The organism is Phycisphaerales bacterium AB-hyl4 (assembly GCA_041821185.1).
Taxonomy (GTDB): Bacteria; Planctomycetota; Phycisphaerae; order Phycisphaerales; family Phycisphaeraceae; genus Natronomicrosphaera; species Natronomicrosphaera hydrolytica.
Genome location: JBGUBD010000020.1, coordinates 1 through 46,010, shown reverse-complemented (window position 1 = coordinate 46,010; position 46,010 = coordinate 1). Strand labels below are relative to the sequence as shown.

Below are 46,010 nucleotides of genomic sequence, written 5' to 3'. Positions count from 1 at the left end.
CCTTTACGGCCGCGCCTCGGTGGGTGACCGTTTTGTTGTGGCAAAAGCGACCCTCGGCGGATCGCGACGTTGTCACTGTAGCCGGGTCGGCGCTGGGAGGCATCAACCGGCGGCAAGAAAAAGGCACCACGGTGGGTGGAGCATCACCGGGCCGGAAACCGAGCCAGCAACACAAGCGTTGCGTTACGACGCCGGCGAACGGCAACGCATCAGCGCTCGACGGTTGTGGTGTAGCAACGGCGATCAGTCGACTTCTGCCGACTCAAGCACGTCGATGCGGCGGACGTCGAACACACGCAGACGCAGGCCCGGATCGAGCCGACGGTCGCCCACGATGCCCACAACTCGGCCGAGCATGCGGCGGGGGTTCACCTGATCACCCGGCTCAACATAGCCCAGCGTACGGCCCGTTGCCGGGTCCACCACGCGGAACAACTGCGGCAGGTTTCGCCCGTCGTACACCGTCGACGCCAGCAGTTCGCCCACCGCATCGTAGTTCGGCCGACGGCGGTCACGCTCGCGCTGCCGTTCGTCCAGTTCGCGATCGGTGCGTGCGGACGCATCACGCAACTCGGCCACGCGGACCAGCGTCTCGGCGATGCGCTGATTGCGCTCAAGCAGACTCAGGCGATGCTCGATCAACCGCTGATCCCCAGTCGGCAGATCATCGTTGTTTGCCAACACTGCGCGGTAGTCAGCAATCATCCGCTCGAAAGGCTGCTCCTCCAGCGGCAAGTCAAACGCCGGCACGTGACGATGCTCCACCTCACGTAACGCTTCGGAAATCGCGGGCGTGTCTACCTCTTCACGCGGCTGCTCAGCGACGGCCTCCTCCGCCTCTGGCTCAGTGGCATTTTCGGTCAACGCTTCGTCGTCGGCAGTCGCATCCGCGTCGCCTTCATCGACCCGTTGGTCCGGCGTGGGCATGAGGCTGTCCTGATCCTCCTGGCCACTTTCGTCGCCGGCCAGCTCAGGCAGATCCTCCGACGTGACCGCTCCTTCAATGTCTGTTTCTGCTTCGCCGTTGGAGTCGGCAACCTCGACCGGCTGATCAGCTTCATCGTCGGCGACCTGCTCGGTCGGCTCCGCTTCCGTCGGCTGCTCCGGCTCGGCGGCAGGCTCCGCCTCCTGCTCGGCGGGCTGCTCCGGCTCTTGTGCCGCTTCCATGTCCGACGCTCGGCGGACCGAGCCCGGGGGCAGAAAGACGAACGTGCCCGCAGGCGGCTCGATCTTATAAAAGCTGCCTTCCTCGTCGACGATCCGCACCGCAGCGCCGCGGTTCAGCAGCGTCTGCTCGCGGTAGCTGTTGCCCGGCCCCTCCACGCTCGCGGCCGTGACGCGCGTGCGGTTGGAGTTGACCTCGCCCCGTCGGCCCTCGCCGCGGGCGTCAACAAACGCCTTGGAGATATAGCTGTGCACGCCTTCCGGGGGCACGACCTTCAGCCAGCCGAAGATGACTTCCTCGACTTCGACCAGAGCCCCGCGATCGAGTTCGCCGACGACGTAGTACGCTCGGCCGGCGCCGGCGCGGACCTGAACGTTGTCCTCGACCACAATCGCGGTGTAAGGCACTTCCTGTGCTGTCGCCGGCGTCGCCGCAGGCATCAGTAGCAGGCTGACGAGCAATACTGGCGCGAAGCGCCCCATCCAGCCACGAAACATCATCATGATGTCACTCCCCATCGAGCGTATGCGAGTTCATTACGTGCCAGACCTTCTATAACTGCCAAAAACGCCGCTGACGACGGCATCAACTTCAGTCCGGTCTGGCCGCCCAACGTGGGTGAATACAAGGTGCACCCATCCGTGGATACGATTGAAGCAGGCCGAAACGGTCGTCGGCCCATCCTGCAATCCGCCGAAAGTATCGCCAATACCCTGCACCGTCAAGATGGAGAAACCCGCGACCTCCACCAACCCCGTCGTTCAGCCGCCCGTTCCCGCCTGCGGTTTGCAGTGGAAGGGGTTGTCGCGTAGACTTTCCTGCTTGCGTTACGCAAGCGTGGCCCGGCACGATGGCCGCGCTGTTTGAAAATCAAACGCATCGCCACACACCTCGGGGTGTAGCTCAGCTTGGTAGAGCGCTTCGTTCGGGACGAAGAGGTCGCAGGTTCGAATCCTGTCACCCCGATTCCATAAAGCCCTAGATCGCAATGATTTAGGGCTTTTTTTACGCTCGCAGGTTGTGCCCCTTTGGCATTTGTACCCCCTGGTGTACCCCTTGGGGTGAAAATCTCAAAGGGGTACAGATTCGGCCGGCGGTGTTTAGGGGGTATCGGGCTCATGCCGGTAATGCCGTCGATCGCCATATATGGCGCATGCAGCACGTCAGACGCCAGCAGGGGCATGGCCTGCGCGTTGGTGCGTGTCACGTAATATAGTTGGCCGTCGCGGCGGCGGGGCTCCGTATCTCGTGCCATCAGGGGCAGCAGTTCCACCGGGCGGAAGCGCTCGTCGCGAGTGATGAACGCGTACGGGTTGCCATAGAGCAGCGCGTTCATGGTGTAGCCGTCCAGAATGAGGCCGGCGTCATATAGTCCGATGGATGGCGTAGAAGCTCGGCCACCGGGTGCGAATGGACGCGTTCGTTGCGTTCGCGGTCGATCACGTGCACCGGAAGCGTGGCGATGTCGCGCGTGATGCGTGAAACGCATCCGTCGTCGCATTGAAAACGTGGGGGGCACGATGGAGGTCGACAGCCAGCCGAGCGTAGGGACTCGCGTGATTTTGACCGTGCCATTCGACGGTGGTCCCCGCTAGCTGGCCGGTACATCCTCGTGGTGGCCGGACCATTTGTTCAATCATCCGCCATCACACCCCGGCGACCGCCGGGTCAATATTCAATTCATCCACTTTGCGCCACCGCCAGCCGGCGGCCCTGGTTCCTCGCTGGATCGCTGGACAAATTCGCCCCGGCTTCAACCCCACGGCCTGCTCGGCCACGGTCATGGTGACGGTGGGCACGGTCTTGTGCCTGCCGGTCTTCACGCGGCGGCGGGTGATGGTGGTGGCCGTCCAGTTGAGCATGCCCGGCGTCACCTTGGCAATGTCAGCCTGGCATGTCGATCCTTGGTTGCCAGGCACTGTCGAGTTGCTCAGGCTCATGGGCCGCCACCGCGCCTTTCTCCACACCTTCCCCTTTGAACGGCAAAAAAAACAAAAACTCTTGACGAGCCGAATCAAGGCAGGTAGATTGCACTCGAATCATACAGTTTTAATGCACAGGTCGAAAATCACTGTCGGCCGGCTTGAAAACGGCCATTGGATCCTCATTTCGACAAGGAGAATGAATAATGCTTCGACTTTCCATGGTTCGCTCGGCGATGACGGCTGTCCTTGGTGTTGGCTTGCTGGGTGCCCCGGCTTCCGCGGACGTCCTCTTCGTGCACAATTTCGATGATCTTGAGAGCGCCACGGCGGCGGAACGCCTGGCTGCAGACTTCGCCGTCGGTAGTGGTGAGGTGCAGGTGTTGAATCAGAGTGCAGGTGGGTTCCCCGATACCTCCGATGAGCAGGTGAAGTTCGGCACCGGCGCCTTCAAGGGCGACAGCGATGCGGCGAACCTGGGTTACAGTGCGTTGGGGAACTTTGAGTTCGATAAGGGGTCGTTCGAAGCCTGGGTTCGTCCGGGCGCGAGTGAAGACTTCCGCCTGTTTCGACTTGGACTGGATAACGGTGGAACGATGCAGTTGTCTGCCCTCAGCGGCGGCACGAGTTGGAGATTTCAGGTTTTCCCCAGCTATTCAGGGAGCGGGAACGGCAACATTAATGCCGGCGCTAACACCGTCGAGGCTAATGAGTGGCAACTGGTTTCTGTCGACTGGGACATGACATCGTCCGACGCGAGCGAACACCAGATCCGGATGTGGATCAATGGTGAATTTGCCGGAGAAGACACCGGCTTGCGTACGCCTTCAGGGTCGGTTTCACCCTCTGTGACGACTGAGAATGACATACTTTACCTGTTTACCGGAAATACAGGCGGTGCCGACCGCGGCCTGCAAGGCTACGGCGACAGCGTGCGGATCACCAATACGCTTATCAGCGACTTGTACGAGCTTGATGAAAACAACAACTACGAGGTGCCCGAAGGGGCATTCGTCCCCGAGCCGGCGAGCCTGTCGCTGCTCGGCCTCGGCGGTCTGATGATGCTCGCTCGCCGGCGGCGTGCATGATACTGTTGGGACTAGTCGCCGCAAGAGTCTGGTCGCTCGCATCCTTTGAGTAGTGCACCGATGCAAACCATTACGGAACAATCCGCAAGGCGCCGCAACCAGGTGATTCGTTACCTGGATCGGAAGTTGATCATGCTCGCCCCCGGTGAGGCGATGCCTTCGGTTCGCCAGATCATGAGCGACTGCGGCGTCAGTCAGCTTGTGGTCGAGCGGGCGGTCGGGACGTTGCGTGACGCGGGGCTGGTCGAAGCGTCGCCGCGTCGTGGTCTGTTCAAGAGTCGACACGCCATTGGTATGAGGGATCTGGCCAGTACGGTGGACATCATCCATTGCGCCACCGGCAACCCGCCCTGGCAGGATCGACACGACTTCACTGGTGAACTGATCTATGCCATCAGCGAATGCTGCGGCCAGCGCGGCCAGAGCATTCGCGTCACCATGGTCGAGCGTGACGGCTCAGACGAACAGTACGAGCAGTTGCTTGAACGGGCCGACGTCAAGGCATGCATCTTGTTTCAGCCATCCAGGAACGATTTGATCGAACGGGTTTTCGATCCGCACCACGTGCCCGCGGTCAACCTGATGCCCCGAAACGCTGAACTGCCGCGCTGCAGCGTCGTGGTGGATGCCCAGCATGGCGTAGCGATGCAACTGGAGCACCTGTGGTCGCTCGGCCACCGGCGTATTGGTTTTCTGGATCGACTTGCCCCGGGCAAGTATATGCGGACGTTCGCGCTCAGGCGGGAGCATTTCTATCGGATGATGGCGGAAAAGGGGCTGAAGGTATCGCCGACGTGGGTGCCGTATGCCGGGCGCACCTCGGCCGACGTATCGAAGGCGGTGGAAGCGATGTTGAACGATCCCGAGCGGCCGACTGCCATTATCGCTGGTGACACACACTTGGTGGCGGTCTACCAGACGTTGGCCCGACTCGGCTACTGGGTAGGCGAAAACTTCAGCGTGATCGGAACCGACGACCTTCCGGTGGCGGCGATGATGCACCCGCCGACGACCACGCTGCGTCACTCGCGCAAGGACCTTGCGAACATGGCGGTGTCCTTGCTGGAGCGTCGGTTGACCGGCCAGGAGGCCGACCAAGTGCAGGCATTGCAGACGAAACTGGTCGTACGAGCGTCGACCTGTTCCATCGACCCCTCATGATCTAATCGAAGGGCGGGTACGTGACTGTTGCGTTACGAACTCAATCGTGAAAGGACACTCGTCATGGTTCGACGACACACTTCGGTCGGCTTTACATTGATTGAGATTCTGGTGGTCATCTCCATCATTGCGTTGCTCATCGCCATTCTTCTACCGGCACTACAAGGCGCGCGAGCGGCGGCCCGCAGCGTTCAGTGCGCCAGCAACGTGCGGCAGGTCAACTTGGCGATGATTAACTACACCCATGAATGGCGCGACTACTTCCCGCCGGGCCGAACATACTCCGACCCCAATAACCACGAACTCAGGTGGCCCGTCATCTTGCGAGAGGAGGGCTATCTCCCCGGCCTGCCTGGCTGGAATACCGCGTCCCTTCGAGATCCCTCGTGGGCGGTCTTTGCCTGCCCGGAAGCGCCCAACAGGGCTTTGCCGCCTGATGACACGAACGGTATCCCTGGTTGGCGAGCTCGTTATATCTCGTACGGCTACAACTACCGGTTTATCGCCACATCTCGGGGCGTTGCGGGCGAGTCAAGTCATTCGGGCTGGACGGACCTTGCGCTGTGGTCGACACCAGCGAAGATGATGGAGATCGCCAACCCTTCCTCGACCATTCTCATGGCCGATTCGCTGGGCGCGACCGAAACTTTCATGCCTGACCCACTGGTGGGGTCGCTCCGGCTCATGAGCCACGCCTCTTCCTCGACTTCCAGCGCAAACCGTGGAATTCCTCACGCTAGGCACAGTGGCGCGGTGAACGTTTCCTGGGTTGACGGGCATGGTTCTACCGAGGCGTCTCCCAACCCTAGCGACCATACGGCGGTGTACGAAACAGACGTGTTTCGGCCGAATTGGTTTAACGACAACAACTGGGACCGTAAGTAGCCTTCTTTGAGAGACCCAGGCGTATTCACAACGTTTGACTTATTCTTTCACTGTTCACATTTAACCGGATAACATTTAATGCTTGGATATGAATTTCGGGCTGCGGCCCGCGGTTGGCGCTCGGTGTTTGTGGTGACAGGCTTACTTTATGCAGTAGCTTCCACGCATGCGATTTCGTCGGATCGGCAGGTGGACGTGTTGTCGTTCGACCAGCCGCCTGAGATCGACGGCCGACTAGATGACGACTGCTGGCAAGCGGGGCAGTGGTACAGCGATTTCATCCAGGTCGATCCCTCGCAGCAATCAGCCGAGGCGCAGACGCGCTTCAAGGTCGGCGCTGACGCGCATACGCTTTACATCGGTGCCGTGCTCGACCGCCCCGAGGGCGCGCCGCTGGTCACCGAGGCCAGCGAACGGGATGGTCCGGTGTGGCGCGACGACGCGATTGAGTTCATGATCGATCCGGCCCCTTCGGTCGATCAGTATGTGCATATCGTCGTGAATGCTGCGGGCGTGATCTATGACGCGCTGCGTGTACAGGGGGGCAATTTAGCGGATCGAACTGTCGACATCCATGCGGACGTCGCCACGCATGTTGAAGATGATCAGTGGTCGATCGAGATCGCCATTCCGCTGGCTGAATTGGGATTGAGTCCGGACACGACCGGGGACTGGGCCTTGAATGTCGCCCGCTCATCGCATGATGGTCCGTCGCAGACGGTCAGCAGTTACGCTCCAATTCGAGGAACGTTGCATCAGCCGCACCGATTCGTGCCGCTTGTGCTGGAGAATCTCGATGCCACGCCGTTCCAATGGGCGGTGGCTTCGCAAGGCCAGTCGCGGGTGGTGGAAGACCAAGGGCAGTTGTTTCTGGAGACAGGCGTTTCCGTGCGCAACGAAACAGATCGTTATGAGTTTTTCCGAATGCGGTTCGGCCTCAATCAGGGCGAAAGCAGGCTGGGTGAACTGACTGAATTGCGCGGGTTGGATGCCGGAGCCTCACGCGTCTATCAGGTGCGTATTCCTTTTGAAGGCGAAGGAAATGTGACGGTCGACGTCGCTCTGGAAAATGTGCGGACCGATGTTCTCGTACGGCGTCACCAGTACGCAGCGCAATTGCATTACACTCCGTTGAAAATCACCTTGAGTGCGCCATCGTATCGCAACACGATTTACGACACGCAGTCGTTGGATGAGCTCCGAGGAACGGTGGAGATCAATCTTTCTTCAGAGCGGCTTGCCCAGAGCGAACTGGCGGTGCTGCTGCTCGACGCGGACCGACAGGCGATTGAAACGACGACGATCACTTCGCCGAAGCGGAACGTGGACTTTGAAATGCCTTTACCCGCCGACCTTCCGCAAGGCGAGTACCACGTGGTGGCCGAGCTGACCACGCCGGAGCGCGACGACGCCTACGAAGCAGGCACGGCGTTGCGTCGACTTGGACCGCCGCCTGCCGGTGGACGTGAGGTCCGCCTTGATGCGAACAAGGTCACGTTGGTCGATGGGGAGCCGTTCCTGCCGATGGGGGCGATGGGCATTCGGCCGCATGATGATATGGAAGTGGTGGCGAAACAGGGATACACCGTCGTCTTTGAATATGCGTTCTACTGGTGGGATGAAAGCGAGCAGCAGGCCTGGCTCGACCGCGTGCATGACAATGGCCTCATGGCCATGATCTATCCGTATCCCGATCCGGTGATGGTGCGTGACGGTCGCCCGCAGCAGCCGGTGAGTGATGAGGAAGAACAGCAGATTCGCACGTTCATCAACCGCTGGAAAGATCATCCTGCGTTGTTGGCCTGGTATCTGGCCGACGAGCCGGAACTGCACTCGACCTTGCCCGAACGGCTCGAAAAGGTCTATCAGATCTGCCAGGAGGAAGACCCATACCGTCCGACGGTGGTGCTGAATAATACGTTCAGCGGCGTTGACATTTACGGTGCGTCGGCTGACATCCTGATGCCCAACCCGTTCCCTGGGTTTTATGAAGATGGCGGGGCACGTCGGCACATGGAGTACATCTATCGCCTTGTGGGCCATGCGGGCGAGGCGGTGGATGGCTCGCGCGGTGTGTGGGTCACGCCTCAGGCTTTCAGTTGGGCTGACCTTCGTGATGAACGACAGGATGAACGCGCCCCTACGTTTCGCGATCTGCGCAACATGAACTATCAGGCCGTCGTCGCGGGCAGTACGGGACATATTCCGTTTGCATACAACCGGGGGCGGCGGCATCCGGCTATTCGCCTTGGCCTCGGCTATCTTGCCACGGAAATGGCTCTGCTCAAGGACGCTGTTCTCGCAGTGGATAGCGCCAGGCAACTGGATGTCTCGGCGGCCGACGGGCAGGTGCTGCACACCCTCCGCCAAGCGAATGATCAGTACTATCTGTTTGTCGTCAATGTGTCCGACCAAGCGCAGGAACTGACGGCGACGCTGCCATCTGATGCACCGACGCAATGGTACGTCGTCTCTGAAGATGATTCGCTTCAGTTGGAAGAGGGACGGCGTCTGAACGAAACGCTGTCGCCGCTGGCGGTGCGGATTTACACAACCGACGGGGATATCGCCGGCACGCTCAGTGTGGAACGAATGCAAAGCGCTATTGACAACGCGCCGACCTTCGACGACCCCGACGAGCCGATGCCAGAGGCAGAAATCAAAGCGATTACAGAGTTCTGAATCGTGTCCAAATGAAAACTGCGAATGATGTGGAGAAGTATTGATGAGATATGAGATTTACCTGCTTGTCGGGATTGTCAGCGTCATGGGCGCGCTGGCCACAACCGAAGCCGGCGCGATTGATGGTCCGCCCGGACAGGTGTTCGCTCACTGGTCGTTCGACGAGAAGGACCAGGATGGCGACATTATACGCGACCTCGGGCCGCATGGCTTTCACGGCACGATCAAGAGTCAGAATGACACCTCGCTCGAACCGGTGGAAGGCGTACGCGGCCAGGCGTTGCGGTTTCCCGACAATCACCAGTCGTGGATTGAATTGACCGAGGGATTCCAACTCGAACCGCCGTTTACGATCACCGCGTGGGTGAAGATCGTCAGCAGGCGAAGCACGATGGAAATCCTGGGGCAGAAAGCCCATAGCTGGGACGAAGGCATGCGGTTTGTTTTCAGCCTTCGCCGGATGTTCTTCGAGTACAGCGATGGCGATGAAGATATCCAGGTGAGAAATGACGTTCACCAGACCTCGGGCGATCAATGGGCGTTCGTGGCTGTGGTTCATGACGGCCAGGACGTTGCCTTGTATGTCGATGCCGAGCAGATTCAGAAAGAGCGGGCCGCTCCCGCCGTGCCCACCAGCCGACGCGCGTTGATCGGCAACTACGTGGTGCAGAAGGAGACCTACGGGTTTGTGGGCACGATGGATGAACTGATCATTATGGACGAGGCGCTCTCGTCAGAGCAGCTGGTCGAACTTGGCTTGTGGGTCCTCGCGGATGGATCGTGAGCCAGTGCGGTGACAAAACGAGTGGGTGATCTACCCTTGCTGCGGGCGCATTATCGACTATTATCGAGGTTGAGTTCCGTTTAGTGGTAATCGGCGTGCAAAAGGGACACACCTCGGCGGGTAGATCGGCATCGAAAAGGGACACACCGTAGCCGGCTCTAAGCTGGCGGCCTGACGAATGGCCGTCGGCGAAAGGAGCCAGAAGGTGCTTACGGTGAACGAATTCGCACGCATTCGTAAAGCGCATCGGGACGGGATGGGCATCCGGGCGATGGCCCGCCAGTTCGACCACTCGCCCAAGACGATCCGCAAGGCGCTGGCCGATCCGGAGCCCGCGCCGTACACGCTGAAGCAACCGCGGTCGGCACCGAAGCTCGGGCCGTTTCATGCGGTGATCGAGCAGATTCTGCGCGACGGGGAGCAGGCCCCGCCGAAGCAGCGGCGCACGGCGATGCAGATCTACCGGCGTCTGTGCGAGCCGGAGCATGGCTACACCGGCGGCTATGACCAGGTGCGTCGATATGTCGGCCAACGGTGTGAGGCGGCGCGTCAGACGTTCATTCCGCTGGCGCACGATCCGGGGCGTCGCCTGGAGGCAGACTTCGGCCACATCTACGTCGACTATCCCGACGGCCGGCGGCAGGTGCCGGTGCTGCTGACGACGTGATCGTACTCGCAGGCGAAGTTCGCGATGGCCATGCCGACAATTTGGAGTTTCGCAGCGTCGACAGTGACCAATCGCTTATCCAGCGATTGCTGTTCAGCACATTTCATGGCGGCAGCGATCCCGACTGGGCTCCTAAAGATGAGGCGGACAACTACGTCGCCGTTCACGCTTACTATGACAATTTCGCGGTTCACAACGAGCGGTATGTTCGTGGCCGTTGAGCCGATGAAACCACGTTCTTTGTTCGCCTCAGCGATTGGTGCAGTGCGGAAACACATACCCAATGGGCGGCAATCCGTTGGCATGCACGACGAATTTGAATGAAACGAGCCGGAGGCAACGGTTCGACGGCTTTTGCGTTTGATTCAGCAGCCGGCCACCTGCGCCTTGTGCTTGTTGATAAATGCCACAACATGATCTGCGGGCAAGGGACGGGCAAAAAGGTAGCCCTGTGCGAACTGGCAGTCCAGCGACTGTAGTATCGCGACCTGCTCATCGGTTTCCACGCCTTCGGCAATGAGGGTCATGTTCAGGTTGTCAGCCAACGTGATGATGGCGTTGACCATAGCAGTGAACTCGCGGCCACGATGGAGGTTTGCGACAAAGGAGCGGTCGACTTTCAAGACGTCCACATGGAACATGTGCAGATTGGCCATGGCTGCGTAGCCTGTGCCGAAGTCGTCAAGGTCGATTTTGAAGCCGAATGCCTTAAGCGACTTAATTATCCTGGCGGCTTGGTCCGGATCCAGTGTGATTGTGGTTTCAGTGATTTCGAGATGGATGGCGGACGGGTCGACGCCCTCTTCACGCGCAATGCTGTTCAGGCGCTCCGCCAATTCGGGCACGGCGAGTTGAGTCCGAGAGAGGTTTACACTGAGAGAAGGAATAGCCTCTCTGCCGAGAGTCTGCCACCATACTGCAAGTTGTTGGCAGGCGCGCCGAAAGACCCATTCACCGAGCACCACCATCAGGCCGGTGTCCTCGGCGACGGGGATAAATTCGCCCGGCGGGATGAGGCCCTCTTGCGGGTGCTGCCAGCGTACCAACGCTTCGAAACCACGGAGCCGCCGGGTTTCCAGCGATACGATTGGTTGATATTCCAGGTGAAACTGGTCTGTCTCAAGGGCTAGACGGAGGCCGACTTCCAACTCAGCTTTGCGCTGGACACGACGAAGCATGGACGCATCGAAAAGCGCAGTTCGATTTCGGCCGGCGGATTTCGCTTCGTACATGGCAATGTCCGCGTCGCGCAGAACGTCTTCGGCACGCTCGTGCCCGAAGGCACTGGTCACGATGCCGATGCTGGCGGTGCTGACAATGCGATGGTGGCGGATCTGGTAGGGGGCATCGAGGGCCTTCAGCACGCGATCCGTTACGGTCTGCACCTCCGTCACTGTGCGAAGGCTGTCGAGAAGCACCACAAACTCGTCGCCGCCGAGGCGGGCCGCGGTGCCTTTTTGCGTTGGTCGGCCGACGGTGTCGGCAGATCGCACGGCGGTTTGCAATCGCAGCGCGATTTCCTGCAGCAGCAGATCGCCGACTTCGTGGCCGAGGCTGTCGTTGACCATTTTGAAGCGGTCGAAGTCGAGGAACAGAACGGCATAGCATGATTCGCTACTGCGCTTGTTTCGCTCGATGGCCTGCTGTAGCCGGTCCATAAGCAGTGCCCGGTTGGGCAGGCCTGTGAGTTTGTCGATCCGGGCCGCGGCACGCAGTTCATCCTCCAAGCGTTTGCGATCAGTGACATCCTGGATGGAGCCGGACATGCGGATGACTTGCCCGCACTCATTTTTCTGCGATGCAGCCCGAACATGGAACCAGCGGTAGTCGCCTGCGACGGTGCGCAGACGGTAACGCAGGTCGAACTTTTCGCCGTTGTGAATGTGTTGGTCCAGTGCGGCGAGCACCAGCTCGCGCTCGTCAGGGTGTAATCGCTCGGCCCATACGTCAAACGTCCCTGCGGGCAATTCGTCTTGAGCGGTGAAACCCAGTAGTTCCCAGAACCGAGGGGCGAACCAGATTTCACTGCTGCCGACCCACCAATCGAACAGGCCGTCGCTGGTCCCGGTGACGGCGGCCTCAAAGCGATCGGTTACCTGTTCGAGCCGGGCTTCGACCTGTTTCATGAGATCGATATTCGTGGCTGTGCCCAGCCACCGGACCGTTTCGCCCGACGCGTCGCGCAGGGGTAACGCTCGGCCGAGCATCCATTGGTACACCCCGTCGGCTCGTCGCACGCGGTATTCCATCTCAAACACCCCGTCGTCGCGGACGGTCTGCTCTGCTTGCTCGTTGATGTTATCCAGATCGTCAGGGTGTAAGGCCTGTGTCCACCCAAAGCCAAGCGACTCTGCCGCCGACAGGCCTGTGAAGTCAACCCATTGCTTATTGACGTGAAGACAATATCTGTCCGGTTGAAGAATCCAGACGAGTTGCGGCAGCGACTCAAGCAGCGTGTGCGACTCTTGCTCGATCTGCTTTCGCTGCCGCTGGGTGAGAAGGAGAGAGACAAGATTGGCAATCGAGAGGGTAAAGGTTTGTTCGAGGCTGGTCCATGAGCGTTGAGGGCCGACGTGTTCCAGGCACAGGACGCCGTCGACTTGTCCGCCACGAAGTTGGATCGGAGCGTCCAGCATCGAGTTGATGCCCAGCGGGTCGAGATAAGTTTGCGAGAACTCGCAGGTACGCGGATCGGCATGCGCATCGTCCGCGCAGATCACTTCACACTCGGCCATCGCCTGAAAGTACCGGGGGTATTGCGCAGCATGCAATTCGCAGCCGGCTGAGTGTCGCTGTTGCGAGGATTCGTACAGGTCGTGGCAGACGATGGCGTTGCCGGTGTCATTTACTCGCCAGATGCTGGCGCGTTCAATGTTGAGGGTCTCTGCGACGGTGCGGGTGATCTCGCGGAAAACGGCGGGCAACTCCAGTGTCTCCGAGGCGAGGATCCGCATCAGCGAGGTGAGGGCCGTGTGCTGCCTGGTGATTTGGACGTCCGCCTCGGTCGAATCGGCTGTCGCACCGGGCAAGGATATTCCGCGGCAGTGGTGCCGGTGGAGAGGCCCCTCGCTCGCGCCGGGGTGATTGGAGTTAGGGTTTTCGAGCATCCGCAATTGCTTTCTGACAGATCCGAACGTATGGCGGCGCTCGCGAGAGCCTGGTCTCCGAGCGTGCTAGCTTCTTATCGACCAGACGCAGTCGATAGTTGATGATCGGCCGGGCGAACAGATGTGTTTGCTACCGAGGGTTGTTAACGCTTGCGCCGCTCGTAAGGGTTGTTCAGCGGCCGACATCGGACAAGACGTGGCGGTTATCCGTAAGGCGACTTCCTAAACGCAGACCACGCCGACGGGCTCAAGGAACACCTGCGGGGACGCGTGCATGTAATGATTGTGAAGCGGGCCCGCATCACGTGGGGCGCTTCGCGTTGACGTCTATCTACACCGGTACTGCGAAGCGCTGCCCCTTCTCGATGCGGCGGGCGACGGCGGCCAGCAGGTCGGCGATGCGCTGCATGTCCCGCAGGTCGATCATCTCCACCGTCGTGTGCATGTAGCGGTTGGGCAGGCCCAGCACCGAGCAGGGAATGCCGCCTTCCTTGCTGTAGTAGGAAAGGGCGTTCGTGCCGCCGGCGATGCCGAAGGCTTCGTACTGGATGGGGATGTCCGCCTTGTCGGCCACGGAGGCGATTAACGCGTTGAGCGCCGGGTGATTCTCCCGGCCGACCGAGAGCGTCGGGCCGTGTCCCATCTTCACTTCGCCGTGCTCTTTCATGTCCACGCCCGGCGAATCGGTAGCGTGGGTGACGTCGACGACCACGGCGGCGTCGGGCTTGAGGTTGGCGGCATTCATGGCGGCCCCAGCCCCACCGACTTCCTCCATCACGCTCGAACAAGCATAGACGGCACACTGCAACTCGTCGCGGTGCTCGGCCGCTAGGCGCAGTGCCTCGATCGCACACCAGGTTCCCACGCGATTGTCGAACGCCCGGGCCACGCCGACGTGTTCGCTGAGCATCTCGAAGCCATCGGTGAAGGTGACCGTGTTGCCTACCTGCACACGCCGGCGAGCATCGTCGCCGTCGGCGGCGCCGATGTCGATGAACAGTTCGGGCCACTTGGGCACCTTCTTATCCTTGTCATCGCGCGACTGGAGGTGGATGGCCGTCGCGCCGGTGACGCCGCGAACCGGGCCTTGGTTTGTGTGAACGTCCACCCGCTTGCCTCGCACCAGGGCCGGGTCGACGCCACCGATCTTCTGCACGTAGAGAAAGCCCTTGTCGTCGATGTACTTGACCATCATGCCCAGTTCGTCGGCATGGCCGTCGAAGACGACCTTCGGATCACCGTCTGGATTCACCACGGCCACGGCGTTGCCGTAGGCGTCGGTCGTAACTTCGTCGGCGAACTGACGGGCATAGTCGCACCACACCTTCTGGCCCGGGGCCTCGAAGCCGCTGGGGCTGGTGGTGGCCATGAGGTTCTTGAAGAATTCATAGGATTCGCTTCGCATGATCCATGCTCCTGGTTAAACGCTGCTTCCGTGGTTTTCGCGTTACGTACGTTTCGGATGCGCTTGCGAGTCGCTCAGCTTGCAGGTCGCGCGCTCTTTACATTGCGTTCATCGCAGCGTGATGCCCAACTCCTGCCAGAACAGCGTGGTCTCGACTGGGTCCTTGTCGCGAAGCCAGAACAATGTCATCGGCGGTTCCCCCGGTAGCTGTGTGCTTGCTTGTTCGGTCAGGTAGGCCCGCAACGTATTCGCGTCGAGCTCAGCCGAGGGTTCGCCGACGGGGTTGTCCAGGTAACTCAGCATGTTCTCAAGCAGGAATTGCCCAGCCGTGCTGGTCGCGTCGAGATTCAAACCGCACACGAGCAGCCGACCCTTGCCGATCGCCAGTTCAAACAGCCAGCCCCATCGCCGACAGGTGTGGGCGGGGTCGAAATCTTTCTTGCCGAACTTCGCGACCTCCATCCGGTCGCGTACAGGCCGGTCCACACCCAGAACGATCGGCCGAATCGGGACAGGGAAGCTGTCCAGATTGATCTTGGCGCCCAGGTGCAGTAGCGGTGCGATCTGCCAGTCGGCCACCCCGTCATGGGGTAGAGCGCCAATCGCCGGGTGCTCACGTACGACCGCGCCGAGGTTGTCGCCACGGTCCCAGATCACGCCTTTCATTAACTCACGTCGGCCGGTGAAGTCCATTGCCGGGCGCGGCTGGGTTTCGTCGAAGAGGTGGTCGGGCCGATACAGCCAGAGGCGGTGCTCCCCACCCGCGATCGCTTCGAGTGTCTGAGGTGTCAGTTCACGAATGATGCGCGGATCCTGCATGGCCATGGGTTGCTCGCCGCGCACCGGCAGAATCCACACCTTCCACCGATTGCTCACCGCTTCGCCGGCCTGGTCTTTCAGCGTGAGCGTAAGCTCGGCTTCCTGTGCGTCGGCCCCGGCGGGCACGGTCAGCACCGCTTCGCCCAGGTCATGTCGCTCACCCGGCGCGAGCGATTCAAACGGGCCGAAGTCGCATTGGGCGAGAACCTGTTCGCCGCCGCGCAACGTCGCCTGCATGGTGGCTGCGCGAAGGGGCTGCTTACCGTAATGCGACAGATAGGCTGGCAGGCGCACGGTGCTGCCCGCCTTGTAGCTGCGTTCGGGGCCGAAGCGGACGAGCAGGGCGGTGTCGCCGTTGAAGCGGGCGAAGTCGCTGGCGTTCCAGTGGATTGGATCGTCGAATGCGTCAAGCAGGCCGTTTGTGTTTTCGTATTTCCAGCAGTCCGACATCTGCAGCATCTGGTAGCCCTGCAGCACGGGGTTGAGCCGAATCGATTCCAGCACATGCCGCTGCGCCAAGCCCTGGAACCGTTGGGACGCGCGGCGAAGCTCCGGCTCATCCTGGTCGATGCCCTTCTCCCGGTATAGTTCCCGCAGTCGGTTGATCCACCATGGCAACTCGGCCGCTGAGTGATCCGGATCAGGCTGAACCTGGTCGTGCCATCGACGCCATTTCTGTTCCAGCTGGTCGAGATCGCGCATGGCGATGTAGTGGCACACCTCGTGCGCCATCACCGGCCGCAGCGGACGTTCGACGCTTCCGGCCTCGCCGGGTGCCGCTGGGGGCGTCTGGCAAAAGCCTTCCAACTCGAATCCCTGAATGCGGTCGAACATGTCTGCGTGATCGCCATACGGAAAGAAGTAAGCGACGTGCTGGCAGTAGACGTCCGGGCTCGGCCGATCGGGTTGGCCCCAGCCGCAGTTGTCCATCACCATTGGCGCGGGGTCCCACTGCCGCGCCTGTTCGATCATCGCCTGAATCTCGGGAAACTTGCCCGCCTCACGGATTTCATTGCCCAGGCAGTAAACGGCTACCGACGGATGGCGACTGATGCGGCGAATCGTTCGCTCCCAGAGCGCTTGGTCAAAGTGAAATCCGTCATTCTTGTATTTGAACCCCAACTCCACCTGCACCGCCAGGCCCAGTCGATCCGCCGCATCGAGGTAGGTCTCGCTGGGGATGGTCGAGTGCCAGCGGACGTAGTTGAAGCCGAAGTCCCGCACGGCACGAATGTTCTTCTCGTCGGCGGCCTGATCCGTCAGGCCGGTAAGGTTCGGGTGATCATGGGCAGTGATGCCGCGAATGCAGCCGCGGGCGTAGAAGGGGTGGCCGTTGAGACGGATCTGCCCCTCCTCGGTCGACCACCAGCGCAGTCCGAACGTATGATCTAACGCGATGGCTTGTTCGCCGGCCTCGATGCGGCCCATCAAGCGGTACAACTGAGGTTGGTCGATCTCCCACCACATTCGGGGCAAGCCGGCAGGCCAGTCGATACGCAAACGTTCGGGGCCCACCATCGTGGCGGTATCAATTGAATGCCGCGCCTGGCCATCCGGCGTCTCAATGGTGATGTCGATCTTGGAGAGATCGCCCGCATTGGATTCAGGTAGCCATAATTCTAGTTGTTGGGCACTGGGCTCGCGCAGGATGATTCCTATAGCGGCGTCCACGGTTTTTTCAGGTTGATTTACTTCCACGATCGATTCCGCCGTAACTGGAGATCACTTCCGAACAAAGCCGTAATTTGAGCATCAATGCTTTGCGGCCAGTATATCGGCTGGGGACCATGGCGGGGATCGCCTCGGGGCCGTGTTCTTTCAGCGATACGGGGCCAAGCTCCGCCTTAAACCGCTGCCGAAAAGTCTATGCACGTTGTCGAGACGGAAAGGCCGGCGCATGCGCATGTCTCGCCGCGCGAAACAGCCACGCTTGCACAGCTTCGGGGGGCCGACGTTGCCGCATCAGCTTCGCGAACACCTCCTGCACCACATCCGCCGCCGCCGCATCGAGCCATTGCCGCACATAAAGCACCAGCGCCGGAGCAAACCGACCGTACCTTGATGAGCAAGGCCAGCCCATGCCGCCCACTGAAGCCCCGAAATCCTGCAAGGTACCCGTCGAGCAGATCGGCGAGGACGGCCAGGTGGTGGGGTGGTATCCGAGCATTGTCGAAGCCAGCGAGGCCATGGGGCTACAAGGCAAAGGCATCGGCCAGGCCATCGCGAAGGGCTACCGGGCCGCCGGCTACCACTGGCGAAAAGCAACCAGCCCGCCGGCCGAGCCCCTACCCGAAGCACCGCCCCCGCCACACCCGCACACCACCCGCCCCGGCTACATTACCCAGGTGGAGAAGCTCGACGACGAGGGCAACGTGGTGGGCCGCTTCGAGAGCTTGGCCCAGGCGAGCCGGGAAACCAACGTGCCAAAGCAGTGCATCGCCAATGCCGTGCACCGGGGCCACCGCACCGCCGGCTATCACTGGCGACGAATCGGGCCAGTTAAGCACCCGCGCCGTGGTGGTGAAAGTGGGGATGAATGATGATCCGCCGCGCCCCATCCTCGCCGCCATCCTGCTGACCACCGGCAGGGGGCTGGCCGCCGCTTCACTCACCGCCAGCTGGTGGATGGCTGACGACCGCCAGGCGCTGGGGGCTGTACTGGTTCACCCTATAGCCTCTCCCCTTGGCGGTAGGCCCACACAAACCAACCGCCAGCCCCGAGCCACATCGTCATGAAAATCACGACTCCCGACCACTGCACGTCCCACGGATCGCCGGGGTCCACAACGGATTTCCCGGGCCGCCGTGGGTTGTAACGGATCGTGAGCGTATCGCCCTCTTCGTATCGCTCCGCTCGTCTATAGTCGTTGCTAGTGATCGCACCATAATTCCACCGATCGCCAATGTAGGCATTTCCGTCGACTTCATACCGGTACGTAATGCTAAGCCGATAACTAACCGGAGTGTGGGTCCGAGCGATTCCGGTGCGGACCGACTCGATCTGCGCCGTCGTTTCGGGCCACCTGTTTGCCTGCCACTGACTCCAGCTTTGCGCCAAAATGATCACTACCGCAATGAACCCAAAGGCACAAAGAAAGCCACTGAAACCTAACACAGGGCCGCGATTCTTGAGAGCCATTAAATCCCCCGTGCAGATATGCGATGGTGGTTTGTGTGGTGGGCCATCATACCAGACGAGGGCCGCGACGTCGGCCCGCGTGCCCATCGAGCACATGACAACCTCGAGCATACGCCGGCAAAGTGTGCTCGGCTTCCCGGTGTGCTGGGCGAGCATATCAGCAGGCCGACGCCCCGGACCGGCAGTGTGCCGATGTAGCACATGAGCAGCCGTCGGCCTGTTGACCTGCCCCCATGGTTTGTACCACCTCTATGTTAGAGCGCATCCCGCAGCTTCGTAGCGCGTTTGGCGCTTGTTAGGCCTTGCGCGATTCGGCCTGTGGCCGTAGGTTGACGGCCAGCCCATCCCGGCTGGGAGTCGACGCATGGAAGCCATGAGCCTCGGCGAACGCAGGCGGATTATCACGCTCTACCAACAAGGCTGGTCCACGTCGCGCATCGCCACCGCCCTGGGCCGAAGCCGAATGCATGAACCATCATGCAACCACAACCGGCCGCGTTTGGGCTGTTTCTTCGGGACTTTCAAGCCTTCACGCCGCCAGATCCGTTCCACACGTTTATGGTTCACCCACCAGCCTTCCCGTCGCAACAACCCGTGAATCATGCGATAACCATATCGGCCGAACATCGACGCCAACGCGATGATCCGACGCGTCAGCGGCGCTTCATCATCGCGAACCGTCGGCAGATAACGCTGCGTCGCCCGCGGCTGATTCAACAACTTGCACGCCCGCCTCTGCGAGACCGCAAAGCGATCCGTCAACACATCGACCGCTTCACGCTTCTTGCGCGGGCTCAGAAGTTTCCCTCCGCTACCTCCTGCAACATCTGCTTGTCCAGGCTCAAGTCCGCCACCAACTTCTTGAGCCGCCCCCGGAAGCGTTCTCCTTCTCCAGTTCCTTCAGCCGCTTCGCCTGATCCAGCTTCATCCCGCCGTACTCTTTCCGCCAGCGGTAATACGTCTGCTCCGAGACTTCTTCACGACGAGCCGCCTGCTCAGCCGTCATGCCCGAGTTGATGTGAACTTCGATTGCACGAAGCTTGCCGATGATCTGTTCCGCCGTGTAACGCTTCCTGGCCATGTGAATCCTGCCTTTCCCAAATGCGCCCAGCATTGCGAAATGCTCGCATATTTCCTGGACTGGTTATTCGGGGGCAGGGCAGGTGGGGGCGTCAGTTATCACACGCTGCTCCGGTTGTGGTCCGACGAGGGATGGTTTTGCTTGAGCCACGTCGTCGCCGAGGCGCGCCTCGGCCCGCGGGTCGCGTGCGTTCACGGCTGAGCCATCGCCTCGATTTTGACGTGGAACCGTTCCGGCGTCAGCTCACTTGCCGTGATAAGCAGTCGAAGGTCAGCAGCGTGATGCGTACTGAAGCTCGTCCAGGGCCGGGGCGGCTCGTGCGGTGTGTTGCTGCTGCTGCCGTGGGGCTGGCGAAGCGTGAGGGTGAAGACACCTTGGGGCACCGTACTTGGCTCCACGACGACAGCATGCCGCTGCACGCCACTATTGCTTGCCACGTAGTACAGCACAGGCTCGCCCAGGCCGACTTCTGTTTCGACCGTCGCACCAGGCGTCAGACGATGGAAGCCGCCAGCGTCGAGGTCCGCCGGCAAAAACGAAGGGATGCGCCAATTCTGATCGCCCGTGATTTCCCGTCCGAGCCGTTGGATGTCCTGCGTGGTGGCATGCTCACTCAGGCCCGTCATGACCATGACGCGCTGCAGGGCGTGCATGGCAGGCTCCGTGTTGTCCTGGCGGTAATGATGTCGGCCCAACTCGATCAGTACGCGTGGATCACGCGTGTCCATGTTCGCCGCCATCTCGAAGTACCGTTCGCGCTGGGCTCGGGTCATGTGGCGACTGAACATCAGCAGCGTGGACAGTGGCGCATGGTCCACCAGCAATGTGTCGACCGCTGCTTCCACGTCTGCCGGACTGAAGCGCTGCTGGTAATGAAACACCAGTTGCTGGCGTGTGCCGGAGCGTTCCTTGCCGGAGGCGGGCATGACAGGTGTGAGTACATTCAACGTCTCGTTGCCTCGCGTGGCCTGGACGAACGACAGCACGTCGGGGCGATCATGGTCGTCGGTAACGATGGTCCAGCCAGCCGCTTCAAGCAGGGCACGTTGGGCTTCGATGGCGTCGTCCGGCCGATCAACGACGGTTGCCCACATCGTGTCATGGTGCAGCAGCAAGCCCGGATTGCCGAGCGGCGGTACCCCGTCGGCAGCGATCAGCGGCAGGTCGGTCGCTAGGGGCGTTGCCTGGCCGTAGAAGGCATCGGGCAGGGCGGGCAACAGGCCTTGCTTGCCGGCCAGACTCGAAAGTTCCTTTCGCAGACCGTCAGCCAATTGCTCGGCGATACTGTTGATCGCGAGCGTATAGCGAGCCGCGGCGGTTTCGAGGCCGCGGGTGAGGCTGTGGTGGTTCAAGGTCGACCGCACCCGGAACCCGACCAGCGGAGGCGCATCCGGACGCATGGTGTGGTACCAGGCTCCCCACGGCTGCTGACCGCCTTCGAGTTTGATCTCCGCTTCCAGCGTTCGGCCCGTGGGAACGAAGCCGCGGATGTCATGGTCTGTCAGACTCAGTACGAAGTACAGATCGCCCCGAGGTGCGTCGGTCAGGGACCACTGCTCGGTGTCGATGTAGGTCACGCGGTCGACGAAGCTGAGGCTGATAAGTTCATCGCGCAGCCGTCGCCCGACCCGGCGCATGAGCGGGTGGTCGGAAGTATTGATCAGCACGATGTGCGACGCAGCGAGGCGGGCGTGCGAACTGGTGCCGCTGGTCGTGGCACGGGTGAAGGTGTTGCGAGCTTCAATCGCGCCGACCTGCATCTCCAGCTTCAAGGGGACCATCCCCTCGCCGTCCAGAGGCACGGTTACCAGCACGATCAGCAGCAACAGGGCCGTCGCGATCGTGACGGCCAGCGGTTTCTTGAGTCGACGAAAGGCTTGAGTCCGCCGTTTAGCTTTGTCCATATGAGGTTCCCCCATGGATGTGTACGAGCATAGCGGCTTTGGCTTTCACATGCTGCGCCACGGCGGCGGAAGCGGTGAGCATCAGCCAAAGCATGTTGTGCGAGTGGGTCGCTCCGCCCGAGCTCGCCCTGCAGCCCTTCGGCGACGATGCAAACACCGAACGGTCCAGGCGGAGAACCGCCAGTTCCGCCCGCTTGAGTTGCTATCGAAACAGATGGTCAGGAAGTGATTGTTCGTCATGAAACACGGACGTTACATCACTTGGCCTGTACAGGCCTGCACTGCATACTCGCGCACCCAGTCCGGTGCCTTGCGCATTTTGAGAAACCGGTCAATGATCCGCTTGCATGCTTGTGGATGATAGTGCTGGATGTGCCCCAAACCATGTAACGCGCTCATCATGCACGTGCTGGTGCGACTCTTGAGGGCGATGTTTTCCAGAACCATAAGCCCGGGCTGCACGAGGTGCGGATACTGGTCTTTGAACATCACGGCCCCTTCGATGCAGTCCATGTCCCAGATCATGTGCACCGCAATATCGACCTTGAGCGTATTAATGTAATCCCCGTCAGGATCAGAACCCCGCTTGCAGCAGATACGATCGAAAAGGCGCAGGTATAGCGATTCGACCGACTTGATGCATGCCACCTGCATCGGCTTGTCGACCTTGTCACGCACCACGTGAAAGTAGCTCGACGCAACCCCGAATATAAACCAGACCCCGTCAGCGATCTGATCATCGGTGTATCCATCTGCGAGGGAGTCGGAATTACCAAAGAGTCTGACGATGTAGTCCGCCAGAACCGATGAATCGAAGCCCAGGAATCGCGTTTCCCGCTCCGCGCATGCGTCGTGATCGGAACCCTTGAAATCCTCATGAAAATCCCGGTATCCCTGCGTGAAGCAGTAGTGGACCCATTCCTCGAAGGTCGGTGTGTCTGGAATGGCGTCGGACATGGCCACAGATTCTACGAGGATAAGAAAACGAGCGATGCCTGATCCCTTCCGCAAAGTTCAAGCCAGCGACCGCCTCCACATCTCGGCCGCTTTGTCCTGTTGCTGGAGCCGCTCAAGGCCGGGACGATATCCGTGTGATGCTCAGCGATGTGAGGTGTGGCCTGCATCCATGTTGGATACGAGCAGCAGGGCTTCGCCGACATCGCTGCGTCCGGCTTGGCAGCTGCTTTAGCCAGTCGCCGGCCAGCGTGTGCCATGCGCCGGCACGTGCCGGTCGAGCCAGTCGGCGAGGCGGTCCCAGTGCGGCCGGGGCAGGTCGTCTGCGTGTTCGACAGCCTTGGGGTACGTCACCCAATGTCCATTACCCGGAGAAGCGCGTCATGACGACAGTGTACGATGCAGTTGAGGTGGAGTGCAGTGAATTTTGGCGGTGAAAAACCGTTGGTGTTCCCCCTTCATCCGGGCATAATGGAAATCAAACCCGCGTGATCCCGGGCCGGGCTTGACTGTCCTTACTATTCGCGTCCCGTCATCATTCATTCCAAGCCTGATCCGGAAACTGGTCAACGTCGTGCTCGTGTCGTGGCTGTTCGCGCAGCACATGCCGAGACGTCAATTGCTGTCCGTTTAACCGGAGGCAGGCTCATGTCCACGATGGAATCCGATGTTTCGCTTCGTGACAGTGGTTCAAGCCGCAGCGCCATGGTGCAACAACTGGTGGCGAGCAACCCGTTCTATCTGCTCAGTGGGGTATGCCTGTTCGCCGGCTGTTTTCTTGTGTCGACGGCGTTGCGGGAAGAACGCGACCAGCTTGGTCCGGTGCTGGCGCTGTTTGGCGTGGTGACATTGTACGAGTGGCTGGTGCTGGGGCTGGGGTTGCTGCTGGTGGCGCGACGGGGCCTGACGCGCGACGGCGGCTACCTGCTGCTGCTGGCGGTCCTGCTGCTGGCCGACGGCACGTTTGTCTATAACGAACTGGCGACGATGAGGGCCGGCGTGGGCGGGGCCGTGAATGCTTCGGCCGTGGTGCTGGGCCTGGTGAAGGTGGCGCTGATTGCGCACGTGCTTGGCGTGCGGCTGGCGGCTCCGCAGTGGGCGGTGCTGACGCTGAACCTGACAGTGCTGATGGCGATGCCGCTGGTGTTTCGCACGCTGGCACAGGCCGAGGCGCTGAGCACGCCGGTGTTTCACGGGATCTGGTGGGCGGCGGGGGTGTGGCTGGCACTGCAGGCGCTGGCCTGGCGGATCGGTATCGGGTCCTGCCGGGCTGACGTCGCTGGATGGGTTGCGCTGCTTGATGCACCGGGCAATCGTGTTCGTGCCGGCGGTGTCAGTGCTGGTGCATGTGGGCGCGGGGCACTTTGTCTATGACGTGCCGTTTCATGTGGTGCACTTTTCCCCCGTGCTGCTGGGGCTGGCGGTGGTCGTGGCAGTGGTGATGCGTGAGCGTGAGCCGGCGTGCCGGTTCGTTTTCGTGCTCGGGCTGGCGGCGCTGGCGTGCGCTTGGATGGTTCCGGGGTCACTGGTCATGGACGGGCTGTGGCCAGCGGAGTGGACGCTTTCGCCATTGCGCATTGCATTGACCGTGGCGGCGTTGATCTGGATGGCCACGGCCTGGCGGCACCGAGGCGGATGGCTGTGGCTGCCGGCTATCCTGTCGTTGGGACTGGCGACCGCTGGCGCGACCCCACGCGACATGGTGGATCGTTTGAGCCAATGGGGAGCATGGCTACGCGACACGCCAGGCTCCCTGCTGCCGGCCTCGCTGTTGCAGTGGGGGATGGTGATGCTCGGGTTCGCCTTTTTTCTCCTCGTGGTCGGCGGTATCGTCAGCCTGCGAAAACCTGCGTCGACTTCAGTGCACAGACGACCGGGTGAGGAAAGCTAGGTCGGTGAAGGTTGATGCCCTAAAGATTACGGTTAAACATCCCATCGCTTGAGTTGTTCCAAGCCCTCCAGCACGCGCTGGCGGCGATGTTCGAACGTTGCGAAAAGGAACAGGATCATCGTGCCAAGGCCGATGCCGGCGACGTACCAGATCCAGACCCAGCCGAGATTGGCAGAGGCGTGATAAAGGATCGTCAACAGTGCGAGCACCAGGAATCCGCACCCGGTGAAGAGGAATGATTGCACGCGCAGCACAATGCCGAGCATCACCCCCGCCACCGACAATCCGGCGAGCACCAGCGGTAGCCAGGGGTTGGTCGCCACTCCCTGGATGAACATTTCCGCTGTTGAGGAGAGGTAGACGAGGCTGAGGCAGGTATAGCGGATCGCGCCCATCTGCTGCGGCATGAGATGGGCGCGATTGAGGTACGCGGCGACGAGGACGGAGAGGGCGACCGGGATGAGCCACAACTGTGGGTGATCGAATAAGGCATACTCCCCCGTCTGGTGGAGCACATACCAGAGTGCGCCATTGGCGGCGATGGCGGCGAGCACCCCCAGGCGGAACGATCGACGATTGGACGCCATCACGCCGTAGAACAGGCCGACGACCAGCAGCAGCCCTGAAAAGTGGATGTGTGTATCCGTCGCCCAGAAGCCAAGCACGGGCAGCAGTGGCAGGAACATGGCGGTTCGGGACAAGGGCTCGGCCAGCACGGTCAGTCGACGTCGACGGAACCACGCCCCCAGCCCCACGCCCAGGAACGCCATCGCCATCACCAGCAGCGGCCAATAAGGTTCGAACACGCCCGTGAACAGCCAGGGCAGGGTGAGTCGGATATGCACGAAGATCAGGGCGACGAGCATCTCCGCGGCATAGACGTACACAACGCGTCGGTGGTCGGGTAGGCGGAGCGGGTCATGCCGAGCCGACACCGCCCAGAACAGGCTGATGACGGCGGCACTGGCAAGCGTCAGCACGACGCCCACCACGACGACCGTCGGCAGCAGGACCTCGCCGCCCAGAACGTACTGCGCGCCTTCGAGGCCCATCGTCGCAGCGAGTGCGAGGCCGGCGGCGGGCAGCAGAACGTATATCAGGTTGCGGATCGCGATTGACCAGGGCGAGTCGGCGGGAAGCAGACGAAACAGCCCGACGCTGTAGACGGCGGTGGTCGCCACAACGGCGAACATCGTCACGGCGGTGTACTGCACCATCTGACTGTAGATGTCGTCGGGTGCGATCCACGCCCAGCCCCACAGCACCGCACTTAGCACGCCGAGACCGAGGGCAAGGTGGTGGACCGGCCCCGCGACGCCGTGCGCCAGCATCGCAAAGCTGCCGGCAAGCAGGAAAGGTCCGACCGTCGCCGACACGCGCCATGCGAGTGCGCCGATCGGGCTCGCGCCGGCCGGTGGCGTGATGTCGCCGATCACGATGCGAAGCAGGATCACCATTTGCGCCAGCGTCATGACCGCCATGGCAGCGAGAAGCCAGCGGCGCGGATTGGCCGGTTGAGCCACCATGCCCATTCGTTGCAGGAAGGGCGTCCATCGTCGTCGGCTCGTCCACAGGGCACCACTGAGCAGACCGAGGCCACCGAGGCAGATGACAGCGATCCACGCCAGCCACGCCGCGCCCGGACGCGCGAGATCTACGACCAGCACCACGGCCGACAGCAACAGCACCCATAATCCATGCGAAGCGTAGCCACCGCGTACATCCCAAAGACACAGGCTTGCCAGGCTCATCGCCACCAGCAGCGCGCCGCCATGCAGCGCAATCCAGGCGGTTGGCTCGATCGTGGGGCCAAGGACACGCAGCAGGACGAGGAAAACGACCGCCATCACGCCCATCGCCGCTGTGGCAAGATGGACGATCGGCAACTCGGCAGCACCGGGACCGTTCGCCTCATCAAAGTTGTCCTCAGCCGATTCGGTGACCTGCCGTTCGATAACGAAGCTCAGGATGGCCGCGGGCAGCAACGTGATCACCTGCACGGCCAGAAAGCCCGTCCACCACACCTGCGGCGTGGCTTGTCCCGGGCCCCAATGTCGGAGCCAGAGCAGCGCCGTCGCCGCGTTCAGAAGCAGGAGGCCGGCCCAGAGATAAGACATCGGTGGATCGCCGGCTTCGCGCAGGGCGCTTCGAGGTGATCGCTTTAACAGAGCGATGGCCAGCATCAGCGTGGCGACGCCACCCACCGGCCCAGCCGCCCACCACACTGCCGCCTGTTCAAAGCCCAACTCACTCCATACGCCTCGCACCGCGAGCGCAGCAGAAAGAGCCGCCAGCACCACGATCCATCGCATGATCGGCCGCGCGACCTGTTGCATGACGGCTTGCCCGCGATCATGAGGCGAAGCAATCATCATGCCCACTAACCCCACCCACGCCGCTGTCACCAGTGCGATCACTAACGTCCTGTAGCCCGCGGCTGGGTTCAATCCGCACACGGTCAGGGTGATCAGCCAGACGCCTCCAGTGATGCCGGCAGCGATCACATGTGCTTTGGCGATCATGCCGCGGTGTCGAGTGAGCAGATAGATCGCTACAAACGTTGCGACACTTCCGACCCAGGCCCACCAATGACCCGCTGCGCCGATCAGGGGATGATCCGCGGTCGGCACGCGGAGCAGTAACCCGAGCGCAGGTACAAGGAACAGCAGCGCCAGAGTGATGGCGGTCGCCGTTTGTGCAGTCAGCCAGGACGAGCCTTGTCGATTGGCGAACTCGCCATCGGGCGTCAGGCTGCTACGCGGCACGATGTACGTCATCACACTTGCCCAGCCGAGCGCGAAGAAGCCGCTCCAGATCACGTTCAGTTGAATCAGGTGAATCAGCGTCAGGCCGGTGAACGGCTGGTCAACGCTGGCCAGATGGAGCAGATAGCCCAGGCTGATTGCCAGGTTGCCCACCAGTCCGCCGGCATAGGCATAGCCACCCCGCCGCTCACGCACCGCATGTCCGACCAGCACCAGCGACAGACACGCCAGCGGTATGGCGTAAGCCGGCAGGGGGCCCATCCGCCCGAAAAGGGAGGTCGCCCCCGGCCCGGCCACTTCCAGCCCGAGCAGACTGCGACCTGCTGGTATCACGCTCAACGCCAGGATCGGCAGGCCGGCGATCACGAGCGAGAGGCCGCGCAGAAGCGAGATCTGGTGCGGATTGCCCCAGACGTCGCGGACGTCGTCGTTGAACAAACCACTAATGCGGTGGCCCAGCGGCCGGCGGACCCAGAGCAGAACCGCCACGAGCAGTACGAACACGGCCGCGCACCAGCGCAGCGCCGACGCCACGGCATGCGCTTCGATCCAATCGGCAGCGAGTAATGGCACCGCCGCGCTTGCAGTCAGCATGATGCCGACCGGCACGCAGGCGCTGATATGTCGTCTGCTGCCGAGCAGAATGAGTACGAGCGCCGCCGTGAGAACCCCAAGCAGCAGCCAGGCCTGCACGCCCAGCGCGGCGTGTAGTTGCGTGAAAGATGCGCCTGTGGGGCCGTTCGGTCGGACCCATTCCTGGCTGACGAAAGCGGTGATGCTTGTCCAACTCAGGCTGACGAGAAACAGCAGCAGCCCTGCGGTGAGCACATGGTCGAAGCCGATGGCTGTGCCCGTGGTCGGCCGAATCAGCATTGCTACGCGCTGTCCGATTCCGCTCAAGCCGTCTGACGGTCGTGGGGCGAGGCGAAACGCGTTGGGGTGCGTTTCAGGCGGCTGATCGTTGTCTTCATCGCGGGCTCGCGCGATTGGCATCATCAGTCGCAGACCCGCCCATATCACGGCCAGCACCGCAAGGCCAATGGCCTGACGCTGCAACAGTGTGAGATCGATTCGCCACGGCTCCGCATGCGCAGCGACATAGCAGAGCATCGCCGCGCCCAACGCCATCTGCCCGAGCGTCAACAGCAGCCGATTCGCACCTGGGCCGGCGAGCACGAGCCACACAACCGCGAGCCAGGTGAAGCGATAAGCCGTCGCCGACAGATGCTCCGGGTCGAGGCCGACCAGTAGCAGAACCGTCGCCGCGGCCGACCCGATCCACATGATCGTCGTGGTCGGCCCTTCGAAGACCGCCCACGTTCGGCCGTCGGCCCGCCACGCGACGACCATGCCCGCCGCGGCGAGCGTCGTCATCGCCAGCAGGCCGTCAGACCAACTCCACTGCAGGCTGTAGACGGTGAATTGCAGCGTGGCCACGCCAAGAAGAGCCGCCCCCGCCCACGTCGGCTGGCGCAACTGCAACCGCCAGCCGGCGAGCACCGCCAGCAGGCCGTACAACGCATAAATCGGCGACACCCACTGCGGATCATCCGCCCGCCCGAGACCATGCCAGCCGACGAGTGTCACGCTCGCCAGCACGGCCCCCAACGCCGGCAACAGGAGCCAGCGTCCGTGGGCCATCCACTGTCGACGGATCAACCACCCCGCAACAGCGAGCAGCGTGATCGCAGCGGGCACAAGTAACCGCCCGCTCAACCCCGAGAGCATCGCCGTCACCAGCGGCCCCGCATCCTCCACCGCCCAGCCCAGTTGCGGGTCGATCAGCACGAGCGCGATGAGTTGATAGGCCGCAAGTCCCAGTGCGCCCGCCAGCGCCATCGCTTCGGGTATGCGCAAGCGAAACGTCAGGGCGAACATCACACTGCCGGTCAACGTGACCGCCGACAGCAGATACCCCGGCTGCGGCCAGGCCAGTGCGATGCCCGCGCCCATGACCGCCAGCCCGAGCACGCCGATGGTGGTGCCCGTCACGCGCAGCCACGCCGGTTGTGCGTTCAAGCAGACGCGCCAGAAGTAAATCCCACTCGCAAGCGCCGGCAGGCCGTAGAGGCTGACGAGCGTGGACAGTCGCACGGTCAGCATTCGTGGCTCGCCGGCGAGGTGGACGAACAAGCCCAGCGCCACCGCCGTCGCAAAGGAACTCATCCCCAGCAACACCAGCAGCGACCTGCCGCGGCCAGCAGACAACCGCTTCCATCGCGACGCCCGCATCAGCGCGGCGGCGGTGATCCCGCCATACACCAACAGTGGCAGACCCGCGAGGGCGAACTGGGCGGGGAACGTCATCTCCGGCCCCGTGACCCGGCGCAGCACCAGTTGTGTTGCCGCCAGTCCCATAACCGCTCCCGTTATGTGCAGTGACCACCCGGGGGCGTAAACCGCAGCCGCTTTATAGAGCAGAAACGTGAACAGAATAATGCCCGCCGCCTCGATCCCCATGACGCGAATGTCGAACGTCGCGAGGTCCTGACCGAATCCGCTGATGAGCAGGAAGTTCAGCGGCACCAGCAGCGTTGCAATGATCAACATGCCCCGGCTGGTGGTGGGCAGCCGCCACTTGTGCTCCGCGTAAAGCCCGAAGCTAAAGAGGGCCGCCGAGATGGCTGTGAACAAACAGACCTGGGCGATCGGCAAACGCGCGATCTGCGACCACAGGCTGACCACCAGCGCCGCGGAACAGAAGACAATCAGCAGGCCGCCAACCAACTCGCCCCAGCGGATGTTCTTGTCTTCCATAAAACCGGCAAAGAGGTCGGCCAATCTCACTCGCGGCGGAGCGTCAGGTTGGGTTGCGGGCTCCGCCACGTCCGCGGTGGCAGCAGGGGCAGCCGGATGGAGGTATTCGGTCGCTTTTGGCGCATCGCGTGGCGATGCAGTTGCCTGGGGCGTCACCGGTGGTTCGAGCGGTTGCTCCCGAAGCGCATCGACTTCATCTACGGTGCGCTTGTCGGCAACTGACGGCTCGTCCATCGAGGGCGCGGCTTGATCCTCTCGCAGGGCGGCAACGATGGTGTTGAAGGTCGACTTGTCGAGTCGGCCCTTGATCATCAGGCGATTGAGTTGCCGCCGCGTGACGTCTCGTTCATTCGCGTCACGGTCGCGCTCGGCCCGCGGCGTGGCATTGGTAACCGCGCGCACGATGGCCGCCCCGGCCACCCAGATCGCATGCCCCAGCAGCGCCCAGACCGCCAGCCCCACCAACAACAGCAGCAGCGTTTCGAACAAGATGCATTCCCTACCGCAAGCGATCTATGGCAACGGAGGTCGGCGTCCAGCGCTCGTCGACCGGGGTGAGCACGACGATCTGCTGTACAAGCCCGTCGGCGTAGACTGCTTGGACGACGGCGGTACGTCGCTCGTCGGCTTCCGCAATCTCGACGGTGACATTCGCGTCTGCGTATAGAAGCGACGAAGGCAGCCTTACCGTGAGGCTACCGACGAAAGCGGGTTCGTCATCCAGTTTTGCTAACGCAGCCGCGCTACCCGCCAGCAGCAGCTGCCGACGCTGTGCTTCCACGTTGGCCTGCTGCGTACGCTGCGCCTCGAGCACGGTCAGCCGCGACAGGGTCATCACCGCCATCGACACGAAGATCAGCATGGCGACCGTGACCAGCGTGGCGAAGCCGGCAGTCTTCAGAGGGGCGCGGCGGATCATGGCTGCACCTCCAGCAGACGACGCTGGCTGACCAGCGTGGCCGATTGTTCGCCGATGTGCAGTTGCACGCTTGCACCTTGACCTTCAATCCGCACCGTCGGGCGGAAGGCGAAACGCATGGCGGTCCTGCTGTCCGGGTTGTCGTTGGTCTGGCGGGTGATCTGCGTCGCGGCCTGTCCATTGTCGTCTTCGTGCCGCGTGATCCGCCAGGTGATATACGGCTGCCGATCGCGCTCGATCATCAGATGGTTTGGCGAACTTACCTCGAAGCGCCCTGCCTCCCATACGTCCTGACGCAGGTGCCGGACGAACGCGTCGATCTGCATCACGTCCTGTTCCGTGCGTGATCCGTCGCGCGTGATCGTCATCGCCTGGCTGAACAGATGGCCGGCCAGGACCATGAACGCACCCAGCAGGGTCATGACCGCCAACGTCCCGATCAACGTCATGCCCTGGCACCGTCCGTTCGACTGGGAGAAAACTGGAGGCATCACGGCGCAACTCCTTCCGTCCGGACCGACGGCGGAACCCAGCCGTACAATGTCGCCGCCTGCCCCGCCCGCTCAACGCGCACCTCGACCCACGGGAGTGACTCATCCGTGATCGGCAACGCGTTGACCACCACGATGCTGTCCTCGTGCAGGGGCGAGGCCGGCCGACCCTGCTGCAAATCAGTGAGCACGTGCTCGGCTTCGTACACCAACTCCCGTTCCAGACCGAAGTACATCGCGCCGCGTTGCTGGTGGCCCGCGGCAACGGTGAGCACCGTGATCACCATGATGATCAACGTCAGGCCGAGCACGGCGTCCAGCAACATGAATCCTCGCTGATGTTGAATCGCAAGCCGCATTACAATCGTCCCCCGCTTAAGGCATCTTCGGTAAGGGTCTCCAGCAGTTGCACCAGCGGCAGGAACATCGCCAGCACCAGGCATCCGACGAACAAGGCCGCAATCAGCACCACCGCCGGCAGCACGGTCGCCCGGCCGATCTCCACAAGTCGGCTGAAGCGAAGCTGATAGTATCGGCCGAGGAAGGTGAACGTGCGGGCCATCTCACCGACGCGTTGCGCCGGACCGATCAACCCACACGCCATGGCCGGCAAACGCGCCGCCCGCGCCGCCTCGCCCATGTTGCGGCCTGCCTGCACCGCATCGGCCCACCGTCGCAGCCGACGACGCACGACTGCGTTCATGGGCAGTTCGCTCGCTTGCTGAAGTGCCGATTCCATCGGCTGACCCGCCCGCAACGCGTCCGCGACACACCCAAACACATCCGCCAGCGCCCGATCTCGCACCATGCTTCGGACGCCCGGTACGCACCACAGCAGGTGGTCCGTCAGCGCGGCCCACGGCTTCGGTCGACGGTCCGCCGTGTGCAGCATCTGCCACGTCGCATGGCCTGCGGCCGCCAGCGCCAGAACAATTGTCGCGACCAGCAGGAATACCGGCACGCGCGTCCACGCGAATGCAATCGTGACTTGCGTCAGCCAAGGCAGTGACGCGTCGAAATCCGCGAAAATTTCCACATACGACGGCATGATGAAGATGGAGATGCCGGCAAAAACAAACACCAGCGTCAAAAGCAACACGAGGGCGTAGGCCCACACGAGCGCCTGCTCCGGTTCCTGGTCGCGATGATCGTGTCGGGACTCGCGCACCAGTCGTCCAAGGGTGGCGGGCAACTGTCCCAACCGCTCGCCGACCGCGATCAGAGAAACCGCACGCGAGGGCAGTTCCGGAACCTGGGCCGCTACCGCATCGCCAAGGCTACTGCCGGTTTCAATCGCCTCGCGCAAGCGGCTGAAGCGTAAACGCGCCTTGCCATTTTCGCTGACCGCTGCCGCGTGCAGCATCGCGGGTAGGGGCAGGTTGAGGCGGATCGTCTGTTCGAGGTGGCTTAACACCAGCATCGCCCGGCGCTCACGGACACGCCTGGCGATAACGCCCAGCATGACCAGCAGCAGCAGCCCCCCGGCCGGTCCGCCGATTAGAAATATTGGGCCGATGGTGACGCCCAGTACAGTCATGACCATCATGATCGCGAACATGACCACCACGCCGGCCACCATCCAGAACAGGGCCGCCACAGCGAGGCTCGTCAATCGGAAAATCGTCGTCATGCTGTGCGAGTTCCTTATCAGCGTCACATGACCGATTGCATCAACTGAATCAACGGCAGAAACATCGCGCTGACCACCGTGCCGATGATCAATGCCAGCACCACCAGCAGCAGGGGGGTGAGCGTGATCTGCAAGGTGGTCAGGCGCAGCTCGGCCTGCTGCTGGTACATCCGGGCAAGGTTCTCCATCATCTCCGCCAGGTCGTGCCGCTGTGAGGCCAGGTGGATCGCCGCGGGAACCGTCGCCGGGATCACCGCCAGGCGGGGGTGTTCGTCGAGCGGCTGGCCCGCTTCGAGCGTCTCGCGCAGGGCCCGTACATCCCGTCGCACCAGCGGCGAGTTCACCGCTTCACCTGCTAACTCCAGCGCGGCGGGCAGGTCCATGCCGGCCTGCACGCCCAGCCGTACCGCATCGCACCAACGCGCTACCAGGTTCGCTCGCAGCACCGGGCCAAGCAGGGGCCATGGCATGAAAAATTGATCGCTGACCGCCTGTGCCCGTCCATTCCAGGTGAGCAACTTCCATCCCATCACGCCGCCGACCAGCAGCACGACCACGAGCACCGCGATCGCTGGCATCCACTCGGACACGGCGAAGACGAACTCGGTCTGCACAGGCAGTTGCATATCGAAATCACGAAAGACATCACGAAACCCCGGCACGATAACAACGCCCAGAAACACCATCACGGCCACGATGCCCGCGAGCACGACAATCGGGTAGGCGGCTGCGCGCCAGAGCGTGGCGTGCAGGCGTTGAATCAGTTCCAGGTGCTGGCCGAGGTTGAACAGCACGGCCGGCAGTTGGATGGCGCGTACACCCGCGTCGACCAGGCGTCCGTAAAGCCGCGGAAACTTCTGGCGATGCCGGTCGAACGCCTCGGGCAGCGACGCCCCCTGTTCCAGTTCCGTCGCCACGTCGTTGACCGTCTGCGCGAGGCGTGGGTTGTTCATGTCGCGCGCAATCAGCCGCAGGCCGCGTTCCACCGGCAGGCCCGCGGCGGTGAGTTGGGCGAGCTGTTGATTGAACGCGGCGAAGTGTCCGCCGTGCAGCGGGCGCGAGCGGGCGGCTGTTTCGTCCTGCATCTCGAACTCGACCAGCCGAACGCCCATGTCCGACAATGAGTGGCGCGCCTCGTCGGCTGTGTCGGCTTCAATCGTACCGGCCAGGGCGTGACCGTCAGGACTCTGCGCTTCGTAACGAAATGTGCGGCGCTGCAACGTCACGTCGGACGCGTCGTGCGGATCGTGGGCTTGTGTCATCAACGCTCCCCAATTTGATTGGGCCGGAAGGTAGGGGTCGTCCCACACATCATCCACCGCCTGCACGTTCGTTGCAAGGCGCAGGTTGGCTACCCGCCCAGCGCTCGCTGTACTTCCGCCTCGTCGGTCACGCCCGCGTGCACCAGCGACGCGGCGACCGCTCGAAGCGACACGAAACCGTCCGCGGACTCGATCGCCGAGCGAATGGCCCCGGCTTCACCCTGTGCGAGGAGGGCCTGCCGCACGGCGGGCGTCACGCTTGTCACCTCGGCGATCGGCACGCGGCCGGCATAGCCCGCCTCCGCAGACCCGCGCCTGAGCAACCGAGTTGAGACGACCGCAAACAGGCTCGACGCCACCTGGTAAGGCTCGAGCCCCATCTCCAACAGCCGTACCACCGCCCCCTCCGGCGAGCCCGCGTGCAGCGTCGACACCAGGCGATGGCCCGACAGCGCCGCCTGCACGGCAATCGAAGCGGTGGCGCGGTCGCGTATCTCCCCCAGCGCCAACACCTGCGGGTCCTGCCGAAGAATGCTGCGCAAGGCCGTTTCGTAAGTCAGGTTGCCGAACGGCGTCACTTCGATCTGCGTGACCCCCGGCAGGTCGCGTTCCACCGGATCTTCAAGACTGATCACGCTCAAGCCGCTCGACCGCTGAACGATGTGTTCCAGCAGCGCATAAATGGTTGTTGTCTTACCCGAACCGGCGGGGCCGCACATCAGCAGCATGCCACCGTCGGCCGCCGCAAAGTGTTGCAATATGTCGTACGTCGCGGCGGGCAGGTCAAGCGTCTCCAGCGAGCGCGGCTGGAGCAGCTCCGCGGGCAAACGAACCACCGCCCGCAGCCCGTGCGTGGTGGGCATGATGGCCAGCCGCAGGTCGAGTGCCTTCACGCGCTCGGCCGAGGTGTCCAGTTCGATTCGGAACTGGCCTTCCTGGGGCACGTCGAGGTGGTAGGTCAGAAGTCCCGCAGCCACCATCAGCCGATTGACGTAGCCACGTCCCGTCGCGGCGTCGAGCCGATCAATTGGCTTGAGCATGCCGTCGACGCGGCTACGGATCTCGTAACCCTCCCCGGTCGGCTCAAGATGAACATCGGATGCACGGCGAGCCAGTGCATCATGCAACAGGTCTTGCACAGCCTGCTTCACGTCCCCGCTGCCAGTACGAGTGGACATGACATGCATTGTATCGCCTCATCCCCCGCGGGATTCTGTTGTCCTGACATTCGATGGCACGCCGCCTGGCTGAAAGACGCTCGGCGGGATACGTTCCTGCGGCGTGTGTATGCATACGAAAACGGAAACGCAGGAACATTTCAGCAAAAAATATTGGGTTTTCATGCAGTTATGCGCAGGGTTGACGAAATTATCCGATTTCGATTAGAAGTTGTTGACAAATGCATACGTCTGATTACATTTGAAGGGAGACTTGAGATCAAGCGTGCGTCGCCGGGTGGCAAGGTTTGCGAAAGGCCATTCCATGAAGTCCGTGACGATGAGCGTGCGGGTGCCGGAAGATGATGCCGCTTTTATTGCGGGCCTCGACGTGCCGGGGGCCGTCACGCCCAGTGATAAGCTTCGCGCCATCATTGCCGAGGCCCGGCTTCGCCAGGAAGGGTCGGGGGACTTCCGCCGGGCCTTGGCTTTATCTGAACAACTGCTGCGGCCGGCCCGGCAGCGCCTGCGTGACGTGGAGCACCGGCTTCAGGTACACTCTGATCTGGTCGCCGCCGTGGAAGACTGGCTGCCTGAAGCGCTGGCCACGGCGATGACCGGTCCCATCCATCATGATGCGACGGGGGCGGACGATGACGACAGCCAATCGCTGCTGGATCTGGAACGCGAGTTTGCCGACCGTGTGTTCGGCCTGCTCGAAGCGGTGCTGCGCCTGGGCGTCACGCGTCAGTGCCGCTGTTACGACCCAAAGACCATCGCCCGTCGGCTTGAGCCGATCATGGAACTCGCCCGGGTGATCGAGACCATGCGCGATAGTGATGAAAAATAGCCATGGATGCACCAGAATCACGCAGAAAGCATGCAGGAAGCAGGGGGGCGTCTCGGGCGTCGTGCTTTGACTTTTCAACCGGGTCGGCTGCTCTCACCTCGGTGATTTCTTCGTGTGCTTCGTGCCTTCGTGGTTGAATTCGGACGACATCGAACCAAACGTCGAACCAGTCGAACAAGGAGATTCGTCATGAAGGAAGGCATCACCGCTCGAGTTGGACGCATCATCAGTGGCGGGTTCAATCAGCTCATCGACTCGATGGAGAACGCCGCGCCGGAGATGGTCATGGAAGAGGCCATCCGCGAAGTCGACGGCGCGATCGACGAGGTGCGGGCCGAGTTGGGCAAGACCGTGGCGAACAAGCATCTTGCGACGCGTCGGCTCAGCGATGCGAACGGTCGGCATGAAAAGCTGGCTGAGCAGATCGACCTCGCTGTCGAGCAGGGGCGTGAGGAACTGGCCGAGGCGGCGATTGCGCAGCAGCTCGACCTCGAAGCGCAAGTGCCTGTGCTCGAAACCACCATCAATGACTGCGCCGGCGAAGAGAAAGAGCTGGAAGGCTATATCGCAGCGCTGCAGGCGAAGAAGCGTGAGATGAAGGAAGAGCTTCGCGAGTTCCGTAAGAGCCGGGCCGAGGCGGCGAAAACAACCGGCGTGGCGACGGGCAGCGACGGCCAATCACGCCCCGGCAGTGACGTCGAGTCGCGCGTTTCCAAAGCCGGCTCAGCGTTTGATCGTGTGCTCGAACGGCAGACCGGCTTGGGAGGACTGGACACCAGTTTGAAGCAGTCGGGCCAGCTGGCCGAGTTGGAAGACCTCTCCCGAAAGCACCGCATCGAAGAACGCCTCGCGGCGGCGAAGGCACGGGCGAAGAAGTCATAATGGTTCCACGTTCAGGTTGCGGGCTTCAGGTTGTGCTCATGCTTGTCAGCTGAATCGTGAAACCTGCAACGTGAAACCGATCGGGACGTGATCATGTTCGAGTTCCTGCTCGCTACCGAGAACCTGCCGTTCACCATTGCTCTGGGGGTGATGGTGCTGCTGGGGTTGTTGGAGGGTGTGACGACGGTGCTGGGCATGGGGGCGTCGAGTTTTCTCGATGCGGTGCTGCCGGACGTGGACATCGACGCGGACCTGGACATCAACACGTTCGACCTGACCACGGCGGACGGCGATCTGGACCTCGGCGACGTCGCGTCGCACGGGCCGGTGGCGAAGCTGATGGGTTGGATGCACATCGGCCGAGTGCCAGTGCTGATCCTGCTGGCGCTGTTTCTGTTTGCGTTCGGGATGGCGGGGCTGTTCGTGCAAATGTTTGCCGAGGGATTGACCGGCATGCTGCTGCCGGCGGTGTTGGCGGTCGTGCCGGCGTTCATCGCGGCGATGTTTGTCGTGCATTACACCGGCATGCTGCTGGCGAAAATCATTCCCAAGGATGAAACCTCGGCGGTGGGGGTGGACAGCTTCGTCGGCCGAGTGGCGCAGATCACGCTCGGCACCGCGCGACGCGGCTCGCCCGCCCAGGCAAAGCTGCGCGATCAGCATGGCCAGACGCATTACGTCATGGTCGAACCCGACAGCGACGACGCCGTCTTCGACCAAGGCATCCACGTGCTGCTGGTGAAGCGTGACGGCCCGCGCTTCCTCGCCATCGAGAATCCCAGCAATGCACTGGTCGACCAGGAGACGACGACATGATTCCAACATGATCCGAAATGTTCGCGACGCGGCGCATCGACAATCGGGGGCCATCACGCCCACACCCGTTTTTTCTGGGGGGCCTTCCCCTTTCACACGTGTTTGCTTCTCTTGATCTGGAAGGAATTGACTGATGTTCGAAAACACGGCCTTTCTCATCGTGCTCGGCTCGGTCGCGGCATTGTTCGTGCTCATTTTCATCGGGCTGGTCATCTCCCGACTGTACCACCGGGCGTCGAAGGAAATCAGCTTCGTCCGCACCGGCTTTCGCGGGCAAAAGGTGATCATGAACGGCGGCGCGCTCGTGTTTCCCGTCCTCCACGAAGTGATCCCCGTCAACATGAACACGCAGCGACTGGAGGTGCAGCGCGGCGCTGAGGCGGCGCTGATCACCCGCGACCGCATGCGCGTCGACGTGCGGGCCGAGTTCTACGTGCGTGTCAAGCCTAACGCCGACGCCATCGCCGACGCCGCCCAGACGCTCGGCCGACGGACGACCAACCCGCAGGCGCTCAAGGAACTGGTTGAGGGCAAGTTCGTCGACGCGCTGCGCGCCGTGGCGGCGGGCATGAGCATGGAAGAACTGCACGAGAACCGCGTCGACTTCGTGCAGAAAGTGCAACACGCGGTAAGCGAAGATCTGCTTAAAAACGGCCTGGAGTTAGAGTCGGTGTCACTGACGGCGCTGGACCAGACCGACCAGACCTTTTTCAATCCCAACAACGCGTTCGACGCGCAGGGCTTGACCCGCCTGACGGAGGAAATCGAAGCGCGCCGCAAGCAGCGCAACGATATCGAGCGGTCGACGCAGGTGCAGATTCATATGAAAGACCTCGAGACGGAGCAGAAAAAGCTCGAACTCGATCGTGAAGAAGAATATGCCAAGATGATGCAGGCCCGCGAGATTGCCGTGCGTCGTGCGGAGGAGAAGGCGGCGACGGAACGAGAGGAAGCCGAGAAGCAGCGTGAGGCGGAAGAGGCTCGCATCGCGGCGAAGCAGCGGGTGGATCAGGCGGGCATTTTGTCCGAACGTGCGGTGGAAGAGGAGCGGATCGACAAGGACCGTCAGCTTCGCGAGCGTGAAATCGGCAAAGCGCGTGCGGTTGAGTTGGCCGACCAGGATCGTGCCATTGCGATCGCGGAAAAGAGCAAGGCCCAGTCGCAAGCCGAGGCCGAGGCGGACAAGGCTCGTGCGATTGCGGCCAAGGCGGAGGAGCAGGTGGTGACCTCGCGTGAGACGGAGATTGCCGAGCGTCGCAAGGCGATCGAGCTGGTGAAGGCGGCGGAGGAAGCGGAGCGTGACGCGATTGGTGTGAAGGTGCAAGCCCATGCCGACCGCACCGCGGCCGAGGACCGCGCGGAGGCGGTTCGCACGCAGGCGCAGGCGGAAGCGGACAAGGTTCGCCTGGAGGCCGAGGCCGCCGCCGAGCGATACAAGGTGGACGCCGACGGCAAGCGCATGCTCAACGAGGCGGAAAATGTGCTCGCCCCGGAGATCATCGAGATGCAGATCAAGATGACGGTGGTGCGCAATCTCGAAGCGATCATTCGCGAATCGGTCAAGCCGATGGAGCGGATCGACGGCATCAAGATTTACCAGGTCGAGGGGCTTGGCGGGGGCGGCGGTGGTGGTGGCGGTACGGCCAACGGTTCGAGCAACGGCCACGCAAGCGCGGGCGACGGCAGCCTCGCGGACCAGGTGGTGAACTCGGCGCTGCGCTACCGCGGGCAGGCACCACTGCTCGACTCATTGCTGAAAGAGATCGGCCTGACGGGCACGGATCTGCAAGGGCTCGGCTCGGCGGCGAACATCACCCGCGATGGCAGCGCTGCGACGCCCACAAGCGATCAGGCGGCCCAGGCGAATCCCGCGACAGGTGACGCGTCCACTTTATGACCTGCCCGATGCAGCCAGCCGACAAGAAGGCGCTGATCAGCGACGTGGGCGAAAAGCTCGTCCGCCGGCATGGCAAGCAGAAGCACTACAAGCCCGCGCAGGTCCGCCGGGCGGCGCTGGATGCCGGCTACATCGTGGATGTGCACTGCTGGGCATACTGCTTCTTCTGCTCGGCCGCGGATTTTCTGACCTGGCACCAGGCCCGCGGCGAGACCTGCGACTACGCAGCGATGAAAGTCGAACTGGCCCGGGACCTGGCAGGCGAAACAGGCTCATTCTGGTTCGACGTGGACCTGTCCTGGCTCGACTGGCCGGATGTGGACCTGAGCTCGATTTTCGACTGGTTCGACGTTTCACCCTGAACACGAGGGAAGGTTTTCATCATGCGATGTCCCGCCTGTCAGGAATCACAGCTCACGCGTGATGAACTGGATGCGAATCTCATCACCAGCGCCTGCACCGCCTGCGGCGGCCACTGGGTGCGGGCGTTCCAGTACTGGCAGTGGCGGCAGAAGCAGGGCGAGAGCCTGCCGCCCATCGAACCCGATGCGAAAACGACGCAGCCGCCTGCCGCCGACAGCGGGCCGGGCAAGCGCTGCCCCGAGTGTGGCACGTTTCTGATTCGTCGGCAGGTGGGCAAGGGCTTCGCCTTTCACCTGGACCGCTGCGGGCACTGCGGCGGCATCTGGTTCGATCGCGACGAATGGGACACGCTCAAGCAGCACAATCTGCACGACGACGTGCACTTCGTCTTCACCGAGGCGTGGCAGGCGGCGGTTCGACGCGACCGGCAGGCGCAGGCCGAGCAGCGTCGCCTGCGTGAGCAGCTTGGCGAAGTGGAGTACGCCCGCCTGTGCGATGTGCAGCGGTGGATCGAGCAGCACCCGCAACGGCCGATGATTCTCGCCGCGCTCGGCATCGTTTAACAACAGCAGGACTTGCCGGGGAGATGATGCATGACTCATCGTGGACTGCGGACGTTCGTGGGATTGCTGATGACGCTGGCCACGTTCGGTTGTTCGTCGCCGCCGACGATCGACGAGCCGGCTGCTGGCGCTGACCAGCGTGCGCCTGAGCCAGCCAGGCTCCCGGCACCTGCGCATGACCTGTCATGGTTGGCTTCGGGTCTGAAGGACGCCCCAGGCCGGGAGGTGGTGGCGCTGGTGGCTGGCATGATTGCGGGCCATCAACTCGTGCCCGATGAAGCACTGCGGATGGAACCGGGAGAGGTTCAATGGGACAGCACCGCCGGCACGCTGCGACTTCGTTCGCTGGAACAGCGTCCCGCCATGCGGGTGACGACGACCACGGCAGATGGCGAACCCCGCGTCGTCGTCGTGCATGAGGCGACGTTGAAAGCCCGGGACGAGCAGACCTTGGCGCTGACGGTGCAATGGGAGCTCGAAGCGCCGGCCGAGGTTCGACCTGGATTGATCGAAGGGCCCATCACCCTCCAGGCCGTGATCTCACTGCCACAACAGAGGGCCACCTTCAGCCTCGAAGCGCCCAACCTCAAGCTCATGGACGGCACGATCCACATTCGGCCGGGCAACCGCATCCGGATTACTCGACCGGCGGCGGACGAACCCGATCGACCGGAATCCGAGGATGCAACCCAGCCGAAGTAGATCGAGCCGCCGCGAAAGCGGGTCACGTCGTCAATGATGGCTGCGTGGGAATTTGCTGGAACCTGGGGCTCACATCGGCGTCTGAACTAAGCAGTAGGATTGCTCGCCAAGCTGCTGGGAAAAGGAGCCCGCCATGTGTCCGACGCGTTTCGTTTCGTCGAATTCTGCTTGCCTGTTGTTGGTTCTGCTGCTTATGCTCGCAGGAGGTCTGGTCGGCCAGCAAGTTACATCCGGGGAAACCATCGCCATGTCCGAATCCACCATCAAGCAGTACCAGGCCTATCGCAGCGTGATCGACCGAACGGCCGGCATGGCGGACGACCCACATATCCGCCAGCTTGCCGAAGCGCATGGCCTGGACGTGCTCAGCCTCACATGGGAAGACACCGGCCGGTTCAAGGACTCGGCGGTGGGACCGAATATCTCCGACATGACCATCCAGGTGCAGCAGCAGGATCCGCAGACGCAGCAGTACCAGCTCTCGTTGATGCCGGTGATCCGTCATCCCAACTTCACCGACAAGACCGGCGACGTGGAACTGGACCGCTTCTTCGTCACGGTCGGCAACCACCGCGATGACGGGGAACTGGAACGGATCACGCTGCGCCAACTGCTGGCGAACCCGCGGGCGTACATGAGCCAGCCTACTTCGTGGAAGGGCGAGCATACCAGCCTGCTCGCTGAGCGCGACACGCACGTGCTGGTCAGCGCCCAGGCCTGCTTCCTGCCAATCCCGCGAGCCGGCGAGGCGGTGTTCAATCCGGTGCTGTTCAACTACCAGTCGACGCAGGGCAACCCGGCGGTGCTGGCGATACTGATCACGCGCGAGGGTACGAGCATGACGGTGATCGACAACGTGCGCGACGGCTTCGAGGCGGGCGACACGTGGGGCCAGCGCCTGTTTTTCAACAAGGCCGGTGAGCGGGCGAGCCTGACCGGCCAGCGGATCAGCGACTTTCACGCCGGGCAGCAGGCAAGCGGCCAGACTGACGGCCGGGCGGCTGACCGAGCCGACGGGGATGCAGGCCTGAACATGGTCATGCTCATCCAGGTGCCGCTGAAGCAGAAGACGCCGCCGCGGCGGACTGGCGTGGTGTTTTCGGTGGCTTCCAGCATGCTGCGCGAGGAGGCCATGGCCCCCGACGTCGAAGAGGCCGTCATCGGCCACGGCCCGGTGGAAGGCCCGTTCACCGAATTCGATGACCTGCCCATTGAACGCGACCCGCGTTTCCCTGTGCGCGTGACGGTGCAGTTCTACAAGGCCACCAGCAACGGACAGGTCAGCGAGCAGGACATCGCGGGCATCGCCGCGCAGATCGAGCGGGTCTACGACGATGCGGACTATGTCGGCAGCCTCGTGGTGGAAGGGCCGACTGGCCGACCCACCGAACACGAGGGGCCGATGGTCGAGCCGCCGGACTGGTGGGACGAGTTCTGGCAGCGGCACGAGCAGAACACCGGCCAGAGTCGCGAGCAGGCGATCCGCATGCTGCGGAAGCTGCTCGGCGAGGACTATCGCCCGGTCAGCGAGCAACAGCTGCGCGAGGATACAGACAGCCTGCCGACGTCGGAGTGATCGGCTCGTCGCTGGATGGGTGAGGCCACGATGATCCGCCCAAAGGAACCGATGGTGTGAAACGTCCACCGCCTGTCAGCATCACGCTCCACTTGCTGGTGGCGATCAATGTGGCGCTGGGCGTGTGGTGCATGGGCGTGCTGCTCGTTGAACTGGCCGTCGTGTCGGCGTCACTGCGGCACGACTGGTCCGAGCTGGTGATGCTGCCGTTGCTGCTGGTGTGCCTCGGGTTGGTGGGGCTGTTTTTCATTCCGCCGTGGCATGTCTGGCGGGGTGGACGGAAGTCGGCGTATCTTCGGCTGACCTGCTGTCTACCGATCGTGGCGGGCGTCGTTTTCGTACTGCCGAAGACGATGCATCTGGAAGCATGGCTGAACGTCGGCCCCGGCCAGGATCCGGAGGCTGCGCGGGCGCTGGAGCACATGGCCGGCTGGGCGATCGTGCTCTGGGCCGGCGTGATCTACTATCCGTTGGCCGACTGGCTCACGGAGGCGCATCGGCGCGACGAGGGCTACCCGTTGGTACAACGGCGCACCGGCGCGAGGCTGTATTCCACCATCCATGCCATTGCCGCATTCCTCGCGTTGAGTTCGGCGGGGATGCTCTTGCATCGGATGCTCCGCACGCAGCCGGGCGCGAGCAGCCTGCTCTGGCAGGCGGCGTCCAGCCTCGGCCCGCTGATCGGGACCGTGCTGTTGTACAAGTTGACGGTGTGGCTGCTGCTGTGGCGACATCGACCGATCAAAGTCGATGAATCGATGGGCTCGGATTCGTCGATGGGGTGAAATGGCGCGAGCCGGCCTGGACGTCCAATCGCACAAGGCGTGGCACGCTTTGCTGTTTACTTACCTGTGCAAGCCCCAAACGGTGGCGAGTACGACCAGCCCGCGTTTCAGCGGTCCATGGAACGATCGCGAAGCGGGCCGATCCAGCTTACGTTCCGGGCCCCATCAAAACCGACCTTGAAGTCATACGCCGGCTTGTCGTCGCGGCGCTCGGGGCCGCCGTAGTACCAGAATCGGCTGTCGGCCTCGTACGGTCGGCCGAGCCGGCTGAGCAGGTCGAGGTTGGTCATGCCCGGGACGATGGAGGCCCGAGCGGCCGCATCGGGCTGCGGCAGTTGCGTGGTGGTGATGGTCGAGGGTGGCAGGGCGGCGGGTTGCGCTGCCGTCAGCGCGTAGGCTTCACCAAGGAAATTGTCCGGCTGCACGGGTACGAGCATCACCAGGCCGAAGTGTACGCTTGTGATCAGGCGAGTCTGCCCGTCGGTGCGGGGCAGGCGCGGATCGAGTAGGGCGGCCTGGCCGTGCTCTGGATCGATGCGGTAAGCGAGTCCTTCTTCATCCATGTAAAGGCGGGATTCAGAGATCCCTATCGAGTCTCCACTTGGTTGTGTCGGAGTTTTTCAACCGGCCGGGGCAAGTTTCGGCGGTATCCTGTTGGTGTGTGACCTGTTCGCTGCTGAAACAGACGCGTGAAGTAGCCCGGGCGATCGAAGCCGACCTGCCTGCTGATTTCCGTCACGTTCAACAAGGTGTCGCGAAGCAACTGCCTGGCCCGTTCGATTCGCACTGCCTGGGTGTAACTCAATGGCGAAATACCATAGGTGCTGCGAAAGTGGCGGCACAGGTGTTCATAGCTGTAACCAAGCGAGCGGAGTTGGTGCTGGATCGAAGGCATCCCGCTCACGGGCTGCTGGGCAATGTGATCCAGTAGCGTTCGAATACGGGGGGCGAGGTGATCAGGGATGGGCCGGGCAGCGTGGGCGGGGGGCGATTCGTGCAGTAGTTCGAGTAGCAGTTCGAGGCAGAGGGCGCGTGCCGTGGCGCGGTCGCGTGGTGTGCCCGCGTTCCAGCGGTGGCTGAGTCGATGGTGCAGGTCCCACACGTGCCCCGGCCGTTCGATGCGACCGTGCAGCAGACGTGCGGGCATCCACCGCGGCGCACGGCGCATGAAGGTCAGATCCGGGGCAGCCGGCGCATAGGTCAGAACCGGGGCGTCGGCCTGCGCTTTGCCGGCGGTCCAGTCAAAGTGCATCCAGGCGCGACGGCCGGGCCGGGGACCGTCCAGCCAGGACGTGTGCCATTGGCCTGGCGGAACGATCACGAACGACTCGGGCAGGCATACGAACGATTCCCCCTCTATTTCCAACTGAAACGTACTGTCGCCAAACAGCACCACCTCATGATCGTAGATCACGCGCGTCGGCTCGATCCAGCCAGGCTGGGCCGGCTGTTCGCCCACAATGCGTGGACGCGGCGCAATGCGTTCCAGCCAATGTATTGTCATCTGCGTAACCTCATCATGTGACATTGCCATGCCGACATATGTCAGATTTGTGCTATTTTTATCAATTCCGGCCTCTTGTGGCGAACGCGAGCGATGCGGATACTCGCTCGAACGGATTGGCTCGCTCAACTGAACCGCACAGGATCGCCCATGGACGCCACCGCCATCGTCTGCGATGCTCAACAGAACCTGTCACTGACGCGCGTGCGTCTGCCTGCCCCCACGGCCGAGGACATCGTAATCCGCACGGTCTACAGCGGCGTGAGCCCGGGCACTGAACTGGCGCTGCTGCAAAACAAGATCACGTGGGGCCCCTACCCGCTGTGCACCGGCTACCAGGCCGTCGGCGTGATCGAAGTGGTGGGCGAGAAGGTGACCGCGTTTGAGCCGGGCCAGCGCGTGTACTATCGCAGCAATGTGGGCATGACGTCCGACAC

The 46,010-nt window shown here is 62.4% G+C and carries 39 protein-coding genes, 1 tRNA gene and 2 pseudogenes; 23 read left to right on the top strand and 19 right to left on the bottom strand.

Annotation, left to right across the window (positions count from 1 at the left end):
• Positions 1 to 243: 243 nt before the first annotated feature.
• Positions 244 to 1,668, bottom strand: a complete 1,425-nt coding sequence (locus ACERK3_19210) for an SH3 domain-containing protein (GenBank protein MFA9480403.1) — start codon at positions 1,666 to 1,668, stop codon at positions 244 to 246.
• 389 nt (positions 1,669 to 2,057) lie between these two features.
• Between ACERK3_19210 and ACERK3_19205 the strand changes: the two genes are divergently transcribed.
• Positions 2,058 to 2,131 (top strand) — tRNA-Pro (locus tag ACERK3_19205).
• Between the two features lie 680 nt (positions 2,132 to 2,811).
• Here the strand turns inward: ACERK3_19205 and ACERK3_19200 are convergent.
• Positions 2,812 to 3,105 (bottom strand): hypothetical protein, encoded by a 294-nt coding sequence (locus tag ACERK3_19200; GenBank protein ID MFA9480402.1) that lies wholly within the window; start codon positions 3,103 to 3,105, stop codon positions 2,812 to 2,814.
• A gap of 188 nt (positions 3,106 to 3,293) precedes the next feature.
• Between ACERK3_19200 and ACERK3_19195 the strand changes: the two genes are divergently transcribed.
• The 7 genes from ACERK3_19195 (at position 3,294) to ACERK3_19165 (ending at position 10,575) form a co-directional block, all read left to right on the top strand.
• Complete coding sequence (locus tag ACERK3_19195) at positions 3,294 to 4,175, top strand: LamG-like jellyroll fold domain-containing protein (GenBank protein ID MFA9480401.1); 882 nt, start codon at positions 3,294 to 3,296, stop codon at positions 4,173 to 4,175.
• Positions 4,176 to 4,235: 60 nt separating this feature from the next.
• The gene (locus ACERK3_19190; protein MFA9480400.1) at positions 4,236 to 5,336 is read left to right on the top strand and encodes a substrate-binding domain-containing protein; all 1,101 of its coding nucleotides are present in this window, start codon (positions 4,236 to 4,238) and stop codon (positions 5,334 to 5,336) included.
• 63 nt (positions 5,337 to 5,399) lie between these two features.
• Positions 5,400 to 6,221, top strand: coding sequence for a DUF1559 domain-containing protein (locus ACERK3_19185; protein ID MFA9480399.1), 822 nt, complete (start codon positions 5,400 to 5,402; stop codon positions 6,219 to 6,221).
• 132 nt (positions 6,222 to 6,353) lie between these two features.
• Positions 6,354 to 8,903: a sugar-binding protein gene (locus ACERK3_19180; protein ID MFA9480398.1), complete on the top strand. Its 2,550-nt coding sequence runs from the start codon at positions 6,354 to 6,356 to the stop codon at positions 8,901 to 8,903.
• Between the two features lie 43 nt (positions 8,904 to 8,946).
• Positions 8,947 to 9,687, top strand: a complete 741-nt coding sequence (locus tag ACERK3_19175) for a LamG-like jellyroll fold domain-containing protein (GenBank protein MFA9480397.1) — start codon at positions 8,947 to 8,949, stop codon at positions 9,685 to 9,687.
• A gap of 214 nt (positions 9,688 to 9,901) precedes the next feature.
• Positions 9,902 to 10,354 (top strand): hypothetical protein, encoded by a 453-nt coding sequence (locus ACERK3_19170; GenBank protein ID MFA9480396.1) that lies wholly within the window; start codon positions 9,902 to 9,904, stop codon positions 10,352 to 10,354.
• On the top strand, positions 10,351 to 10,575 hold the full coding sequence (locus ACERK3_19165; GenBank protein ID MFA9480395.1) for a polysaccharide lyase: 225 nt from the start codon (positions 10,351 to 10,353) through the stop codon (positions 10,573 to 10,575). The genes ACERK3_19170 and ACERK3_19165 overlap by 4 nt, the downstream gene beginning before the upstream one ends.
• 144 nt (positions 10,576 to 10,719) lie before the next feature.
• On the opposite strand, the gene ACERK3_19160 is transcribed toward ACERK3_19165, so the two are convergent.
• The 3 genes from ACERK3_19160 to ACERK3_19150 form a co-directional block, all read right to left on the bottom strand.
• On the bottom strand, positions 10,720 to 13,383 hold the full coding sequence (locus tag ACERK3_19160; protein MFA9480394.1) for an EAL domain-containing protein: 2,664 nt from the start codon (positions 13,381 to 13,383) through the stop codon (positions 10,720 to 10,722).
• Between the two features lie 409 nt (positions 13,384 to 13,792).
• On the bottom strand, positions 13,793 to 14,866 hold the full coding sequence (locus ACERK3_19155; protein ID MFA9480393.1) for a M20/M25/M40 family metallo-hydrolase: 1,074 nt from the start codon (positions 14,864 to 14,866) through the stop codon (positions 13,793 to 13,795).
• Positions 14,867 to 14,974: 108 nt separating this feature from the next.
• Complete coding sequence (locus ACERK3_19150; protein MFA9480392.1) at positions 14,975 to 17,383, bottom strand: glycoside hydrolase family 2 TIM barrel-domain containing protein; 2,409 nt, start codon at positions 17,381 to 17,383, stop codon at positions 14,975 to 14,977.
• Between the two features lie 380 nt (positions 17,384 to 17,763).
• Here ACERK3_19150 and ACERK3_19145 point away from each other — a divergent pair, with 380 nt between their 5' ends.
• Complete coding sequence (locus ACERK3_19145) at positions 17,764 to 18,225, top strand: hypothetical protein (protein MFA9480391.1); 462 nt, start codon at positions 17,764 to 17,766, stop codon at positions 18,223 to 18,225.
• Positions 18,218 to 18,421: a hypothetical protein gene (locus ACERK3_19140; GenBank protein MFA9480390.1), complete on the top strand. Its 204-nt coding sequence runs from the start codon at positions 18,218 to 18,220 to the stop codon at positions 18,419 to 18,421. The genes ACERK3_19145 and ACERK3_19140 overlap by 8 nt, the downstream gene beginning before the upstream one ends.
• On the opposite strand, the gene ACERK3_19135 is transcribed toward ACERK3_19140, so the two are convergent.
• Entirely contained in the window at positions 18,354 to 18,824 is a 471-nt protein-coding gene (locus ACERK3_19135; protein ID MFA9480389.1) for a DUF3592 domain-containing protein, read from the bottom strand. The genes ACERK3_19140 and ACERK3_19135 overlap by 68 nt on opposite strands.
• 364 nt (positions 18,825 to 19,188) lie before the next feature.
• Between ACERK3_19135 and ACERK3_19130 the strand changes: the two are divergent.
• Positions 19,189 to 19,251, top strand: a pseudogene (locus tag ACERK3_19130) (hypothetical protein).
• A gap of 23 nt (positions 19,252 to 19,274) precedes the next feature.
• On the opposite strand, the pseudogene ACERK3_19125 reads toward ACERK3_19130, so the two are convergent.
• The 4 genes and pseudogenes from ACERK3_19125 to ACERK3_19110 all read right to left on the bottom strand — a co-directional run bounded on the left by ACERK3_19125 (position 19,275) and on the right by ACERK3_19110 (position 23,117).
• Positions 19,275 to 19,905, bottom strand: a pseudogene (locus ACERK3_19125) (transposase).
• 191 nt (positions 19,906 to 20,096) lie between these two features.
• A complete protein-coding gene (locus tag ACERK3_19120) occupies positions 20,097 to 21,809 on the bottom strand; it encodes a hypothetical protein (protein MFA9480388.1) in 1,713 nt (570 codons plus the stop codon).
• 252 nt (positions 21,810 to 22,061) lie between these two features.
• The gene (locus tag ACERK3_19115) at positions 22,062 to 22,766 is read right to left on the bottom strand and encodes a hypothetical protein (GenBank protein ID MFA9480387.1); all 705 of its coding nucleotides are present in this window, start codon (positions 22,764 to 22,766) and stop codon (positions 22,062 to 22,064) included.
• 228 nt (positions 22,767 to 22,994) lie between these two features.
• Positions 22,995 to 23,117 carry a hypothetical protein gene (locus ACERK3_19110; protein MFA9480386.1) on the bottom strand — a complete coding sequence of 41 codons (123 nt, stop codon included), beginning with the start codon at positions 23,115 to 23,117 and terminating at the stop codon, positions 22,995 to 22,997.
• Positions 23,118 to 23,411: 294 nt separating this feature from the next.
• Between ACERK3_19110 and ACERK3_19105 the strand changes: the two genes are divergently transcribed.
• Together ACERK3_19105 and ACERK3_19100 are read left to right on the top strand one after the other, a co-directional pair.
• Positions 23,412 to 24,137: a hypothetical protein gene (locus tag ACERK3_19105; protein ID MFA9480385.1), complete on the top strand. Its 726-nt coding sequence runs from the start codon at positions 23,412 to 23,414 to the stop codon at positions 24,135 to 24,137.
• Positions 24,064 to 24,654: a hypothetical protein gene (locus ACERK3_19100; GenBank protein ID MFA9480384.1), complete on the top strand. Its 591-nt coding sequence runs from the start codon at positions 24,064 to 24,066 to the stop codon at positions 24,652 to 24,654. Before ACERK3_19105 ends, ACERK3_19100 begins: the two co-directional genes overlap by 74 nt.
• A 32-nt stretch (positions 24,655 to 24,686) precedes the next feature.
• On the opposite strand, the gene ACERK3_19095 is transcribed toward ACERK3_19100, so the two are convergent.
• The 7 genes from ACERK3_19095 to ACERK3_19065 all read right to left on the bottom strand — a co-directional run bounded on the left by ACERK3_19095 (position 24,687) and on the right by ACERK3_19065 (position 35,656).
• Complete coding sequence (locus ACERK3_19095) at positions 24,687 to 30,665, bottom strand: hypothetical protein (protein ID MFA9480383.1); 5,979 nt, start codon at positions 30,663 to 30,665, stop codon at positions 24,687 to 24,689.
• A gap of 10 nt (positions 30,666 to 30,675) precedes the next feature.
• Positions 30,676 to 31,095, bottom strand: coding sequence for a hypothetical protein (locus ACERK3_19090; protein ID MFA9480382.1), 420 nt, complete (start codon positions 31,093 to 31,095; stop codon positions 30,676 to 30,678).
• Positions 31,092 to 31,544: a hypothetical protein gene (locus ACERK3_19085; GenBank protein ID MFA9480381.1), complete on the bottom strand. Its 453-nt coding sequence runs from the start codon at positions 31,542 to 31,544 to the stop codon at positions 31,092 to 31,094. Before ACERK3_19085 ends, ACERK3_19090 begins: the two co-directional genes overlap by 4 nt.
• Before the next feature lie 41 nt (positions 31,545 to 31,585).
• Positions 31,586 to 31,912: a hypothetical protein gene (locus ACERK3_19080; GenBank protein ID MFA9480380.1), complete on the bottom strand. Its 327-nt coding sequence runs from the start codon at positions 31,910 to 31,912 to the stop codon at positions 31,586 to 31,588.
• A 32-nt stretch (positions 31,913 to 31,944) separates the two neighbouring features.
• On the bottom strand, positions 31,945 to 33,216 hold the full coding sequence (locus ACERK3_19075; GenBank protein ID MFA9480379.1) for a type II secretion system F family protein: 1,272 nt from the start codon (positions 33,214 to 33,216) through the stop codon (positions 31,945 to 31,947).
• Between the two features lie 23 nt (positions 33,217 to 33,239).
• On the bottom strand, positions 33,240 to 34,478 hold the full coding sequence (locus tag ACERK3_19070; protein ID MFA9480378.1) for a type II secretion system F family protein: 1,239 nt from the start codon (positions 34,476 to 34,478) through the stop codon (positions 33,240 to 33,242).
• A gap of 89 nt (positions 34,479 to 34,567) precedes the next feature.
• Positions 34,568 to 35,656 (bottom strand): GspE/PulE family protein, encoded by a 1,089-nt coding sequence (locus tag ACERK3_19065; protein ID MFA9480377.1) that lies wholly within the window; start codon positions 35,654 to 35,656, stop codon positions 34,568 to 34,570.
• Between the two features lie 304 nt (positions 35,657 to 35,960).
• Here ACERK3_19065 and ACERK3_19060 point away from each other — a divergent pair, with 304 nt between their 5' ends.
• The 9 genes from ACERK3_19060 (at position 35,961) to ACERK3_19020 (ending at position 44,069) form a co-directional block, all read left to right on the top strand.
• Positions 35,961 to 36,485, top strand: coding sequence for a hypothetical protein (locus tag ACERK3_19060; protein MFA9480376.1), 525 nt, complete (start codon positions 35,961 to 35,963; stop codon positions 36,483 to 36,485).
• Between the two features lie 189 nt (positions 36,486 to 36,674).
• Positions 36,675 to 37,367, top strand: a complete 693-nt coding sequence (locus tag ACERK3_19055; GenBank protein MFA9480375.1) for a PspA/IM30 family protein — start codon at positions 36,675 to 36,677, stop codon at positions 37,365 to 37,367.
• 93 nt (positions 37,368 to 37,460) lie between these two features.
• Positions 37,461 to 38,183 (top strand): YqiJ family protein, encoded by a 723-nt coding sequence (locus ACERK3_19050; GenBank protein ID MFA9480374.1) that lies wholly within the window; start codon positions 37,461 to 37,463, stop codon positions 38,181 to 38,183.
• 133 nt (positions 38,184 to 38,316) lie between these two features.
• Positions 38,317 to 40,080 carry a flotillin family protein gene (locus tag ACERK3_19045; protein MFA9480373.1) on the top strand — a complete coding sequence of 588 codons (1,764 nt, stop codon included), beginning with the start codon at positions 38,317 to 38,319 and terminating at the stop codon, positions 40,078 to 40,080.
• A gap of 8 nt (positions 40,081 to 40,088) precedes the next feature.
• Entirely contained in the window at positions 40,089 to 40,442 is a 354-nt protein-coding gene (locus ACERK3_19040) for a hypothetical protein (protein MFA9480372.1), read from the top strand.
• Positions 40,443 to 40,463: 21 nt separating this feature from the next.
• The gene (locus ACERK3_19035) at positions 40,464 to 41,006 is read left to right on the top strand and encodes a zf-TFIIB domain-containing protein (GenBank protein MFA9480371.1); all 543 of its coding nucleotides are present in this window, start codon (positions 40,464 to 40,466) and stop codon (positions 41,004 to 41,006) included.
• Between the two features lie 30 nt (positions 41,007 to 41,036).
• On the top strand, positions 41,037 to 41,708 hold the full coding sequence (locus tag ACERK3_19030; protein MFA9480370.1) for a hypothetical protein: 672 nt from the start codon (positions 41,037 to 41,039) through the stop codon (positions 41,706 to 41,708).
• 247 nt (positions 41,709 to 41,955) lie between these two features.
• Entirely contained in the window at positions 41,956 to 43,284 is a 1,329-nt protein-coding gene (locus tag ACERK3_19025) for a hypothetical protein (GenBank protein ID MFA9480369.1), read from the top strand.
• A gap of 56 nt (positions 43,285 to 43,340) precedes the next feature.
• Entirely contained in the window at positions 43,341 to 44,069 is a 729-nt protein-coding gene (locus ACERK3_19020) for a hypothetical protein (GenBank protein MFA9480368.1), read from the top strand.
• A gap of 107 nt (positions 44,070 to 44,176) precedes the next feature.
• Here ACERK3_19020 and ACERK3_19015 read toward each other — a convergent pair whose 3' ends face one another.
• Both ACERK3_19015 and ACERK3_19010 read right to left on the bottom strand, forming a co-directional pair.
• A complete protein-coding gene (locus tag ACERK3_19015; protein MFA9480367.1) occupies positions 44,177 to 44,632 on the bottom strand; it encodes a hypothetical protein in 456 nt (151 codons plus the stop codon).
• A 23-nt stretch (positions 44,633 to 44,655) separates the two neighbouring features.
• Positions 44,656 to 45,573: a helix-turn-helix transcriptional regulator gene (locus tag ACERK3_19010; GenBank protein ID MFA9480366.1), complete on the bottom strand. Its 918-nt coding sequence runs from the start codon at positions 45,571 to 45,573 to the stop codon at positions 44,656 to 44,658.
• A 150-nt stretch (positions 45,574 to 45,723) separates the two neighbouring features.
• Here ACERK3_19010 and ACERK3_19005 point away from each other — a divergent pair.
• Positions 45,724 to 46,010, top strand: a 287-nt coding sequence (locus ACERK3_19005; GenBank protein MFA9480365.1) for an alcohol dehydrogenase catalytic domain-containing protein, incomplete at its 3' end; no start/stop codon positions are given.

Coding starts and splice junctions, on each gene's coding strand:
- ACERK3_19210 (MFA9480403.1), bottom strand. CDS start 1,668: ATGATGATGTTTCGTGGCTGGATGGGGCGCTTCGCGCCAGTATTGCTC.
- ACERK3_19200 (MFA9480402.1), bottom strand. CDS start 3,105: ATGAGCCTGAGCAACTCGACAGTGCCTGGCAACCAAGGATCGACATGC.
- ACERK3_19195 (MFA9480401.1), top strand. CDS start 3,294: ATGCTTCGACTTTCCATGGTTCGCTCGGCGATGACGGCTGTCCTTGGT.
- ACERK3_19190 (MFA9480400.1), top strand. CDS start 4,236: ATGCAAACCATTACGGAACAATCCGCAAGGCGCCGCAACCAGGTGATT.
- ACERK3_19185 (MFA9480399.1), top strand. CDS start 5,400: ATGGTTCGACGACACACTTCGGTCGGCTTTACATTGATTGAGATTCTG.
- ACERK3_19175 (MFA9480397.1), top strand. CDS start 8,947: ATGAGATATGAGATTTACCTGCTTGTCGGGATTGTCAGCGTCATGGGC.
- ACERK3_19155 (MFA9480393.1), bottom strand. CDS start 14,866: ATGCGAAGCGAATCCTATGAATTCTTCAAGAACCTCATGGCCACCACC.
- ACERK3_19145 (MFA9480391.1), top strand. CDS start 17,764: ATGCCGCCCACTGAAGCCCCGAAATCCTGCAAGGTACCCGTCGAGCAG.
- ACERK3_19140 (MFA9480390.1), top strand. CDS start 18,218: ATGAATGATGATCCGCCGCGCCCCATCCTCGCCGCCATCCTGCTGACC.
- ACERK3_19135 (MFA9480389.1), bottom strand. CDS start 18,824: ATGGCTCTCAAGAATCGCGGCCCTGTGTTAGGTTTCAGTGGCTTTCTT.
- ACERK3_19120 (MFA9480388.1), bottom strand. CDS start 21,809: ATGGACAAAGCTAAACGGCGGACTCAAGCCTTTCGTCGACTCAAGAAA.
- ACERK3_19115 (MFA9480387.1), bottom strand. CDS start 22,766: ATGTCCGACGCCATTCCAGACACACCGACCTTCGAGGAATGGGTCCAC.
- ACERK3_19105 (MFA9480385.1), top strand. CDS start 23,412: ATGTCCACGATGGAATCCGATGTTTCGCTTCGTGACAGTGGTTCAAGC.
- ACERK3_19100 (MFA9480384.1), top strand. CDS start 24,064: ATGCACCGGGCAATCGTGTTCGTGCCGGCGGTGTCAGTGCTGGTGCAT.
- ACERK3_19090 (MFA9480382.1), bottom strand. CDS start 31,095: ATGATCCGCCGCGCCCCTCTGAAGACTGCCGGCTTCGCCACGCTGGTC.
- ACERK3_19085 (MFA9480381.1), bottom strand. CDS start 31,544: ATGACGTTGATCGGGACGTTGGCGGTCATGACCCTGCTGGGTGCGTTC.
- ACERK3_19080 (MFA9480380.1), bottom strand. CDS start 31,912: ATGTTGCTGGACGCCGTGCTCGGCCTGACGTTGATCATCATGGTGATC.
- ACERK3_19075 (MFA9480379.1), bottom strand. CDS start 33,216: ATGACGACGATTTTCCGATTGACGAGCCTCGCTGTGGCGGCCCTGTTC.
- ACERK3_19070 (MFA9480378.1), bottom strand. CDS start 34,478: ATGACACAAGCCCACGATCCGCACGACGCGTCCGACGTGACGTTGCAG.
- ACERK3_19065 (MFA9480377.1), bottom strand. CDS start 35,656: ATGTCCACTCGTACTGGCAGCGGGGACGTGAAGCAGGCTGTGCAAGAC.
- ACERK3_19060 (MFA9480376.1), top strand. CDS start 35,961: ATGAAGTCCGTGACGATGAGCGTGCGGGTGCCGGAAGATGATGCCGCT.
- ACERK3_19055 (MFA9480375.1), top strand. CDS start 36,675: ATGAAGGAAGGCATCACCGCTCGAGTTGGACGCATCATCAGTGGCGGG.
- ACERK3_19050 (MFA9480374.1), top strand. CDS start 37,461: ATGTTCGAGTTCCTGCTCGCTACCGAGAACCTGCCGTTCACCATTGCT.
- ACERK3_19045 (MFA9480373.1), top strand. CDS start 38,317: ATGTTCGAAAACACGGCCTTTCTCATCGTGCTCGGCTCGGTCGCGGCA.
- ACERK3_19040 (MFA9480372.1), top strand. CDS start 40,089: ATGCAGCCAGCCGACAAGAAGGCGCTGATCAGCGACGTGGGCGAAAAG.
- ACERK3_19035 (MFA9480371.1), top strand. CDS start 40,464: ATGCGATGTCCCGCCTGTCAGGAATCACAGCTCACGCGTGATGAACTG.
- ACERK3_19030 (MFA9480370.1), top strand. CDS start 41,037: ATGACTCATCGTGGACTGCGGACGTTCGTGGGATTGCTGATGACGCTG.
- ACERK3_19025 (MFA9480369.1), top strand. CDS start 41,956: ATGTCCGAATCCACCATCAAGCAGTACCAGGCCTATCGCAGCGTGATC.
- ACERK3_19015 (MFA9480367.1), bottom strand. CDS start 44,632: ATGGATGAAGAAGGACTCGCTTACCGCATCGATCCAGAGCACGGCCAG.
- ACERK3_19010 (MFA9480366.1), bottom strand. CDS start 45,573: ATGACAATACATTGGCTGGAACGCATTGCGCCGCGTCCACGCATTGTG.